Below are 57,146 nucleotides of genomic sequence, written 5' to 3' on the forward strand. Positions count from 1 at the left end.
GCGGCGAACGAGCTCGCGCCGCATGCGGTCGCGTTCTACCTGCGCGATCTCGCTGGCGAATTCCACTCGTTCTACAATGCGGAGCGCGTGCTGGTCGACGACGAAGCGCCGCGCAACGCGCGCGCCGCGCTGCTCGCGGCCACGCGGCAGGTGCTCGAGAACGGGCTGGCGATGCTCGGCGTGTCCGCGCCCGCCAAGATGTAAGCGGCCCGACGCGGCCGGCGAACGGCCGCGGCAGCGCCCGCGGCGCGCACGCGCCGCATGCGTGCCTCCGGCAGGCACGCGTGCGCAGGTGTGCGTGCCGCGACCTTTTCACGATTCTTTTTGCAGGTGACTCAAGCAATGGCACAACCACGCCGCACGTCGAAGCAATCGAAACAAGCCGGAGGAACATTTCTGGGCATCGTGCTGGGCCTGATCGTCGGCCTCGCGATCGCCGTGGTGGTGGCGCTCTATATCACGCGTTCGCCGTCGCCGTTCGTGTCGAAGGTCGCGCCGCCGCCCGCCGACAACGGCGCGAGCCAGGCGCAGCCGTTCGATCCGAACCGCGCGCTGCAAGGCAAGACGCCGGGCCAGCCGGTCCCGCAAGCCGCGCAGCCGGCGCCGCCGAACACCGCGCCGGGTCAGGCCGCGAACCAGACGCAAGGCGGGCTGCTGCCCGAGCCGCAGATCGTCGAAGTGCCGCCGTCGGGCAACACCGGCAGCACCGGGTCGAGCGGCACGACGGCGTCGAACAACGGGTCGAACAACGGTGTCGCGGTCCCGCCGAAGACCGCCGACAATCCGCCGCCGAAGAAGCCGCAGCCGCCCGCGGCCGACGACGACCTCGGACGTTTCGCCGCACAAAAGCAGGCGCAGCAGCAGGCCGCCGCGCAGAAGCAACAGCAGCAGCAACAGCAGGCGGCGAACACGGCGAAGCCGACGTCGCCGACCTCGTCGACCTCGTCGACCACCGCTGCGGCGAAGCCGCCGACCGCGAACGATGCGAACACGGGCTACTTCCTGCAGGTCGGCGCTTACAAGACCGAAAGCGACGCCGAGCAGCAGCGTGCGCGTCTCGGCTTCCAGGGCTTCGAATCGAAGGTGTCGAAGCGCGACGTGAGCGGCGTCACGTATTTCCGCGTGCGTGTCGGCCCGTTCTCGAAGTTCGAGGATATGAACTCGGCCCGTCAGCGCCTGTCCGACGCTGGTGTCGACACGGCAGTGATCCGTTTCACGAAGCAGTAAGCATCCGGCCGCGCCCACGCAGAACCCGTTACGTTTCGTAACCCGAACAACCGATTCGACGTACACAACATGAAAAAACTGCTTAGCACGCTTCTTCTGTCCCTGGGCCTCGCGGCCGGCTTCGCGCAGGCGTCGCCGGCGGCGCCCGTCGCCGGCAAGGACTTCGAGGTGATGAAGTCGCCGCAGCCGGTGTCCGCGCCGGCCGGCAAGGTCGAAGTGATCGAGTTCTTCTGGTACGGCTGCCCGCACTGCTACGAGTTCGAGCCGACGATCGAAGCGTGGGTGAAGAAGCAAGGCGGCAACATCGAGTTCAAGCGCGTGCCGGTCGCGTTCCGCGACGATTTCGTGCCGCACTCGCGGCTCTATTACGCGGTGTCCGCGCTCGGCATCGCCGAGAAGGTCACGCCGGCGATCTTCAACGCGATCCACAAGCAGAAGAACTATCTGCTGACGCCGCAGGCACAGGCCGACTTCCTCGCGACGCAGGGCGTCGACAAGAAGCAGTTCATGGATGCGTACAACTCGTTCAGCGTGCAAGGCCAGGTCAAGCAGTCGGCCGAGCTGCTGAAGAACTACGCGATCGACGGCGTGCCGACGATCGTCGTCCAGGGCAAGTACAAGACGGGCCCCGCCTACACGAACAGCATCCCGGGTACCGCGCAGGTGCTCGACTTCCTCGTGAAGCAGGTTCAGGACAAGAAGCTCTGATCCCCGCCCGCGCGCCGGCATGACTACTCCGCTGAAGGTCTTCATCACCGGCGCGTCGAGCGGCCTCGGCCTCGCGATGGCCGAGGAATACGCCCGCCAGGGCGCCGTCCTCGCCCTCGTCGCGCGACGCACCGACGCACTCGATGCGTTCGCGCGACGCTTTCCGAAACTCTCCGTTTCCGTCTACCGCGCCGACGTGCGCGATGCCGACGCGCTCGCCGCCGCGGCCGCGTCGTTCATCGCCGCGCACGGCTGCCCGGACGTCGTGATCGCGAACGCCGGCATCAGCCAGGGCGCGGTGACGGGCCAGGGCGATCTCGCCGCGTTCCGCGACGTGATGGACATCAACTACTACGGCATGGTCGCGACGTTCGAGCCGTTCGTCGGTCCGATGACGGCCGCGCGCCACGGCACGCTGGTCGGCGTCGCGAGCGTTGCCGGCGTGCGCGGGCTGCCCGGCTCCGGTGCGTACAGCGCGTCGAAATCGGCGGCGATCAAGTATCTCGAGGCACTACGCGTGGAACTGCGCCGGGCCGGTGTCGCGGTCGTGACGATCGCGCCCGGCTACATCCGCACGCCAATGACCGAGCACAACCCTTACCCGATGCCGTTCCTGATGGACGCCGACCGGTTCGCCGCCCAGGCGGCCCGCGCGATCGCGCGCAAGCACGCGTTCCGCGTGATTCCGTGGCAGATGGGCGTCGTCGCGAAGGTGCTGCACGTGCTGCCGCGCTGGCTGTACGACCGTCTGTTCGAAAAGGCGCCGCGCAAGCCGAGAGCCCGCGCGCACTGACTTTCCCCGCCGCTCGGCGTGCGCGCCGTCGACCAACGCGCGTCGAACGCGGGCGTGCAATGGCGGTGTTGCCCTCTCACGCTTGCGCTCCTCCTGCCGAATCGCATCTCGTCGCACTGCCGTGTGATCGCTTTTCCGCTGTTCGCAACGGCCCTGCACCGCCGCTACTCGCTCCGCTGTCCGCACCGCTACCCACCGCTCTTTCGCCGCCCCGGCAGCCGTTCCGGCGCCAACGCAGCCGTATTCCCGCCAATTCGCCGCGTTCGGTCGCCTTTTTTCACGCCGCGCGCGCTTTGACGGTATGCTATCCGGCAGCCGCGCCGGCCCGCCGCCGTGATCGCGCGCCGGCCATTCGTCATCCGCAGAACGCACAAGTCACGAGGGAGATTCCATGCAGGTCAAGCTGTTCGCCGCGGCCGCCGTCGCCGCCGCACTCGCCGCCCCCGGCCTCGTCGCGGCCAAGCCGCTCACCGTCTGCACCGAGTCGAGCCCGGACGGCTTCGACGTCGTCCAGTACAACTCGCTCGTCACGACGAATGCGTCGGCCGACGTGATCTTCAACACGCTCGTGTCGTACGACGAAGCCGCGAAGAAGGTCGCGCCGGCGCTCGCCGACAAGTGGGAAGCGAGCGCGGACGGCCTCACGTACACGTTCCATCTGCGTCCGAACGTTGCGTTCCAGACGACCGACTACTTCAAGCCGAGCCGCCCGCTCAACGCCGACGATGTCGTGTTCACATTCAGCCGGATGCTCGACGACGCGAATCCGTGGCACAAGGTCGCCGGCGCGAGCGGCTTCCCGCACGCGCAGTCGATGGGGCTCGCGAAGCTCGTGAAGTCGGTCTCGAAGGTCGACGATCTCACGGTGAAGTTCGTGCTGAACGAACCGAACGCGACCTTCGTGCCGATCCTGACGATGGGCTTCGCGTCGATCTACTCGGCCGAATACGCGGACCAGCTGCTGAAGGCCGGCAAGCAGGTCGACCTGAACGCGAAGCCGATCGGCACCGGCCCGTTCGTGCTGAAGAGCTACACGAAGGACGCGCTGATCCGCTACGACGTGAATCCGTCGTACTGGGGCGCAAAGCCGAAGGTCGACCGGCTGATTTACGCGATCACGCCCGATCCGTCGGTTCGCCTGCAGAAGCTGAAGGCCGGCGAATGCCAGATCGCGCTGTCGCCGAAGCCGCAGGACGTGCTTGCCGCGAAGGGCGAAAGCGCGCTGAAGGTCGTGCAGACGCCCGCGTTCATGACGGCGTTCGTCGCGCTGAACACGCAGAAGAAGCCGCTCGACAACGCGAAGGTGCGCGAAGCGCTGAACCTCGCGTTCGATCGCGCGACCTACCTGAAGGTCGTGTTCGACAACACCGCGACGGCCGCCAACAACCCGTATCCGCCGAACACGTGGAGCTACGCGAAGGACGTCGCGCCGTATCCGTACGATCCGGCGAAGGCGAAGCAGCTGCTCGCGCAGGCCGGCTTCCCGAACGGCTTCTCGACGACGATCTGGACGCGTCCGACCGGCAGCGTGCTGAACCCGAACCCGAAGGCGGGCGCCGAGCTGCTGCAGGCCGACCTCGCGAAGATCGGCGTGAAGGCCGACGTGAAGGTCATCGAATGGGGCGAACTGATCAAGCAGGCGAAGCTCGGCCAGCATGACATGCTGTTCATGGGCTGGGCCGGCGACAACGGCGATCCGGACAACTATCTGACGCCGCTGTTCAGCTGCAACGCGGTGAAGTCGGGCATCAACTTCGCGCGCTTCTGCGATGCGCAGCTCGACAAGCTGATCGCCGAGGGCAAGGCGACGGCCGATCAGGGCAAGCGCACGAAACTGTACGAATCCGCGCAGAAGATCATTCACGACCAGGCGCTGTGGATTCCCCTCGGCTATCCGACCGCCGCCGCCCTCACGCGCGCGAACGTCAGCGGCTATCGCGTGAGTCCGTTCGGACGGCAGAACTTCGCGACGGTCGCGGTGCAGTAACGCCGCGGCACGCGCGGGCAGCGGCTCGCGCCGCTGCGGCGCGATGCAGCCCGTGCACGCGTGAGGCGAGAAGCGCGCTCGCTCAGCGCGCGATGCGGAACCGCAGCACGCCGTCGTCGCCCTGCTCGCGTACGAGTTCGCCGGCCAGCCACAGCAGGTTCAGATGGGCGATCGCTTCGCCGAGCGCGAACGTCATCTGATGGATATCGAGCTCGCGGCGGCGGAACATGATCGGCACGATGTCGGCCGCGCTCATCGGCCGTTCCGCGCACGCGACGCGCACTTCGTCGAGCCGCGCGTCGTGATGCGCGCGCAGCTGCGCGATGCGCGTGCGCACGCCGCGAAACGGCTTGCCGTGCGACGGCAGCACGAGCGTGTCGGGCGCCATCGTCTCGTAGCGGCCGAGCGACTGCAGATAGAGCGCGAGCGGGTTCGCTTCCGGCTCCAGATCGAACACCGACACGTTCGTCGAGATCCGCGGCAGCACCATGTCGCCCGAAATCAGCACGCCGTCCGCTTCACTGTGCAGCGCGCAATGTTCAGGCGAATGGCCGTAGCCGGTCACGACGCGCCACGTGCGCGTGCCGATCGTCACGGCGTCGCCGTCGCGCAGGCGCCGGTAGCGCGGCGGCACGGCCGGCACGAGGTCCGAGTAATAGCTGCGGCGGTTGCGCAGCTTGTCGAGCGACGCGGCGTCCGTCAGCCCGTGGCGCGCGAAATGGTCGGCCGCAGCCGCGCCGCCTGCGTTCGATCCGTTGCCGGCCGCCATCAGGCAGCCGAACATGTATTCGCCGAGCGTCATCCATAGCCGCACGTTCCAGCGCCGCTTGTCGCCGCCTTCGCAGAGCCAGTTCGCGAGACCGAAGTGATCGGGATGGCAGTGCGTGACGATCACGCGCAGCACCGGCAGGCCGTCGAGGTGCGCGTCGAAGATCTGTTCCCAATGCGTGCGGATCGCGTCCGATGCGATCCCGCAGTCGACCACGGTCCAGCCGGCCTGCCCGTCGATCTCGTCACGCAGCAGCCACAGGTTGATGTGATCGAGCGAAAACGGCAGCGGCATGCGTAGCCAGCGTACGCCGGGCGCGACCTCGAACGTGTCGCCCGCAGCGGGCAGCGTGTCGGCGAACGGATAGTCGAGTTGGTGTTCCAGTGCGTTCATCGGTGGGGCGTCTCGTCGTTATGTCGGTGCGAAGCGCGGACGGCCAAGCCGCCGCGGGCGTTGCGTCGATTCTATCGCTGCGGCGCAAAACCCGTAGCGGGCGCGGCGCCGACGCACGAAAAAAGTTCGTGCCGGAATCGGCTCAGTAGCGGCATCATTGCGCGAAGATGCTCCGAACGGCGCCGAACGGCCGCCAACATGCCGATTCGCGCACGCGGGCGTGCCGCGCCGGGTGTCATGGAAACGGCGACTTGGGCGCTAAAATGGCGCCTGGAGCGAACAGTCCCCCGCCCCTTTTGAGCGAGCCTGCACGCAATGAATCACTTCCCCAAACTGCTGTCGTCGCAGATCGGCTTCGACGTCGCACAGTCGATGCTCGAGTACTTCGACCGCCACTACCGGATCTTCCGCGAAGCGGCCGTCGAAGCGAAGGCGCTGTTCGAGCGCGCCGACTGGCATGGGCTGCAGCGGCTCGCGCGCGAGCGGATCACCTCGTACGACGAGCGCGTGCAGGAGTGCGTCGAGGTGCTGCAGGACGAATACGACGCGGAGAGCATCGACGACGAAGTCTGGCAGCAGATCAAGCTCCATTACATCGGTCTGCTGACGTCGCACCGCCAGCCCGAGTGCGCGGAAACCTTCTTCAATTCGGTGTGCTGCAAGATCCTGCACCGGTCGTATTTCAACAACGACTTCATCTTCGTGCGCCCGGCGATCTCGACCGAATACCTCGAGAACGACGAGCCGGCCGCGAAGCCGACGTATCGCGCGTACTATCCGGGCACCGACGGGCTGGCGGTCACGCTCGAACGGATCGTCACGAACTTCCAGCTCGAGCCGCCGTTCGAGGATCTCGCGCGCGACATCGCGTGCGTGATGCAGGCGATCCACGACGAATTCGGCCGCTTCGACGAAGCGCCGAATTTCCAGATCCACGTGCTGTCGTCGCTGTTCTTCCGCAACAAGAGCGCGTACATCGTCGGCCGCATCATCAACGCCGATCGCGTGCTGCCGTTCGCGGTGCCGATCCGCCACGTGCGGCCCGGACTGCTCGCGCTCGACACCGTGCTGCTGCGCCGCGACCTGCTGCAGATCATCTTCAGCTTCTCGCACTCGTACTTCCTCGTCGACATGGACGTGCCGTCCGCGTACGTCGATTTCCTCTGCACGATCATGCCCGGCAAGCCGAAGGCCGAGATCTACACGTCGGTCGGGCTGCAGAAGCAGGGCAAGAACCTGTTCTACCGCGACCTGCTGCATCACCTGTCGCATTCGAGCGACCGCTTCATCGTCGCGCCGGGGATCAAGGGCCTCGTGATGCTCGTGTTCACGCTGCCGTCGTTCCCGTACGTGTTCAAGATCATCAAGGATCACTTCCCGCCGCCGAAGGAAACGACACGCCGGCAGATCATGGAGAAGTATCTGCTCGTGAAGCGCCACGACCGGCTCGGACGCATGGCCGACACGCTCGAATATTCGAGCGTCGCGCTGCCGCTCGCGCGGCTCGATCACGCGCTGGTGCGCGAACTCGAGAAGGAAGTCCCGTCGCTGCTCGAGTACGAGGGCGACAATCTCGTGATCAAGCATCTGTACATCGAGCGCCGGATGACGCCGCTGAACCTCTATTTGCAGAACGGCACCGACGCGGAAGTCGAGCACGGCGTGAAGGAATACGGCAACGCGGTGAAGGAGTTGATGAAGGCCAACATCTTCCCCGGCGACATGCTGTACAAGAATTTCGGCGTCACGCGCCACGGCCGCGTCGTGTTCTACGACTACGACGAGATCGAGTACCTGACCGACTGCAACGTGCGCCGCGTGCCGCCGCCGCGCAACGAAGAAGACGAGCTGTCCGGCGAACCGTGGTATACCGTCGGCCCGCACGATATCTTTCCCGAGACTTACGGTCCGTTCCTGCTCGGCGATCCGCGCGTGCGCGCCGCGTTCCTCAAGCATCACGCCGACTTCTTCGATCCGGCGCTGTGGCAGGCGAGCAAGGACAAGCTGCTGCAGGGCGAACTGCCCGATTTCTTTCCGTACGATGCGTCGCTGCGCTTCTGCGTACGCTATCCGGAGCGCTTCGGCGCGACGGCCGAGCGTGCGCCGGCGCGTGGCGCGCAGCGTGCGGCCTGATGTGTTTCACCCGAACCGATATCGAACGATTCACGATGACGGACACCACCACGATGAATACCCAAGATCACCCGCTCTCCCACCTGTTCGACAACAACGACGCCTGGGTCAAGCGCCAACTCGCCGACGATCCGCAGTTCTTCGCGCGCCTCGCCGATCAGCAGGCGCCGGAGTACCTGTGGATCGGCTGTTCCGACTCGCGCGTGCCGGCGAACCAGATCATCGGCCTGCCGCCGGGCGAAGTGTTCGTCCACCGCAACATCGCGAACGTCGTCGTCCACACCGACCTGAACTGCCTGTCGGTGATCCAGTTCGCGGTCGACATCCTGCGCGTGAAGCACATCATGGTGGTCGGCCACTACGGCTGCTCGGGCGTGAACGCGGCCCTGCACAACCGCCGCGTCGGCCTCGCCGACAACTGGCTGCACCACGTGCAGGACGTGCGCGAGCGCCACGCGGCGCTGCTCGACGAATGGCCGGTCGGCGAAGCGCGCTATCGCCGCCTGATCGAGCTGAACGCGATCGAGCAGGTCGTCAACGTCTGCCGCACGACGATCGTCAACGACGCATGGGCGCGCGGCCAGTCGCTGACCGTGCATGCACTCGTGTACGGCGTGCACGACGGCCGGATGCGCAACCTCGGGATGGCCGTGTCGAACTTCGATTCGCTCGAGGAGACGTATCGGCGCTGCGTCGCGTCGCTGACCGCGCGCGGCGAACACGCGCCGGACAACGACATCATCGCGGCCGACGCCGCGCGGCTCGATGCGGTCGCGCAGTCGGTCGCCGATACGCTGAAGCACGGCGACGGCAACTGCTGAGCGCCGAACGCGTGCGTCGCGACGCACCCATCGCGTCGCGCGCCGCGATCGTCCCGCGACGCGCCGGCATCGCACCGTAAAAGGAGCGGCGAACATGAAAACCGTACTGATCGTCGGCGCATCGCGCGGCCTCGGCCGCGAGTTCGTCCGGCAATACCGGCGCGACGGCTGGAACGTGATCGCGACCGCGCGCGACGACGCGTCGCTCGCAGCGCTGCGCGCGCTCGGCGCGCACGCGCATGCGCTCGACATCACGCAGCCCGAGCAGATCGCCGCGCTCGGCTGGCAGCTCGACGGCGAACGGCTCGATGTGGCCGTCGTCGTATCGGGCATCTACGGGCCGCGCACCGAAGGCGTCGAGACGATCGCCTCCGACGATTTCGATACGGTCATGCATACGAACGTGCGCGGGCCGATGCAATTGCTGCCGATCCTGCTGCCGCTCGTCGAGGACGCGCGCGGCGTACTCGCCGTCGTGTCGAGCCGGATGGGCAGCATCTCGGAGGCGACCGGCACGACCGGCTGGCTCTATCGCGCGAGCAAGGCCGCACTGAACGACGTGCTGCGCATCGCGTCGCTGCAGACGCGCCATGCCGCCTGCATTTCGCTGCACCCGGGCTGGGTGCGCACCGACATGGGCGGCGCGCAGGCCGCAATCGATCCGGCGACGAGCGTGACGGGCATGCGCCGCGTCATTGCCGAGGCCGGCGCCGACGTCTCGCAGTCGAACGGCCGATTCTTCCAGTACGACGGCGTAGAGCTGAGCTGGTGATCGCCATTCACAACGCTTCGTCGTTAATTCCTGTTACGCATGATTCCGAACCGACCTGATGCCTGCCCGTGCGGCGGCGCGTCCCCCGCGACGGGCGGCAAAGCCACGCCGCCGCGCTATGCGGACTGCTGCGGCCGCTTCATCGACGGCGGCGCGCCCGCGCCGAGCGCACTCGAGTTGATGCGTTCGCGGTATACCGCCTACGTGCTCGGCGCCGTCGACTACCTGCGCGCGACCTGGGACGCGCGCACTTGCCCGCCGGATCTCGACATCGACCCCGACGCGCCCGACGCGCCGCGCTGGCTCGGGCTCGCGATCAAACGCCACGCGACGCTCGACGAAACGCATGCCGAGGTCGAATTCGTGGCCCGCTACAAGGTGGGCGGCCGCGCGTACCGGCTGCACGAGACGAGCCGCTTCACGCGCGACGAACACGGTTTCTGGCGCTATGTCGACGGCGATGTAAGCGAGCGCTGACAAATACTTGCTGTGTCAGACGCCGGGTAATTCCTGCATTGCACAACCTGAATTTGTCGGGCTAGGATGGCCTTCGATCGGGTCTGTTGCATGGCAGGGCTTACGAATGGCGTTCAGCAAGGTAGTGGTGGGATGGATGGCGGCGTGCGCGCTGTCGGCCGCTCAGGCCGGTACGCTGCCGAACGCAAATGCCGATGCGGGCGCGGCCGGCAAGTCGCTCGCCCATGCCGAGCGCTTCGATTACGGCGACTCGGGCCTGCCGCAGGTCGCGGCCGATCTCAACGAGCGCATTCTGCGCATCCCGGCCGACGCGTCGGGCACCGTCACGCTCGAAGCGACGCTGTTCAAGCCGGACGGCCCCGGCCCGTTCCCGCTCGTCGTCTTCAATCACGGCAAGAACACCGGCGATCTCCATCAGCAGCCGCGCAGCCGCCCGCTCGCGTTCGCGCGCGAATTCGTGCGCCGCGGCTATGCGGTGATCGCGCCGAACCGCCAGGGTTTTGCGGGCTCCGGCGGCACCTATCGGCAGGAAGGCTGCAACGTCGAGAAAAACGGCCTCGCGCAGGCCGCCGACGTCGCCGCGACGATCCGCTACATGTCGCAGCAGTCGTACGTCGACGCATCGCGCATCGTCGTCGCGGGCACGTCGCACGGCGGCCTCGTGTCGGTCGCGTACGGCACCGAAGCGGCGCCCGGTGTGCGCGGCATCATCAACTTCTCCGGCGGGCTGCGCCAGGATCTCTGCGACGGCTGGCAGAAGAATCTCGTCGACGCGTTCGACCAGTACGGCGCCCACACGGCCGTGCGCTCGCTCTGGCTGTACGGCGACAACGATTCGGTATGGACGCCCGCGCTCGTGTCGCAAATGCACGATGCATACGTGGCGCACGGTACGCAGGCGCAGTTCATCGATTTCGGCCGCTACAAGGACGATGCGCACCGGCTGATCATCGATCGCGACGGCGTGCCCGTCTGGTGGCCCGCCGTGCACGCGTTCCTCGCCGAACTGAATCTGCCGACCGCCGTCCGCTATGCGGTCGCGAGCCCGCACGAGCCGAAGGCGACCGGCTACGCGTCGATCGACGCCGTCGACGCGGTGCCCTATGTCGACGAAGCGGGCCGCGAAGGCTATCGCCGCTTTTTGAACCAGCATCCGAGCCGCGCGTTCGCGGTATCGTCCGAAGGCGCATGGTCGTGGGCCGAAGGCGGCGACGATCCGATGGCGCTCGCGCTCGACAACTGCGCCAAGCAGGGCGCCGGCCCGTGCCGGCTGTATGCGGTGAACGATCGCGTCGTATGGAACGCGAACACGCAGACGGCCGACAACGACGATACCGGCGCGCACGGCGCCGATACGCGCGCGCTCGCGTCGCGCTGACGCGCGCTTTCTTTTCCGCTTCCCTTTCGTTTCGTTTTCGACGGCGCGCGCCGGCGTACGCGGTACGTGGCGCGCCGTGCTGCGCCGCGCGCGTGTCCGGCGTCGTCACCTTCGCCGTCGTCGTCTTCGATCGCACACCGTCGCTCGACGCACACTCGCGATACAAGCCGCGCGCCGCGCCTCGATCACCGCTTTCTCCATCGTTCCCCTTATTCCGCACGCCGCGGCACCGCGCCGCCCACGATTTTTTTCTGTCGGGGGGTGTCACTCGAACGTCGTCATCTGCGGCCATTTCGGGCGATCTCGAGCGTACCGTCGCGAGCGGTCCCGATCTGCGCCGAACTCCCGTCCCACAAGGCTTTGCGGCGTTTGTAACCGCTAGTGCAAGGGGCCGCGGAACACGCTAATCTCTGCGCGTTTTCGTGTCGTGCGCGCCGTCGGCCGCACGATGGCTGTCCCCGTGTGCGCGCCGCGTCCGACGATGCCGCGCGCCGCCGTTTTACCCCCGGAGTCGCCTTGAGTACGTCAGCCCCCGACGACTGGGTCGCGCGCAGCCTGCGCGCGGTCTGGCATCCCTGCACCCAGATGAAGCACCACGAGCGCCTGCCGCTCGTTCCCGTCGCGCGCGGCGCGGGCGTATGGCTGTACGACCGCGACGGGCGCCGCTACTTCGATGCGATCAGCTCGTGGTGGGTCAATCTGTTCGGCCATGCGAATCCCGACATCAACGCCGCACTGAAGGACCAGCTCGATACGCTCGAACACGCGATGCTCGCCGGCTGCACGCACGAGCCCGCGATCGAGCTCGCCGAGCGACTGCATGCGCTGACTGCGAACACGCTCGGCCATGCGTTCTTCGCATCGGACGGCGCGTCGGCCGTCGAGATCGCGCTGAAGATGAGCTTTCACGCGTGGCGCAACCGCGGCCGCGCCGATAAGCGCGAATTCGCGTGCGTCGCGAACGGCTACCACGGCGAAACGATCGGCGCGCTCGGCGTGACCGACGTCGCGCTGTTCAAGGACGCGTACGATCCGCTGATCCGCCACGCGCACGTCGTCGCGTCGCCCGACGCGCGCGGCGCGCTGCCGGGCGAAACGGCCGCCGACGTTGCGGGCCGCGCGCTTGCCGACGTGCGCCGCCTGTTCATCGAACGCGGCGAGCGAATCGCCGCGCTGATCGTCGAGCCGCTCGTGCAGTGCGCGGCCGGGATGGCGATGCACGATCCGTCGTACGTACGCGGGCTGCGCGCGCTCTGCGACGAATTCGACGTGCATCTGATCGCCGACGAAATCGCGGTTGGCTGCGGCCGCACCGGCACGTTCTTCGCGTGCGAGCAGGCCGGCGTGTGGCCCGACTTCCTGTGCCTGTCGAAAGGCATCAGCGGCGGCTATCTGCCGCTATCGCTCGTGCTGACGCGCGACGACGTGTTCGCCGCGTTCTACGACGACGACACGACGCGCGGCTTCCTGCACTCGCACTCGTACACCGGCAATCCGCTCGCATGCCGCGCGGCGGTCGCGACGCTCGACCTGTTTGCGCGCGACGACGTGCTCGCGAGCAACGCGCGCAAGTCGGCCGCGCTGCGCGCCGCGCTCGCGCCGCTCACCGCCCATCCGGAGGTGCGCCACCTGCGCGAGCGCGGCACGCTGTTCGCGTTCGACGTCGCGCTCGACGGCGACGCGGCGCGCGGCTTCTCGCGGCGCTTCTTCGAGCGCGCACTCGAGCACGAACTGCTGCTGCGGCCGATCGGCACGACCGTCTACCTGATGCCGCCGTACGTGTTGAGCGACGACGACATCGCCTGGCTCGCGCAGCGCACGCGCGATACGCTCGAGGCCACGCTCGCGGAGAGTGCACGATGAACCTGCTCGATACGCTGCAGCGCGGCCTCGCCGATCTCGATGCGCAAGGGCTGCGCCGCGTGCGTCGCACGGCCGACAGCGCCTGCGACGCGCACATGATCGTGAACGGCCGCGAGATCGTCGGGTTTGCGAGCAACGACTACCTCGGCCTCGCCGCGCATCCGGCGCTCGTCGCTGCGTTCGCCGAAGGCGCGCAGCGCTACGGCTCCGGCAGCGGCGGCTCGCATCTGCTCGGCGGTCACTCGCGCGCGCACGCGAAGCTCGAGGACGAACTCGCGGGCTTCGCGGGCGGCTTCTCCGACGCGCCGCGCGCGCTGTACTTCAGCACCGGCTACATGGCGAACCTCGCGGCGGTCACCGCGCTCGCCGGCAAGGACGCGACGATCTTCTCCGACGCGCTGAACCACGCGTCGCTGATCGACGGCACGCGGCTGTCGCGCGCCACCGTGCAGGTCTATCCGCATGCCGATACGGCCGCGCTCGGCGCGTTGCTCGAGGCGTGCACGTCGCAGACGAAGCTGATCGTCACCGATACGGTGTTCAGCATGGACGGCGACATCGCGCCGCTCGCCGAGCTCCTCGCGCTTGCCGAACGCCACGGCGCATGGCTCGTCGTCGACGACGCGCACGGCTTCGGCGTGCTCGGCCCGCAAGGCCGCGGCGCGCTCGCGGCGGCCGCGCTGCGTTCGCCGCATCTCGTCTATGTCGGCACGCTCGGCAAGGCGGCCGGCGTCGCGGGCGCATTCGTCGTCGCGCACGAGACGGTGATCGAGTGGCTGATCCAGCGCGCGCGCAGCTACATCTTCACGACGGCCGCACCGCCGGCCGTCGCGCATGCGGTGTCGGCGAGCCTGAAGGTGATCGCCGGCGACGAAGGCGACGCGCGGCGCGCGCACCTCGCCGCACTGATCGAACGCACGCGCGCCCTGCTGCGCCGCACGCGCTGGCAGCCGGTCGACTCGCACACGGCCGTGCAGCCGCTCGTCATCGGCAGCAACGATGCGACGCTCGCCGCGATGCGCGCGCTCGACGCGCACGGCCTGTGGGTGCCCGCGATCCGGCCGCCCACGGTGCCGGCCGGCACCTCGCGGCTGCGCATCTCGTTGTCGGCCGCGCATTCGTTCGACGATCTCGCGCGGCTCGAAACCGCGCTGCTGCGTGCAAGCGAGGAGGCCGCATGAGCACACCGCTTTCGCTGTTCGTCACGGGCACCGACACCGAGATCGGCAAGACTTTCGTGTCGGCCGCGCTGCTGCACGGCTTCGCGCGGCACGGGCTACGCGCGGCCGCGATGAAGCCGGTCGCGGCCGGCGCCTATGAGCGCGACGGCGTGTGGCGCAACGAAGACGCCGACCAGCTCGATGCGGCCGCGAGCGTCGTGCTGCCGCCCGAGTTGCGCACGCCGTTCCTGCTGAAGGCGCCCGCCGCACCGCACATCGTCGCCGCGCACGAGCACGTGACGCTCGACATCGACACGATCGTCGCATGCCATCGCGACGCGCTGACGCGTGCGGACATCGTCGTCGTCGAAGGCGTCGGCGGCTTTCGCGTGCCGCTGAACGACACGCAGGACACCGCCGATCTCGCAGTCGCGCTCGGCCTGCCGGTCGTGCTCGTGGTCGGCATGCGGCTCGGCTGCATCAGCCATGCGCTGCTGACGGCCGACGCGATCGCGGCGCGCGGGCTCACGCTTGCCGGCTGGGTCGCGAACCACGTCGATCCGGCGATGACTTACGCGGACGAGAACGTCGCGACGATTCGCGACTGGCTCGCGCGCGAGCATCGCGCACCGCTGCTCGGCCGCATCGCCCACATGGCGCCGGCCGACCCCGAATCCGCCGCGGCGACGCTCGACATCGCCGCGCTCGTCGACACGCTGCGCGCCGCGCAGCGTTGACTCCCCGATCTCACCCCTCCAGTCAGGACAGGAAAACGAAATGACCCAAGCCCAGACCGCCGCCGCGCAACCCGACGCGATTCCCGTGGCAGCGCCGTCGCCGCAGCGCTGGCGCGTCGCCGACGTCGTCGCGCTGTTCGAGCTGCCGTTCAACGATCTGATCTTCCGTGCGCAGCAGGTGCATCGCGAGCACTTCGACGCGAACGCCGTGCAGCTGTCGACGCTGCTGTCGATCAAGACCGGCGGCTGCGAGGAAGACTGCGGCTATTGCTCGCAGTCCGCGCATCACGACACGGGCCTGAAGGCCGAGAAGCTGATGGACGTCGACGCGGTGCTCGACGCCGCGCGCGCCGCGAAGGCGAACGGCGCGAGCCGCTTCTGCATGGGCGCCGCATGGCGCAACCCGAAGGAGCGCCACATGCCTGCGCTGACCGAGATGGTGCGCGGCGTGAAGGCGCTCGGCCTCGAGACCTGCATGACGCTCGGGATGCTCGAGGACGAGCAGGCGAAGCAGCTCGCCGACGCGGGCCTCGACTACTACAACCACAACCTCGACACGTCGCCGGAGTTCTACGGGCAGGTGATCTCGACGCGCACGTACCAGGACCGCCTCGACACGCTCGACCGCGTGCGCGACGCGGGGATCAACGTGTGCTGCGGCGGCATCATCGGGATGGGCGAATCGCGCCGCGAACGCGCGGGGCTGATCTCGCAGCTCGCGAACCTGAATCCGTATCCGGAATCGGTGCCGATCAACAATCTGGTCGCGATCGAAGGCACGCCGCTCGCCGGCACCGCGCCGCTCGATCCGTTCGAATTCGTGCGCACGATCGCGGTGGCGCGCATCACGATGCCGAAGGCGGTCGTGCGACTGTCGGCCGGCCGCGAACAGCTCGACGACGGGCTGCAGGCGCTGTGCTTCCTCGCCGGCGCGAACTCGATGTTCTACGGCGACCAGCTGCTCACGACGAGCAACCCGCAGACGCAGAAAGATCGCGCGCTGTTCGAGCGTCTCGGGATTCGTGCGAGCGAGGCCGATGCGATGTCGGCCGACGCGTAAGCGCGCCGCGCACCGCGGGTTCGCCCGCCCGATGAAAAAGCCGGGATGCGTCCCGGCTTTTTCGTTGCCGTACGGTTCGCATACCTGCACGGCACGGCGGCACTCACGCGCCGCCGCCGATCGTCCTCGGCTCCATGAAGGTGTGCCGGAAATAATCGCGCACCGCATGCATCGCGGGGCTCAGCTCGATGTTCTTGCGCCATGCGAGGCCGACGCTCATCGGCGGTACCGGGTCGCGCAGCAGGATCGTCTCGATGCGCCGCCCTTCCAGCGACCACGGCCGATATACCATGTCGGACAGCACGGCGACGCCGGTGCCGTTCGCGACCATGCTGCGCACGGCCTCGACCGACGACGTGCGCAGGATCACATTCGGCCGATACGGTGTCTCGTTCCAGTAGCGCATCGCCGTCTGCCCGGCCTCGTCGACCGTCAGCATCACGAACGGTTCGCGCGCAACCTCGGCGAACGTGACGCTCTCGCGCCTGAGCAGCGGATGGTGCGCGCCGACCCACAGCCGGCGCACCGAATGGATCACCGGCTCGAGTACGAGCTCGGGGTTCGACACGTTCGAGGTGAGCAGCACGGCCATGTCGTAGCGGCCCGCGATCAGCCCTTCCTCGATCGACTCGCGGTTCAGCTCGTGCAGATGGATCGTCAACCGCGGATAGAGCGTGTTCAGGCGCAGCACGTGATGCGGGAGGAAGTAGCCGAGCACCGTGTAGCTCGCGGCGATCGCGAGCGTGCCCGTCAGCGTGCTCTCGAGGTTCGGGATCCGCATCGCCTCGTCGACCGACGAGAGGATCGCGTACGCGTGATTCAGGAAGCGCCGCCCCGTATCGGTCAGCGTGACGCCTGCCGACGTGCGCAGGAACAGCTGCGTGCCGAGGCTGTCCTCCAGTTCCTTGATGGCGCTCGTCACCGCGGACTGCGAGATCGTCAGCTGGATCGCGGCCTGCGAGATCTGACCGAGCTCGGCGGTCGCGACGAAGTACTTGAGCTGTCTGAGGGTCAGGGCCATGGTCGACGGAAAACTGATGGAGCGCGATAAACATCATATCAACCGTGCCGCGACGCAGAAGCGGGCCCCGTGAAAACCCTGCCGCGCCCGCTGCGGCGGCCCTCACGGCGCATTTTCGGCGATATCGAAAAAATCGATACACCGGCATATAAAAATAGAACTATTTTGACTCGCTGCGCGCGGCTAACCTCGGGTCACACGGTTTCGACAGGCGTACCGACGCCGGCGAACCGGAGAACCTGGAGGAACACACCGTATGAGGAAGCACAGCGTCGACCTGAATTCCGACATGGGCGAAGGCTTCGGCCCGTGGACGATCGGCGACGGCGTCGACGAGCAGATCATGCCGCTGATCAGCTCGGCGAACATCGCCACCGGCTTTCATGCCGGCGACCCGAACATCATGGCGCGCACGGTGCAGCTCGCGCGCGACGCCGGCGTCGGCATCGGCGCGCACCCCGGCTTTCGCGACCTGGTCGGCTTCGGTCGCCGCACGATCGCCGAATCGCCGCAGGCGCTCGTCAACGACATCGTGTATCAGCTCGGCGCGCTGCGCGAGTTCGCGCGGCTGAACGGCGTGAGCCTGCAGCACGTGAAGCCGCACGGTGCGCTGTACATGCACGCGGCCGCCAGCGAGACGTTCTCGCGGCTGCTGATCGAAACGCTGCAGCGCATCGATCCGGGCCTGTTGCTGTACTGCATGGAAGCGTCGGCCACGTACCGCGTCGCCGCCGAATACGGCCAGCCGGTGGTGCGCGAGTTCTATGCGGACCGCGACTACGACCGCAGCGGCTCGATCGTCTTTACGCGCCGCGTCGGCCGGCTCGATGCGCGCCAGGTCGCCGACAAGGTGCTGCGCGCCTGCGTCGACGGCAAGGTGCGCACGGTCGATGGCGACGACATCGACATCGATTTCGATTCGGTCTGCATCCACAGCGATACGCCAGGCGCACTCGCGCTCGTGCGCGAGACGCGCGACGCGCTGACCCGCGAAGGCATCCGCACCGCCGGCCCGCGGCCGCTTGCCGCCCAACACTGATTCAAGGAGACACAGAGATGGCATTGCACGACATCGTCAGCCCGCTGCCGGGCACCTTCTACCGGCGCCCGTCGCCCGATGCGGACTACTACGTCGCGCTCGATGCGACGGTGGCCGCCGGCGCGGTCGTCGGCCTCGTCGAAGTGATGAAGCAGTTCACCGAGATCGAGTCCGAGGTGCCGGGGCGCGTCGTCGAGCTGCTCGTCGAAGACGGCGAGCCCGTCGACGCGGGGCAGGTGCTGATGCGGATCGAGGGGTGACGCGATGAATCGGGCAATTTCCTGCGACGCGTTCTATCGCCCGTCGCGCATCCGCACCGTGCTGGTCGCGAACCGCGGCGAAATCGCGGTGCGCGTGATTCGCGCCGCGCACGAGCTCGGGATGCGCGCGGTCGCCGTGGTCAGCGATGCGGACCGCGACAGCCTCGCCGCGCGCATGGCCGACGAAGCGATCCACATCGGCTCCTCGCACGCGGCGAAGAGCTACCTGAATCCGGCCGCGATCCTCGACGCCGCACGGCAATGCGGCGCGGATGCGATCCATCCGGGCTACGGCTTCCTCTCCGAGAACGCCGCATTCGCCGCGCAGGTCGAAGCGGCCGGCCTCGTCTTCGTCGGCCCGGACGCGCAGGTGATCGCGACGATGGGCGACAAGGCGCGTGCACGCGACACCGCGCGGCGCGCGAACGTGCCGACGGTGCCCGGCAGCGACGGCGTCGTGCAGTCGCTCGACGCCGCGCGCGAGGTGGCCGCGCGCATCGGCTATCCGGTCATGATCAAGGCGGCCGCCGGCGGCGGCGGGCGCGGCATTCGCGTCGCGCACGATGCGGCGCAACTCGAGGCCGAGCTGCCGCTCGCGCAGCGCGAGGCGCAGGCCGCGTTCGGCGACGGCGGCGTCTATCTGGAGCGCTTCATTGCGCGCGCGCGGCACATCGAAGTGCAGGTGCTCGGCGACGGGCGCGACGTCGTCCATCTGTTCGAACGCGAATGCTCGTTGCAGCGCCGCCGCCAGAAGATTCTCGAGGAAGCGCCGTCGCCCTCGCTGACGCCGGCGCTGCGCGCCGAGCTGTGCGCATCGGCGACGCGTCTCGCGCGCGAAGTCGGCTATCGCAGTGCGGGCACGCTCGAATACCTGTTCGACGACACGCGCGGCGAGTTCTACTTCATCGAGATGAACACGCGCATCCAGGTCGAGCATCCGGTGACCGAAGCGATCACCGGCATCGACCTCGTACGCGAAACGCTGCGCATCGCCGACGGCGAACCGCTGCGTTTCGCGCAGCAGGACATCGCGATGCGCGGCGCGGCGCTCGAATGCCGGATCAATGCGGAAGACCCGCTGCAGGACTTCCGCCCGAATCCCGGCCGAATCGATGCGCTCGTGTGGCCGACCGGCCCTGGCGTGCGTGTCGACTCGCTGCTCTATCCGGGCTGCGTCGTGCCGCCGTTCTACGACTCGCTGCTCGCAAAGCTGATCGTGCACGACGAGAGCCGGGCAGCGGCGCTGCAGCGTCTGTCGCGCGCGCTCGGCGAACTGCAGGTCGGCGGCATGAAGACCACCGCGCCGCTGCACGCCGCGCTGCTCGCAGACGCCGACGTCCGCGCCGGCCGCTATCACACGAATTTCCTCGAGGCGTGGATGCCGCGATGGCGTGCGGCGCTCGACGCGGCGGCCGCCGCCGCGAGCCGGTCCGAATCCGAATCCGCAAACCTCAACGTAAACGCAGACGCGACACGCGTCGGGGAGGCGCTGTGACGACCCGCTATACGTTCGGCGGCGATGAGTTCGTGTTCGTCGAGATCAGCGAAGCGATGTCGCTCGACGCCTTCTTCAAGGGCACCGCGATCACGCGCGAGCTGCAGCGCCGCGCGGTGCCCGGCATCACCGAGATCTGCCCGGCCAACGCGTCCTACCAGGTGCGCTACGACCCGGACACGATCGCGCCCGACGCGCTCGTCGCGCTGCTGAAGTCGATCGAAGCCGACGTCGGCGAAGCGTCGCTCGACCTCGACACGCGCATCGTCGAGGTGCCGGTGCTCTACAACGATCCGTGGACGCACGAGACGATGATGCGGTTCCGCGAGCGTCATCAGGATCCGTCGTCGACCGATCTCGAATACGCGGCGCGCATCAACGGCAAGCGCGACGTCGACGAATTCATCGCCGCGCACTCGGGCGCGCCGTGGTTCGTGTCGATGGTCGGCTTCGTCGCGGGCCTGCCGTTCATGTACCAGATGGTCGAACGCGAACGCCAGCTCGAAGTGCCGAAATACCTGCGGCCGCGCACCGACACGCCGAAGCTGACGGTCGGCCATGGCGGCTGCTTCGGCTGCATCTACTCGGTGCGCGGCGCGGGCGGCTACCAGATGTTCGGCGTGACGCCGGCGCCGATCTTCGACCCCGAACAGCGGCTCGACTATCTGCGCGACTTCATGGTGTTCTTCCGCCCCGGCGACATCGTGAAGTTCCAGCCGATCGATCGCGCCGCGTACGACGCGGCCGTCGCGGCCGTCGAAGCGGGCACGTTCTCGCTGCGCGTGCGCCCCGTGAAATTCTCGCTCGACGCATTCCGGCGCGATCCCGATGCATACAACCGTTCTCTCGTCGAGGTGCTGCATGCAAGCTGACGCGCACAAGCTGATCGAGGTCGTGAAGCCCGGCCTCGCGACCTCGGTCCAGGATATGGGCCGGCAAGGCTACTACCACGTCGGCATTCCGCCGTCGGGCTCGCTCGACCAGTACGCATCGCGCGCGGCGAACCTGCTGGTCGGCAATCCCGAGCAGGCGGCCGTGCTCGAATGCACGCTGCTCGGCCCGGAGCTGCTGTTCCACACCGACGCGCTGATCGCCGTGACCGGCGCGGAAATGACGCCGAAAATCGACGGCGTCGGCCAGCGCTGCAACGTGGCGCTGCGCATCCGCGCGGGCAGCGTGCTGTCGTTCAACTACGTGAAGGGTGGCGCGCGTGCGTATCTCGCCGTCGCGGGCGGCATCGACGTGCCGGTCGTGCTCGGCAGCCGCTCGACGTATGCGCTCGGCGCGATCGGCGGCCACGCGGGCCGGCGTCTGCAGAAAGGCGACCGGCTGCCGGTCGGCGCAGCGCGCGAGCCGGGCCGCGAAGGCCGCGAGCTGCCGTCCGCCGTGTGCCGGCCGCTCGACAGCCAGGTCGAGCTGCGCGTGCTGACCGGCCTCTACCACTACCGTCTCAGCGACGAATCGGCGCATACGTTCTTCGACGACGAATGGACCGTCGCGCCCGAGGCGGACCGCATCGGCTATCGCTACAAGAACGGCCGCCCGCTGCAGTTCCGGCCGCGCGAGCAGCCGTTCGGCGCGGGCGCCGATCCGTCGAACATCGTCGACGCGTGCTATCCGATCGGCTCGATCCAGGTGCCGGCAGGGCTCGAGCCGATCATCCTGCATCGCGACGCGGTGTCTGGTGGCGGCTACGCGACGATCGGCACCGTGATCAGCGCCGACATGGACCTGATCGGCCAGATGCAGCCCAACCATCGCGCGCGCTTCGTGCGCGTGACGATGGCCGACGCGCTCGCCGCGCGCCGCGAGTACCAGCGACGCCTCGCGCTGCTGCGCGCCATGCTGCAGGACTGAACGCAGGACGCCCGGCCGCCGTACCGGGCCCCGCGCCGCGGCACGGCCGCCTGCGCGGTTCATTTTCCGACTACGTATTCCGTTTCCCGCCCGCGCGACCGCGCGGCGCGCGGCGGGGACGCTTGCGCGTCGTTTCTGCCGGACCGGTTGCCCGCCCGACGTCGGGGCAACCCTGCGGAGCGCATGCACCGCAGCCGCGACGTCGTTCGCCGTTTCGCTCACCAAGGAGCACGCTCATGGCCAACCTGGCTCAGGCCCGCACCGACGAGGATCTCGACCTGTCGACGCTCGCCATTCCCGATCACGCGCGCATGCCGCCCTTCTCGCTGACGATGGCGTGGTGGGCCGTGTGCAGCGCGGTGTTCTACATCGTCGTCGGCGCGACGCTCGCGCTTACCTACGGCGCGCGCAACGCGCTGATCGGCATGGCGCTGTCGGTGGTGTCGTACGGCGCCGTCAACACGATCATCAGCCGCTACGCGATCCGCACCGGGCTGTCGGTCGCACTATTCTCGCGTGTGCTGTTCGGCAGCGCCGGCGCTGCGCTCGCGACGCTGATCTTCTTCGCGACGGCCATCTACTACGCGGTGTTCGAAGGCTCGGTGATCGCGATTGCCGCGCATCACCTGTTTCCGGCGCTCGACTACAAATGGGCCGCGCTGCTCGTCGTCGGCTACAGCGTGCCGCTCGTGTTCGGCAGCGTGCAGCACTGGCTCGACAAGTTCAACGGCGTGTTGCTGCCGTTCTACCTGCTCGGGCTGCTCGCGGCGGTCGGGCTCGCGACGGCCGAATACGGCTATCACGCCGCGTGGCTCGACATCGGCCCGGCCGGCGGCGCGCCGGCCGGCGGATGGTGGCATTGCTTCGTCTACTACATGGGCGTCTGGGTGCTGATGATGTTCACGTTCGACTACGCGCGCTTCGGCCGCAGGCAGGACGCGCGCTATCACGGCCGCTTCAACTTCGGGATGCCGTTCTACCTCGTCACGTTCCTGCTGAACGGTGCGGCCGGCATTTATCTGGTCGGCACGATTCCGGGACTCGGTATGCTATCCGAAGTGTCGGTCGTGCTCGCGCTGCTGAAGCTGATGGGGTTGTGGGGCCTGCTGTTCGTCTGGGTCACGCAGTCGCGCATCAACACCGCGAACTACTACCTCGCGACGGTCAACATGCAGGCGTTCTTCCAGAAGGTGGCCGGCCTGCGTGCGCCGAAATTCGTATGGGCGCTCGTGGTGGGTGCGGTCGTCTATGCGCTGATGATGGCCGACGTCTTCTCGCGGATCCTGCAGGCGCTCGCGTATCAGGGCATCTTCGTCGTCGCGTGGGTCGGCGTCGCGCTCGCACATATCCTGTCCGCGCGCTACGGCGAGCTCGTCGGCGACGACGTCGAATGCCGCGACGCGCATGTGCCGACCTTCAATCCGGGCGGGCTCGCCGCATGGTTCGCGGGCGCGTTCGCCGGGCTCGCACTGAACCACGCGAGCGGGTTTGCCGCGTCGCTGTCGGCGCCGGCAACCTTCGCCGTGTCGTGGCTCGTCTATCGCGCGCTGCTCGCGAGCGCGAAGCGGACCTGGTTCGTGCGGAACACGTGACGGCGCGGGAACGATCGCTTCACACGTCCCGGGCCGCGCCATCGATCGCCGCCCCCTCTTTCGCAACGAGCCGCTCGTCGACCGGCGCGAGCACCTCGCCGCGCGGCCGTACGCCCGAGCCGAAATGCACGGCGCGCACGCCGGTCGTCCGCACGAATTCCGTATCCGGAATCGGTGCCGATCAACAATCTGGTCGCAATCGAAGGCACGCCGCTCGCCGGCACCGCGCCGCTCGATCCGTTCGAATTCGTGCGCACGATCGCGGTGGCGCGCATCACGATGCCGAAGGCGGTCGTGCGACTGTCGGCCGGCCGCGAACAGCTCGACGACGGCCTGCAGGCGCTCTGCTTCCTCGCCGGCGCGAACTCGATGTTCTACGGCGACCAGCTGCTCACGACGAGCAACCCGCAGACGCAGAAAGATCGCGCGCTGTTCGAGCGTCTCGGGATTCGTGCGAGCGAGGCCGATGCCCTGGCGGAACGCGCATGAGCGTCGCACGCTGCGCCGCATGACGAAAGCCGGGACACGTCCCGGCTTTTTTCATTGGCGCGGCGGGGCGAAGCGCGTGCATCGGCGCCGCGTCCGCACTAACATGTGCGCTTCGCCGCGATCGCCGGACGCTGCGCGCGTCGGCCTCGTCGGCGGTTCCATCATCACGTTACGGGGATAACCAACGATGAAGCACATCGCCGTCGCGGTGCTCGGCATCGCCGCCGCTACCGCACATGCCGCCGAACCGAAATGTTCGTCGCAGACGCTGAACGGCCACACCACCGAGCTCTGCGTGGTCAGCATTCCGTTCCAGCACGACTACTACACGCTGAAGGTCGACCGCGCGCTGATCTTCACGCTGCCCGACGACTACATCGAAGACGTCGCGCTCACGCATACGATTCCGCAGGATGCGGCGATCGAGTTCCCGCTGTCACGGCAAGGCACGCCGACGGTGACGATTGCCGGCGGCTGCACGCCTGTCAGTGAAATACGCGACGGCACCGCGGTCGAGGTCGGCCGCCGCTGCGCGTTCAAGTGGGGCAATGTCGACATCCTGAAGGACCTGACGATCCGCTACGACTGACGCACGCGGCGCCGGACGTCGATGCGGCCGATACACGCTTACGCCTGCTTCGCGCGATCCAGTACCGCCCGCACTTTCGCAACGAGCCGCTCGTCGACCGGCGCCAGCACCTCGCCGCGCGGCCGCACGCCGGAGCCGAAATGCACGGCGTGCACGCCGGTCGTCCGCACGAATTCTCCGACCGCATCGACGGTCAGCCCCGATCCGGCGAGCACCGTGCAGGTCGTGCCCGCGGCGTGCCGCACCATGCGCGCGATCGTCGCCGTCGCATCGAGCACCGACGGATGGCCGCCCGAGGTCAGCACCGACGTGACGGCCGGCACGCGCAGCAGCGTGTCGAACGCCGCATTCAGATCGCGCGCGACGTCGAACGCGCGGTGGAACGTCAGATCGCGCCCGTCCGCTGCCGCCGCCACGCGCGCGAGCGCATCGACATCGACGTCGCCGCGCGCGTCGAGCGCACCGAACACGACACCGTTGGCACCGGCCGCGACGGCCGCGCGCACGTCGCGCTCGATCACGCGCAGATCGTCCGAGTCGTAGACGAACGCGCGGCTGTGCGGACGCACGATCACGTTCACCGGAATCGACACCGCGGCGACGACCGCTTCGATCAGCCCGATGCTCGGCGTGAGTCCGCCTTCGCCGATCGCGGTCACGAGTTCGAGCCGGTCGGCGCCGGCGCGCGCGGCGGCCTTCGCATCGGCGACGGTCGTGGCGATCACTTCGAGGAGCACGGCAGCAGCAGCGGGTCGGTTCATGGCAGCGCGATTCGTCGGGACAATGCGCGCATCCTAGCCGAGCCGCGTACCGTGCGCCACCCTGCGCGTCAGCCCTCTGTCCAGTCGATGTCGCCGCACAGCACGCACTGCGCATCGCCGATCCGGATCGCGATCGACAGCGTCACGCACGGCTGCGCCTCGTTGATCGACAGATACGGCCGCGTCACCTGCACGCGCCCCGGCTCCGCGATCGCCGTGCGGAAATACGGCCGCCTCAGCCAGTTCGCGCCCTGCGCCTCGGACAGCGGCGAAAAACGCGTCTCGCGCGGCGCGCGATCGGCGCGCAGCACGATGTTGCGGCCGGCCTGCCGGCCACGCGCATCGAGCAGGAAGCAGCGCGCCGCATCGTCGAGCGCGAGGAAGTTCCAGCACACGTCGTCGAGCGGCTCGCCGGCCGCGAGGCGTTCGGCTGCGCGCTCGAATGCGCGCAGATAAGGCGCGAGCCGCTGCGCGTCGCGCCGCTCGCGCGCATCGGCCTGCTCGCGAAAGCGCTCGGTCAGCTCGCCGATGCAGCCGGTCGCAGCGGCACTATCGGGCAGGCCGGGCGCCGGCCGGCCGAAGTAGTAGCCCTGCACGAAATCGGCTTCGCATGCGAGCGCGACCTGCGCGTCGTGCTCCGTTTCGATCCCTTCGACGAGCACGAGCTTGCCCGCTTCGTGCAGCAGCGCGACGAGCCCGTGCAGGATCGCGGTCGGCCCCGTGCGATGCGCGGCCTGCGACAGCAGGATCCGGTCGAGCTTCACGATGTCGGGATCGAGTTGCCAGATCCGCTCGACGTTCGCGTGCCCGGCGCCGAAATCGTCGAGCGCGATCAGGAAGCCCTGCGCGCGGCATGCGCGCACCGCGTCGGCAAGCCGCTCGACGTCGTCCGCGCGCTGTTCGAGCACTTCGAGCACGATCCGGCGCGGTGGAATACCGAGCCGCTTCAGGTTCGCGAGCAGCGCGGCCGCCTGGAACGGGTCGGTGAGCACGCCGGGGTGCACGTTCAGAAACAGCCACTCGCGCGACGCGCCGAGCAGCGCGAAATTCTCGAGATGCAGCGCCTGCGCGAGCCGGTCGAGCTGCAGCAGTTCGCCGTGGCGCGCGGCATCGCCGAACACGTCGAGCGGCGACACCGCGCGATCGAGCGTGTCGTGTGCGCGCAAAAGCGCTTCGTAGCCGACTGCCCGCTGATGCGCGAGGCTGAAGATCGGCTGGAACACGGTGGTGAGCGTCAGCTCGCGGTGCCGCGTCGCGAACCGCTCGAAGCCGGAACTCACTTCCCGCTCGAAACGGTACGGCGACGCGACAACCGGTCGCTCCTGTTGCTCGGTCGTCATGCGTTCCTCCTGAAATCGGTCTGCATCGGCAACGCGGCGGCTGACGAACCGGACGGCGCGCGGCATCGGCCCATGTCGATGAACCCTCGGTTTGTCCGGCCTGCGCCGGACGGCGAGCAAGCATCAAGCAAGCTCCGTGCAAGCGTCGATCACGCGCGCGCCGCACGGTGCACGCGGTGCTGCACCAGCACGGCGCAACGCAGTTGCACCGTTTGCGTGCATCCGCACCGGCGCACCGGAGCGCAGCGCTCGCGCGAGCACGCTACACTCCGTACGGTCGTTTCATTCCCTGCCTTTGCCGTATCGATGGAAATCGTCTTCACCGTCCTCATCCTGCTGCTTACCGTCGCGCTGTCCGGCGCGCTCACGCGCGTGTTGCCGTTGCGGCTGCCGCTGCCGTTGATGCAGATCGCCTTCGGCGCCGCGCTCGCGTGGCCGCAACTGAACCTCCATGTGACGTTCGACCCTGAAATCTTCATGCTGCTGTTCATCCCGCCGCTGCTGTTCGCAGACGGCTGGCGGATTCCGAAACGCGAGCTGTATCTGCAGCGGCGCGCGATCCTGATGCTCGCGTTCGGCCTCGTGTTCATGACGGTACTCGCCGTCGGCTACTTCGCGCATTGGCTGATTCCCGAGTTGCCGCTGCCGATCGCGTTCGCGCTCGCGGCCGTGCTCTCGCCGACCGATGCCGTCGCGCTGTCGGGCATCGCCGGAAAGGGCCGGATCCCGCCGCAACTGATGCACATCCTCGAAGGCGAGGCGCTGATGAACGACGCGTCGGGCCTCGTCGCGCTGAAGTTCGCGATCGCCGCCGCGCTCACCGGCGTGTTCTCGCTGCGCGACGCGTCGTTGACGTTCGTCGTCGTCGCGGCCGGCGGACTCGCGACGGGCGCGGCCGTGTCCTGGCTGTTCAGCGCGCTGTCGACGCGCTTCCTCAATGCCGAGCAGGAAGGCGATCCGGCGCCCGGCATCGTGATGACGCTGCTCGTGCCGTTCGCCGCGTACCTGTTCGCCGAGCACTTCGATCTGTCCGGCGTGCTCGCGGCCGTGTCGGCCGGGATGATGATGAATTACACGAGCTTCTCGCGCAAAAGCACGGTCGCGTCGCGCGTGCGCGCGGAAAGCACGTGGGCGATGATCGAGTTCGTGTTCAACGGCATGGTGTTCATCATGCTCGGGCTGCAGCTGCCGCACATCATCGGCCGCGCGCTCGTCGAGGCGCACCATACGAGCGACGCGCTGGTCGGCCGCATGATCTTCAACGTGGGCGCGATGATGCTCTCGCTGTATGCGATCCGCTTTCTGTGGGTATGGCTGCTGCGCTGGTTCGCGAGCCGCCGCGCAGCACGACAGGGCCTCGCGGGCACGATGGCCGGCGTGCGCACGATCGCGGTGATGACGGTCGGCGGCGTGCGCGGCGCGGTCACGCTCGCCGGCGTACTGTCGATTCCGGTCGCGCTGTCGAGCGGCGCGCCGCTGCCGGGGCGCGATACCGCGATCTTCATCGCGTCGGCCGTGATTCTCGGTTCGCTGATCGTCGCGGTGATCGGCCTGCCGCTGCTGCTGCGCGGCGTGCGCACGACGCGCAATCCGCTCGCCGGCGAGGAACGCGCGGCGCGCGCCGCGGCCGCTCAAGCCGCGATCCGCGCGATCGACGCGTCGCACGACGCGATCTCGGCCGAACTCGACGAATCGGGCGCCGCGCGCTGCGCGGACATCTCCGCGCGCGTGATGGATCAGTATCGGCGCCGGCTCGCCGCGCTCGCCGAGGACGGCCCGACGCCGCGCGCCGAAGCGAAGCAGGCGGAAACGATGGAGCTGCAGATGCGGATCGCCGCCGTGCGCGCGGAGCGCTCGATGCTGTATCGGCTGCGTACCGAAAGCAAGATCTCCGACGAGACGCTGACGAAGCTGATCCGCGAAATCGACCTGTCGGAAACCGCCCTGTCGACGCGCAAGAAAGGAATCGTCTGAACGGCGACGCGCGGCACGCGCCGCGCCCGCCATGAAAAAAAACGGCGATGCCGCACGCGCGCATCGCCGTTTTTCGTTTGCGGCGCGCCGGCGCCGCGTGCCGCGCTTACTTCGCGACGACGACCGGAATCCCCTTCAGCATCCCGGCGCCCTTCAGCTCGTCGAGCGCCTCGCGCACGGCCGCGCTCGTCGCCGCGTCGATACCGAGCTGCAGCGCGAGTTCGCGTTCCGCGCGCTTCACGCCGGCGAGATTGCGCAGCTTCACGTGGCCGAAGCCGCGTACGCGCGCATGCAGATCCGCGAGCTGCACGACGCGCGCCGCGTTGTCGGCCGTCATCGCCGCGAATGCACGCGTGAGCGTCGTTTCGTAGTCGTCGGCAAGCGCGCGCTCCATGCGGCGCTCGACCGTGCGGCCGAACGGATCGAGCCACGTGCCGCGCAGACTGCGCACACGCGCGAGCATCCCGAGCACCGGCCACATCCACTGGCCGAACACGCGCTTTTTCGGCGCGCTGCCGTCGCTGCCGGCCTTCGCGACCGTCGGCGGCGCGAGGTTGAACTTCACGCGATAGTCCTGCCCCGGCACGCCTTCGAACTGCGCTTCGAGCGATGTGCGGAACGCGTCGTCCGCATACAGTCGCGCGACTTCGTATTCGTCCTTGACCGCGAGCAGCCGATAGAACGTCGTCGCGACCGCGTGCGTCAGCGCATCGTCGCCCTTCGCGCGCGCGGCATTCACGAGCGCACGGTAGCGCTCGACGTAGCGCGCGCCGCCGTAGGCGTGCAGGCGCGCTTCGCGATCGGCGATCAATTCGTCGAGCGTCTGCGGCGCGGCATGCACGGCCACCGCATGGCGCGCGTTCCACAACGCATCGAGGCCCGGTGCATCGCCGGCCGCCATCCGGCCGACCGAGAACGCGAGCTTGTTCATCGGCACCGCGACGTTGTTCAGCTCGATCGCGCGCATCATCGCGGCGAGCGACACCGGCACGAGGCCGAGCTGCCACGCGTAGCCGAGCATCAGGATGTTCGAGCCGATCGTGTCGCCGAGGAACTTCGCCGCGAGCGCCTGCGCGTCGCAGCTCGACATGAAGCCGTCGCCGGCCGCATGGCGCATCTTGGCGAGCAGCGCGTCCGCGTGCAGGTTCGCGTCAGGGTTCTGCACGAACGAGGCGTTCGGAATGCTGTGCGTGTTGACGACGATCCGCGTGCGCTCGCGACGTACCGTCTGCAGCGCCTCGGCGCTCGCGCCGACGACCATGTCGCAGGCGAGCAGCACGTCGGCCTGCTGCGTGTCGATGCGCACCTGGTTCAGCCAGCGGTCGCTCGATGCGATCCGCACGAACGACAGCACCGAGCCGCCCTTCTGCGCGAAGCCCATGAAGTCGAGCACCGACGCGCTCTTGCCTTCGAGATGCGCGGCCATGCTGATCAGCGCGCCGACCGTCACGACGCCCGTGCCGCCGACGCCTGTCACCAGCATGTCGTACGGCGCCGCATCGAGATGCGTGGCCGGCACCGGCAGCGCATCGACGCGAGCGGCGAGCGCCGCTTCGTCGAATGCCGCACCGGCCGCCTTCTTCAGCGCCGCGCCTTCGACCGTCACGAAGCTCGGGCAGAAGCCGTTCACGCACGAGTAGTCCTTGTTGCACGACGATTGATCGATGCGGCGCTTGCGGCCGAGCGGCGTTTCCAGCGGCTCGACCGACAGGCAGTTCGATTGCACGCCGCAGTCGCCGCAGCCTTCGCAGACCGCGTCGTTGATGAACAGCCGCTTGTCCGGATCGGGGAACTCGCCCTTCTTGCGGCGGCGGCGCTTCTCGGCCGCGCAGGTCTGGTCGTAGATCAGCACGGTAACGCCCGGCGTCTCGCGCAGCTCGCGCTGCACGGCGTCGAGTTCGCTGCGGTGATGGAACGTCGTGCCGGCCGGGAACAGCCCGTGATGGCCGTCGTACTTCTGCGGCTCGTCGGACACGACGACGAAGCGCGATACGCCTTCGGCCTCGACCTGCCGCGCGATCTGCGGCACCGAGATGCTGCCGTCGACGGGCTGGCCGCCCGTCATCGCGACCGCGTCGTTGTAGAGGATCTTGTAGGTGATGTTCGCCTTCGCGGCAACCGCCTGGCGAATCGCGAGGATGCCCGAATGGAAATAGGTGCCGTCGCCGAGGTTCTGGAACACGTGCTTCGTGTTCGTGAACATGGCATGCGCGGCCCAGTCGACGCCCTCGCCGCCCATCTGGATCAGACCGGTCGTGTCGCGGTCCATCCACGACGCCATGAAGTGACAGCCGATCCCCGCCTGCGCGATCGAACCTTCCGGCACCTTTGTCGACGTGTTGTGCGGGCAGCCCGAGCAGAAATACGGCGTGCGCTTCACGGCGTCCGCCTCGTTCGACAGGATCTGCGGCGCGACCAGATCGACGACGCGCTCGCGGCGATCGAGCGCCGGCTTGTGACGCGCGAGCCATTCCGCGAACACGGGCAGGATGCGCGACGGACGCAGTTCGCCGAGTTCCGACAGCAGGCACGCACCGGCCGCGTCGTGCTTGCCGAGCACGCGCGGGCGCACGCCTTCCGTGCGGTTGTAGAGGTGATCCTTGATCTGCTGCTCGATCACCGGGCCCTTTTCCTCGATGACGAGCACTTCGTCGAGCCCGTCGACGAACGTGTCGATGCGCGTCAGCTCGAGCGGATACGAGAGGCCGACCTTGTAGATCCGCACGCCGGCCGCGTCGAGATCGTCGACCGTCAGATCGAGACGGCGCAGCGCCTCCATCAGATCCAGATGCGCCTTGCCGCACGTGACGATGCCGACGTTCGCACGCGCGGACGGCGCGATCCACTTGTCGATGCTGTTCGTGCGCGCGAAGTGACGCACGGCATCGAGCTTCGCGGCGAGACGCGCTTCGATCGTGAGGCTCGGCAGATCGGGCCAGCGGTTGTGCAGACCGCCCGCGGGCGGCGTGAAGCCTTGCGGTGCGGGCCATTGCGTCTGCAGCGCGTCGAGATCGACGGTCGAACCCGATTCGACCGTCTCCGAAATCGCCTTGAAGCCGACCCAGGCGCCCGAGTAGCGCGACAGCGCCCAGCCGTACAGGCCGAATTCGAGCATATCGGCGATGTTCGACGGGTTCACGATCGGCATGTGCCAAGCGATCATCGCGAAGTCGCTCTGGTGCGGCATCGACGACGACACGCAGCCGTGATCGTCTCCCGCCACGACGAGCACGCCGCCGTGCGGCGACGAGCCGTACGCGTTGCCGTGCTTCAGCGCATCGCCCGCGCGATCGACGCCTGGCCCCTTGCCGTACCACATCGCATAGACGCCGTCGACCGTGCGCTCCGGGTCCGCTTCGACGCGCTGCGTGCCGAGCACCGCGGTGCCGCCCAATTCCTCGTTGATCGCGGGCAGGAAGCGCACGCCGCTGGCGTCGAGCAGTTTCTTCGCCTTCCACAGCTGCTGGTCGACCATGCCGAGCGGCGAGCCGCGATAGCCGCTGACGAAGCCGGCCGTGTTCAGGCCCTGCGCGCTATCGGCCGCGCGCTGCATCAGCAGCAGGCGCACCAGCGCCTGCGTGCCGGTCAGGAAGATCCGGCCGCGCGTCGCGGTCAGGTTGTCGGTCAGACGATAGTCGGATAGGGCGGGCGTGCCGTCGATCGGCAGGCGGGCGGTCATGGGGACGTCTCCTGATTGTGCTGTTCTGGGCTGCGGCACGGGCGCGTCGGGCGACGCTGGCCGGCGGCAGCGGGATGGCTCTATTTTTTCTCGCAGCGACGAGAATGTTTTTTCTCATCGTGCTCGGGGTGGGCGATGGCGAGAAAAACCGCGAAGGTTTTGGTGCGGTTTTGAGAGAGTTCTCGCTCGGCGGGTGGCGTTGGGGGAAACGGCGGACCGGCGGATCAGGGTGCGCGGTGCGATAGGCGGTGCCGTGCGTGCGATGCCGGCGGTCGTGCGCAATGGCGGACTTCCAGGGCGGCTGTGGCCCGACTGGCGCGGGTTTTAGCGGTTTTCGCGCGTGCGCTCACCGTTGAAATGCACAGCGTTTCGACTGGCGTGGCGCGCGGGATATTCACATCCCGGCTGTCCCGCCACGTCACGCCGGCATTCGCACTCACCGTTCGGTTGCACAGCGTTTCGACCGGTTTTTTCGTCCGCGCGCGGTGAGGCTCACCGTTCGAATGCACAGGGTTTCGAGTCGTCGGTGGAGGCATATATCCACATCGCGATCGCTCGATTCGAGTGGATGCGTCCGATGCTCACCGTTCGGATTCACAGACATTCGAGTGAGTTGACGCGCAGGATGTCCACATCCCGTTTGCGTCGTGAAGCGATCGGCAAACGCGCCTGCGATTGGCTGCTGCGTGTTGCGGCGGGCCTGGCAGCGGCGTCTTGCCGGGGCCGCCGACGGCGCTCACCGTTGAAATACACAGTACGGCGAGTGGTTTGGTCGGCCGGATATCCACATCGGTCGTTTCGGCGCGAATGCCACCGTCCGTTCGGGTGTGGACAACCGGCACACCCAAGGACTCGAATCACTGTGCATTTCGACGGTGAGCGTCGCGGTCGGCGCGCGGGCTATATGCCGGCCGTTACGCTTGTTCAGTGCTTGAAGCGACTGCGCGCCGGAACGTCGTCAGCCCCGCAGAGTCCGCCGCATCGTTCATGTCGCTGACCGATATTGCACGCGGGCGTCGGAGTGTACGCGATAGAACGACGACGTGGGCGACTAATGGAACTGGATCGAAAGGACTGACCGCGCGAACACCGATTCATTCGAGTTACGCCGCGGCAATGCGTATCCCGGGCTGGCCCGCGGAACGTCGGCGCGTCCGCGATCGCGGCGACCGCATTCGGTCGGAATCGCTCGACGGCGCGCGCTGGCGACCCGCGACGAACGATCGCGATATTGAACGCATCGCACCGTGGGAAAAGGCTTTGCGAGCGATTGGCGGCCGGTGCTCACCATTGAAATGCACAGGGATTCGAGTCGCTTCGCAGTCGACATATCCACATCGGATGCCTCCTGTCGGCCGGTTTGCCGCTCGCACTCACCTCTGACATTCACAGCGATCTGAGTCGCTTTACGGCGGACATGTCCACATCGCGGATCGCGCCTTGATAGCTCGCGATTCACCGTAGCGCGTGTTACCTCGCGACGGAAATCGCCGTATCGAAAGCCGCGCGGCGGTGGGGCGTTTCCTCCCCTCACCGTAAAGATTCACAGCGATGCGAGTCGCTTCGCTGCCGACATATCCACATCGCGGATCGCGCCTCGATGGATTGCGCGCCGGCGCTCACCGTTCGGATCCACAGCGGCTCGATTCTAGTCGCGACCTGGCATCGCCACATCAAAATCGGTGCCGCGATCGCACGGTCGCCGACACTCACCGTTGAAACGCACAGGGATTCGAGTCGCCTCGTTGCCCAGCTGTCCACACTGATCAGCAGCGTGGCGATGATTATTCACCGACGCTCGCCGTGCTGGCTCACGGCGAATCGGTCGTCCACACGCCGCGCATTTTCGCGGCAAGCTCATGCTTCGGCGGATGGGTCGCCTCACACTCACCATCGAAATTCACAGTGATTGGAGTCGCTCCGAGGCTCACCTATCCACATGGATAGACGGCACTTCGATGATGAGTCGGAGACACTCACCGCTCTGGCTCCCGGTGATTGAATCGTCCACGCGATGCCCATCTCCACAACGAAATCTGCGCCTCGGCGAATCGGCTTTGTGGCGCTCACCATCGAAATTCACAGCGGTCCGAGTCGCTCCGAGGCCGACCTATCCACATGGATAGAGGGTGCTTCGATGATGACTCGCCGACACTCACCGTTCAGGCTCACGGCGATTCAACGGTCCACACGACGCGTATCTCAGCAACAAAATCCGCGCCTCGGCAGATCGACCGCCTTGCGCTCACCATCAAAATTCACAGCGATTCGAGTCGCTCCGGGACACATCTATCCACATGGATAAACGGCAGTTCAACGATGACTCGCCGGCACTCAGCGCTCGGGCTTCCTGCGATTCGATCGACCACGCGCTGCCCATCTACACAACAAAAACCGCGCCTCGGTGAATCGCTTTGTGGCGCTCACCATCGAAATTCACAGCAATTGGAGTCGCTCCCGTGCTCACCTATCCACATGAATAAACGGCAGTTCGATGATGACTCGCGGGCACTCAGCGCTCCGGTTCCTTGCGGTTCGATCGTCCACGCGATGCCCGTCTCCACAACAAAAATCCGCGCTTCGGCGAATCGGCCGTCTCACCCTCACCATCGAAATTCACAGCGATTCGAGTCTCTTCGCTGTCGACATATCCACATCGCTGAGCCCATATGGACGGATTCGCTCGTCCGCACTCGCTATTCAGGTTCGCAACGCCTCGAGCCTTTCCGTAACGGACGTCTCCACAACCGAAAACCCTGCTTCGCCGGGTCAACCGCCTCGCACTCACCGTCGAAATTCGCAGCGATCCGAGTGCCTGTGCCGCCGACCTATCCACATCCCGAACCGCGCTTCGATGGATCGTTAGCCGACGGCCGCCGATCAGCTTCGCAACAAAGTCGAGCCTTTTCGCAGCCGACATCTGCGCACCGTAAACCGTGCCTCGCGATGCGGTTGCTCTCGCTCACCGTCGCAACGCACAGCGATCCGAGTGTCCGTACAGCCGACATATCCACGTCGGACGCACCGTAACCGAGAACCGACCTTTTGGCGCTCACCGGTCGAACGCACAGCAAGCCGACTCTCCTCGCGGCAGCCATGCCGACGTCAAAGCCGTACACAAGCGGAAGGCCTCGTGCTCGCAATCGCGCGAAAAATCCGCGCCGCCCGCCAGTGTGCCCAAAGGCCCCCAATCTCCCGCGCGCCCGCGTCCCGCTTCGCTTCGACGCCGCCGCTCACCGACAAAAAGCACAGCGCTTCGAGTCCCTTCAACGCCGACCTATCCACACACGCCGCCGACGTCCTCGCCCACGCCAACACGATTCATCGTCGAAACGCCGACAGCCCCGCCAAATCGCGGGGCACGGATACTACCGCGAAACGCGCCTGGCGCTCGCGCGCTTACGCTCTCTCGTCCCGATCTGCGCACATAGTTCGTATATAACTAGTTATTCAAGCACACCAACCCTAAAGCCCCACCCCCGACATTTTTCCCCGCGGAATCGCCGCCCACCCGCACCGCTCGGTTACGCTTGAGCATCCGTCGATTTCGACACCCTGCACGGAGGCGCGATGAAGCTCTACTACTGGCCGAAAACCCGGGCGTTCCGGGCGTTGTGGATGCTGGAGGAAATCGGCGCCGTCTACGAGCTGGTGCCGATCGACCTGCGCTCGCACGAACAGGGCAGCGACGCGTTCGTGCAGGTGAATCCGATGGCGAAACTGCCCGCGCTCGACGACGGCAGCGCGCCGTTCGCCGAATCGGGCGCGGTGCTGCTCTATCTTGCCGATCGCTGCCCGGGCGCGGGCCTCGGCATCGCGCCGGACGACCCGGAGCGCGGCCGCTTCCTGCAGTGGATGTTCTTCACGCCCACCTGTCTCGAGCCGGCCATGGCGGAAAAATTCACCGGCGCGTCGGGCAACCCGGTCGCGTTCGGCTGGGGCAACATCACGCGCGTGCAGCGCGCGCTCGCGCAGACGCTCGCGCATAGCCGATGGCTCGTCGGCGACCGCTTCACCGCCGCCGATCTGCTGCTCGCGAGCACGCTGAAGATCGCCTTCGACGCGCATCTGCTGCCGCACGAAGGTGTGCTCGGCGACTACGTCGCGCGCGCCGAGGACCGCGACGGATACCGTCGCGCGGTCGCGGTCGAGCAGCGCGAAGCGGCGCGGCTGCTGCACGCGTAATGCACGGCGGCGCGCCCGCGGCCAGATTCGCCCTCGCACCGGCTCGCGCGCGTCGCGCATAAAAAAACCGGCGGCTCGGCCGCCGGTTTCGTCTCGCGCGTTCGACGACGCGCCGCCGTTACTTCCGGTCGACGATCACGCGGTCGAACGTGCCGCCGTCCGCGAAGTGCGTCTTCTGCGCGTTCGCCCAGCTACCGAAAATCTGCTCGACGCTGAACGTCTTCAGCGGCTTGAACTCGGTCGCATGCTTCTTCAGCACGTTCGCGTCGCGCGGACGCAGATGATGCTGCGCGATGATCTCCTGCGCCTCGGGCGTGTACAGGTAGTCGAGATACGCCTGCGCGACCTTGCGCGTGCCCTTCTTGTCGACGACCTTGTCGACGACGGCGACCGGCGGCTCCGCGAGAATGCTCGCCGACGGATAGACGGCATCGAACTGCGCACCGGACGCGCCGGTGTCCATCAGCGCGACTTCGTTCTCGAACGTGACGAGCACGTCGCCGATGCCGCGCTGCGTGAACGTCGTCGTCGCGCCGCGGCCGCCGGAGTCGAGCACCGGCACGTTGCGGAAGATCGCCTTCTCGAACTCGAGCGCCTGCTGATCGGTCGCGCCCTTCTGCTTCTGATAGCCCCATGCGGCGAGATAGGCGTAGCGGCCGTTGCCCGAAGTCTTCGGGTTCGCGATGATCACCTGCACGCCCGGCTTCGCGAGATCGCTCCAGTCCTTGATCGCCTTCGGATTGCCCTTGCGCACGAGGAACACCATCGTCGTCGAGTACGGCGAGCTGTTGTCCGGAAAGCGGGCGCGCCAGTCTTTCGGCAGCAGTTGGCCGCGCTCGGCGAGCAGGTCGATGTCGTTCGGCTGGTTCATCGTGACGACGTCGGCCTGCAGCCCTTGCAGCACCGACAGCGCCTGCGCGCTCGACGCGCCGTGCGACTGCTTGATCGTCACGGTCTCGCCGGTCTTCTGCTTGTAGGCGGCCGCGAAGCTCGCGTTGATGTCCTTGTAGAGCTCGCGCGTCACGTCGTACGACACGTTCAGGATCGACGTGTCCGCGTGCGCGACCGTTGCCGCCGCGACGAGTGCCGCCGCCGCGCCCGTATGCAGCCAGCGGCCGATCCCCTTGATGCTTGCCATCGTGATATGCCCCGTTTCCTTGGTGGTGGATGCGCGACGGCGCTGCGCCGTCATCGAAACGTAAGCGGGCATTCTAGCGGCCGCGTCCCGCGCGCCTTCCAATCTGTCGTGCAAAGCAAATCACGAATCGTCATAAGCAAGCAGCGCCCCACGCCCGCGCGCCGCAATGCTAAGATCGCCGCTCAGCCCACGTCACGGTTCATCCATGTCCGCCATCCTCCGCTCGCCGTCGCTTTCCGCCGCCCTCGCGGCCGGCGCGCGCGCGGCCGGGCTGAAACTGAAAAAACGACTCCTCGACTGACGGGGATGTCGCGTCCCGTCAGGCGAATGCCGGACGGGATGCCTGCAGGTCGTTTCTTTTCCTTGCTCGCACGCCTCGCACCGGCATAGCGCCGGCGGAACGGTTGTCTCCCTCCCGTTCTCACCATGAGGCTTTGCATGCACACATCACCCCGTTTTGAAGGTATCTGGCTGCCGATCGTCACGCCGTTTCACCGCGGCGACGTCGATCATCGCGCGCTCGCGCGCCTGGCGCGGCACTATGCGGCCGCCGGCATCGCAGGCTTCGTCGCCGGCGCGACGACCGGCGAAGGCGTGCTGCTCGATGCACGCGAGCAGGACGCCGTGTTCGCGACGCTGCGCGACGCGGTGCCGGACCGGCCGATCGTCGTCGGGCTGACCGCGAGCGCAACGCACGCCGCAGCCGCGCGCGCCCGCGAACTCGCGGCGCTGCGCCCGGACGGCCTGCTCGTCACGCCGCCCGTCTACGTGCGGCCGACGCAGGACGGCATTCGGCGCCACGTCGAAGCGATCGTCGAGGCGGCCGACCTGCCGGTGCTCGTCTACAACATCCCGTACCGCACCGGCGTGAACGTCGAACTCGACACGCTGCAGGCGCTCGCGCGCGATGCACGCGTGGCCGGCATCAAGGAATGCGGCGGCACGCTCGAGCGGATGAGCCGGCTCGTGCACGAGACGCCGCTCGCGGTGCTGTCCGGCGACGACAACCAGAACTTCGCCGCGCTCTGCGCCGGCGCGCACGGGACGATCGCGAGCAGCGCGCACGTGCTGCCCGAGCGGCATGTGCGGATGCACGCGCTGCTGCGCGACGGCCGTCTCGCCGACGCGCGGCATATCGCGGTCGCGTTGCAGCCGCTCGTCGCCGCGCTGTTCGCGGAGCCGAATCCGGCGCCGGTGAAGGCCGTGCTGGCCGCGCAAGGCTGGTGCGACGACGGCTTGCGTCTGCCGTTCGTGCCGGCCAGCGACGCGCTGCGCGCGCGGCTGCGCGCGCTGTGCGCGGAACTCGATGCACATGCGCCGGCGAGCGCGATGGCGTAGCGCGGCGCGGCGCGCATCGAATCGGCGATACGTCGTGCGCGCGCGCCGCTGCACGCTACGCGGCGAGTGCGGCCGCCGCCGGATGTGTCGCTTCGCGCACGGCCTGCGTGACGATCCGCGCGAGCCGATCGACGGTCGGCGTCGCCGACGACGTGCGCCGCAGCAGCACGAGCGGCACGCTCGGCAGCGCCGGCAGGCCGCATGCGGCGGCGTCGAGCACGCGCACCGACGCCGGCAGCCCGTAGTGCGAACGCACGGTCAGCCCGAGGCCGGCCGCGGCGGCCGCCCACAGCCCGGCGAGGCTCGGCGTCGTAAATGCGACGCGCCACGGCACGCCGGCTCGGTCGAGCGCATCGGTCGCCGCGCCGAAGAACCGGCACGGCCGGTCGAACATCACGAGCGGCAGCGGTTCGGGTGTCGCCACGATCGCGCGCAGGCCGGCTCGATCCTGCGCGCCTGCCGCCGCGCCGCCGTCGAACTCGGGTTGAGTCGCATGTGCGGCGCCGATCCACCGCATCGGGACGTGCGCGATCGTCTCGCTGTCGATTCCCGGCCGCGACGCGCGCTCCGCCGACGCCGGATCGCCCCATACGAGCGCGAGATCGAGCTGGTTCGCCTCGAGCCGGTCGAACAGATCGGCATTGCGCGATACGCGCGCGTCGATCCGCACCTTGGGATGCGCGCGCGCAAAGCGGCCGAGCACGTCCGGCAGGATCGCCTCGCCGAAATCCTCCTGCAGGCCCACGCGCACGCGGCCGTCGAGGTTCACGCCGCGCACGGCCGCGGCCGCTTCGTCGTTCAGCTCGACGATCCGCCGCGCATAGCGCAGCATCGCCTCACCCGCGTCGGTCAGCGCGAGCCCGCGGCCGGCCTTCACGAACAGCGGCGTGCCCGCCTGCTCTTCGAGCTTGCGGATCTGCGCACTGACGGCCGATGTCGAGCGCGCGACGCGGTCCGCCGCCTTCGCGAAGCTGCCGAGGTCGACGCCCGCGACCAGGCTGCGCAACGCCGCGATGTCGAAGTTCGGTTGCGCGAGCGTCGTATCGCCGCGCGGCTCAATGGCGTGTTCGTGTTCGGCCATGTCGACCATCCCGTTTTATCGAACGATTCGTCAAAAACTTTCCGATTTTCAGGATGAATGTAGGCGACGACACTGTGACTGTCAATTTCCGTCCCGGTCTTTCGCCATGGAACGCTCGCTTGCCCTTTCCCGTTCGTCTGCCGCGCGCCGCTGCGCCGCCCGCTGGCTGGTGCTCGCAGCCGGCGTTGCCGCGAACATGAGTTTTTCCGCCGCTGCGGCCGGCATTCCGACCACCGCGGTCTGGATGCGCAGCGCGTATCGCCTCGACAATGGCTCGCTCGGGCTCGTGCTCGGCGCACTCGGGTTCGGCGTCGCGCTGTCCGAGCTGCCGTGGGGCATCGCCGCCGACCGCTTCGGCGATCGCCGCGTGCTGTTGACCGGCCTGCTCGCGACCGCCTCGATGCTCGCGCTGATGGCCGTTGCGATCGTGCCGACGCCCGACGCGGTGCCGCCGCTCGCGCACATCGTCGCGATGATGTGCGGCGTCGGGCTGCTTGGCGGCAGCGTGAACGGCTCGAGTGGACGCGCGGTGATGCGCTGGTTCGGCGAGCGCGAACGCGGGCTCGCGATGAGCATCCGGCAGACGGCCGTGCCGATGGGCGGCGGCGTCGGCGCGGCACTGTTGCCGTGGCTCGCGTCGCACGCCGGTTTCGGCGCCGTGTACGGCACGCTGATGCTGTTGTGCGCGGGCTCGGCCGTGCTGACGTGGTGCTGGCTGCGCGAGCCGCCTGCGGCGGCAGATGCCGCGCAGCCGCACGCGCGGCAACCGGCTGCCCCGCGCGCGACGACGCCGCTCGCGAACCGCGCGGTCTGGCGGCTCGTGATCGGTATCGGCGTGCTCTGTGTGCCGCAATTCGCGGTGCTGACGTTCGCGACGGTGTTTCTGCACGATTTCGGCCGGCTCGGCGTGGCCGGGATCAGCGCGACGATGGTCGCGCTGCAGCTCGGCGCGATGGCGATGCGCGTATGGAGCGGCCGCCATACCGACCGCCATCGGAACCGGCGCGCGTATCTGCGCGGATCGGTGCTCGTCGCGGCCGGCGCGTTTGCGCTGCTCGCGGCCGCGACGGCCGGCACCCCGCAGGTGCCGGTCGCGGCGATCGTCGCGATTCTCGTGTTCGCGGGCATCTGCGTATCGGCCTGGCACGGCGTCGCCTACACCGAACTCGCGACGCTGGCCGGCGCCGACCATGCCGGCACCGCGCTCGGCATGGCCAACACGATGGTCTATGTCGGGCTGTTCGTCACGCCGCTCGCGATCCCGCCTCTGCTCGCGGCGAGCACTTGGAGCGTCGTGTGGCTCGCGGCCGGCGCGTGCGCGTGCGCGACGCTGCCGCTGTTCCCGAAACGGCCCGCGTAGCGCACGGACTCAGAACGTGTAGACGGCCGACAGCATCGCCGCGCGCCCGTCGCCGAACTCGACGGCCGACGAGCGCGACGCGTTGCCCGGCTGCTGCCGCACGCGCTCCACGTACGCGCGATCGAACAGGTTGTCGACGTTCAGCTGAAACCGCAGCCGCCGGTTCACGTCGTAGCTCGCCATCAGGTTGTGCACCCAGTACGCGCCGAGCGTCCCGTCGCCTTCGGACGTCACGTTGCGCCGGCCGACGAAATGCGACCCATAGCCGATCGTCCAGCCGGCCGGCAGCCGATAGGTCGTCCACAGATTGAACGCGTGCCGCGGCGTGTTGCCGAGCGCCTTCCCGTTGCGACGCGGCGACGACGGCGAGTCGAGCGTCGCGCTCGCGAGATACGTGTAGTTCGCGAACAGATCCCACTTCGGCGTGATCTTGCCAGCCGCGCCGAGCTCGACGCCGCGCACGCGCTGCTTGCCGGCGAGCAGGTAGCTGCCGTCGGACATCCGTTCGCGTGCGTGGTGCTTGTACGTCTGGAACAGCGCGCCGTTCACCGCGAGACCGGCGAGCCCCTCCCACTTCGCGCCAAGTTCGACGCTCTCGTTCTTCTCGGGCGCGAGGCCGCCCGATGCCGCGTTCACGCCGCTGCCCGTCGTGACGAGGAATTCCGCCGACGGATTGAACGACGTGCCGTATGCCGCGTAGATGCGACCGTTGTCGGTCGGCTTGAACACGAGCCCCGCGCGCGTGCTCAGATGACGGTCCGCGGTGTCCGCGCGCTCGGTCGGCTTGCCGGCCGGCGTATTGCGCGCCCAGCCGTCGATCCAGTCGTGACGCAGCCCGACGTCGAGGTCCCAGTACCGGCCGAACGAGATCGTATCGAACGCGTACAGCGCCTTCACGTCGAGCGCCGTATCGGTGCGCGCGGTGTTCTCGCGGCGCGCGGGGCCCGTCCAATAGCCGGGCGGCGCGGCAAGCGCATAGCCGTTCTTCGGGAAGTGACGCGCGAGCCCGTGCGAGTAGGTGCTGCGCGCGTACGTCTCGCGCGAGATCTCGAAGCCCGCGACGAGCGTATGGCCGACGCCGAACGTGCTGAATTCGCCGGTCGCGTTCGTCTGGTTCATCCACATCGCGGTGGACGCGTCGCGCCCGTAGCCCTGCGGCCCTGCCGGCTTGTAGCGCCCGGGCGGCATCCCGTCGAGGTTCGCATGCGACGCGGAAATCACCGTGTCGCGATTCAGATGCGCGTAGCGGCTCAGGTTCTGCAGCTTCAGCTGCGGCGACACGTCGTGCTCGGCCTTCACGGTGAACGTATTGGACTCGATCCGCTCGCGGTCGAGGTTGCGCCAGCCGAAATAAGCATCGCGCGCGACGCCGCCGAGCACCTGGCCGTTGCGCGCGGGCAGCCCGTAGTCGGGCAGGTTGTGGTCGTACTGGTGGAAATAGCCGAGCGTCACGCGCGTCGGCGTGCCGAGCCCGAAGCCGAGCGACGGTGCGACGCCCCAGCGCCGCTTGCGGATGTCGTTGCGGCCGGGCACGTCGTTCACGTGAGCCATCGCATTGAGCCGGAACACCGAACTGCCGTCGCTGCCGGGCAGCGGGCGGTTCGCGTCGAGCGTCGCGCGCCGGTAGCCGGACGTGCCGAGCACCGTGCCGGCCTCGATGAACGCCTTGCGCTGCGGCGCCTTGCTGATCAGGTTGACCGAGCCGCCCGTCGTGCCCGCGCCGCCGAACACCGAATTCGGCCCCTTGATGACCTCGACGGCGTCGATGTTGAACAGATCGCTGCGATTGTTCTGCGCGCTGTCGCGCAACCCGTCGAGCTGCAGGTTCGCGTGCGCGCTGAAGCCGCGGATGAGCAGCATGTCGCCCGACCCGCCGCCGCCCTCGCCCGCGTTGAACGTGATGCCCGCGACGTTGGACAGCGCTTCGCGCAGGCTCGTGACCTGCTGCTCGTCGAGCACCTCGCGCGGCACGACGGTGATCGTCTGCGGCACGTCGAGCAGCGGCGTCGCGTATTTCGCGGAGCCCGAACGATCGACGCGCGAGCCGGTGTCGCGCTCGCCCTGCACGACGATCGGGCTCAGGTGCGGCGCGCGCCGCGGATCGGTGTCGTCCGCAGCGGCCGGCGCGGCCGCGCAGGTCATCATCGCGAATGCGACGGAAACAGCCGGGCGACGCGGCGGCGTCGCGCTCGACTGGATCGGGCTCGTCATGGTCACTTCCCCTTCATCAATGAGAATGGTTCTCATTCAAAATAAAAGGGCGCGACATGGCAATCGGACGGAAACGAAATTTCCGTGGAAGCGGCGCCTGCCGCTTCGGCGCGTCGAGCGGCGTCAGGCCGTCAGGCCGCCTCGCGTGCGAGCGCGCGCCGCGCGGCCGGCCGTTCGGCTTCGCGCTGCGCGTGCGCGGTCCAGGCGCGATGCCGCGTCATGTCGAAGCCGATCGCGCCACCCCACCGGTACAGCACCAGCAGGAACGGATCGACGATCGAATGGCCACCCGGCTCCGCCCACGTGCGTCCGTCCGCGAGCGCCGCCTCGATCGTCGCGTTCGCCGCGTCGATCACGCTGCGTCCATGCTCGCTGATCGCACCGTGCAGCGCCGGATCGCCGACGAAGCGGCCGGGCCGCCACAGCGTGCCGTAGCCGACGCCGTGCACCCAGCCGACGAGCCAGGCGAGCCATTCGTGGCACCGCGCTTCGCGCAGCGCATCGTCGAGCGGCAGCAGCTGCGCATCCGGATGGCGGCGCGCGAGATACGTCAGGATCGCCGGCGTTTCGGTCAGCACGCGCGACTCGCCGGGAATCGCGAGCACCGGCACACGCGCTTTCGGGTTGATCGCGAGATAGCCGTCGGTGAGGTTCTCCTGCTTGCGGACCTGCACGATCTCGACGTCGAACGGTGCGCCCGTTTCTTCGAGCGCGATATGAGCGGCGAGCGAACACGCGCCCGGCGAAAGATAGAGACGATAGGCGTTCATGGTGGCATTGCCCCGGCGGGCCTGTGAAAGACGAGCACGAGTGTAGGAATGCCGCGCCCGCGGCCGCAAACGATGAATTGTCGTGCTCGGACATTAGTGTTACTAATGCGCAATGCGACGCATCCATCTCCCTCCGCTGCAGACTTTGCGTGCGTTCGAGGCCGCCGTCCGGCTGCAAAGCTTCACGCGCGCAGCCGACGAACTCGCGCTCACGCAAGGCGCCGTGAGCCAGCACATCCGCGCGCTCGAGGCGCAGCTCGGCTATCCGCTATTCACGCGCGAACGCGGCGGCGCAACGCCTTCTCACGCCGCGCATGCGCTCGCGCTGCAGGTGCGCCAGGGGCTCAGCGTGCTCGAGCGCGCGTTCGAGCCGACGCACGCAGTGCGCGCCCGGCCGCGCGCCTGCGACGTCACGCTCAACGTCAGCGTGCTGCCGAGCGTGGCCGAGCGCTGGCTCGCGCCGCGGCTGCCGCGCTTCGCGGCCGCGCACCCGCAGATCTCGATCGTGCTGCATCCGGACACAGCGCTCGCGCCGCTTCGCAAGCGCGACCGCATCGACGTCGCGCTGCGCTATGGGCCCGGCACGTGGCCGGGCGTCGTCGCCGAGAAGCTGATGAACGAGACCGTGTTTCCGGTCGCGAGCCCCGCGTACCGCAACCGCGACGGCATCGCGCCGCGCGCGCCGGCCGATCTCGTGCGCGCGACGCTGCTGCGCCATCCCGCGCAGCCGTGGGAACCGTGGTTTCAGGCCGCGCGGCTCGATCTGACCGAATCGGCGCGCGCGCCGCGCTTCGCGGACGCGAACGCGCTGATCGACGCGGTGCTGAAAGGACGCGGCGTCGCGCTCGCGCGCCGCTCGCTGATCGAGCGCGAACTCGCGAGCGGCGCGCTCGTGCGCGTATCGACGGTGCGCATCACCGACGTCTACGCACACTACGTCGTGTGGCGCCCCGGCCATCCGCGCGAAGCGGCGATCCGCACCTGGCTCGACTGGCTGCGCAGCGAAGTGCGGCGCCGCACGCCGCGACGCTGACGCGTGCCTCAAGCGGAGGCGGCCATCACCTTGTCGAGCGTGATCGGCAGATCGCGCACGCGCACGCCGGTCGCGTGATAAACCGCATTCGCGATCGCGGCCGGCACGCCCGTGATGCCGATCTCGCCGATCCCGCGGATACCGAGCGGATTGAAATGCGCATCGCGCTCGTCGACGAACGTGACGTCGAGCTCGCCGATATCGGCATTCACCGGCACGTGATACTCGGCGAGATTCGCGTTCGTGAAGCGGCCGGCGCGCAGGTCGAGATGCGAGCCTTCCTCGAGCGCGGTACCGAGCCCCCACACCATGCCGCCGAGCAGCTGGCTGCGCGCCGTCTTCGCGTTCAGCAGCGCGCCGACGCTGTACACGCCGACGATGCGCGGCACGCGTATCGTGCCGAGCTCCGCGTCGACGTGCACTTCCGCAAACACCGCGCCGAACGAATGGAACGCGTAGCGCTGCTTCTCGTCGCCCTGCTTCGTCGTCGCGAGCGCCTCGATCGGTTGCCCGCCCGCACGCGCGATCACCGCGGCGGCCGGATCGCGTCGCGATCGGTCTGCGCGATGCACGACCCAGCCGTCGTCGACCGTCACGTCGTCCGCCGCGGCGCCGTGCAGCGGTGAAGCCGCGTCGGCGATCGCCAGCGCGATCAGCTTCGCACGCGCCTGCAGCGCCGCCTCGCGCACGGCCGGCGCGACGCTCGCGGCCGACTGCGAGCCGCCCGACACGGGCGCACCGGGCAGCCCCGAATCGCCGAGCGAGAAGCGCACGTTCTGCGGCGCAAAGCCGAGCGCGTCGGCCGCGACCTGCGTCATCACCGTGTAGGTGCCGGTGCCGATGTCCTGCGTGCCCGACGCGACTTCAGCCGTGCCGTCCGGCAGGATCCGCGCGCGCGCCGATGCCTCGCTGCGGTTTCCCGGATACGTCGCGGCCGCCATCCCGAGGCCGATCAGCGTATCGCCGTCGCGCAGCGTGCGCGGCGCCTGCGTGCGGCGCGACCAGCCGAAGCGCTGCGCGCCGACGCGATAGCACTCGCGCAGCGCATTGCTCGACCACGGCTTGCCGTCCTCCGGATCGACCTGCGCATAGTTCGCGAGCCGCAGCGCGACCGGATCCATGCCGAGCTGCCACGCGAGCTCGTCCATCGCCGATTCGAGCGCGAACGAGCCGGACGCTTCGCCGGGCGCACGCATGAACGTCGGCGTGCCGACGTTCAGCGACACGATCCGATGGGTGGTCGCCTGGTTCGGCACCGCATACATGATCCGCGACGGCATTCCGCACATCTCGGTCCAGTCCTCGATGGTCGACGTCGTGACGATCGAATCGTGGCGCATCGCGGTCAGCGTGCCGTCGCGCCGCGCGGCCAGCACGAGGCGCTGCTCGGTCAGCGGCCGTCCGCCCACCGGGCCGAACATCTGCGGCCGCGTCAGCACGAGCCGCACCGGTCGCCCGGTCTGCTTCGCGGCCATCGCGCACAGCGACACGTGCGACCACGACGAACCCTTGCAGCCGAACCCGCCGCCGAGAAACGGCGAGATCACGCGCACGTGCTCCGGCGCGATTCCGAACACGGCGGCCACGGCGTTGCGCGTGCCGGTCACGCCCTGCGTCGCGTCGTGCAGCGTGAGCGTCGGTCCGTCCCAGCGCGCCATCGTCGCGTGCGGCTCGATCGGATTGTGATGCTGCATCGGCGTCGTGTACGTCGCGTCGACGTGCACGTCGCCCGCGCGCAACCCTGCGTCGACATCGCCGCGCTGCGTGTCCATCTCGCGCCCCTGCTGCTTCGGCGGCACACGCGCGCGGCGCTTCTCGCGCGCGAAATCGAGCGCCGCCTCGCTCGCGCGGTAATGCACGCGCACCCCCTGCGCGGCGTCGGTCGCATGTTCGAGCGTATCGGCGACGACCACCGCGACCGGCTCGTTGCTGTAGCGCACCGCGTCGTCCTGCAGCAGCGTGAGCCGGCGGCCGGCCGGCGGCGATAGCGGCGGCCGGCCCGCGTTCGGCAGGCGCAGCGCGTTTTCGTGCGTCATCACGAGCAGCACGCCGGGCATCGCGCGGGCGCGCGCCGTGTCGATCGACTCGATGCGGCCGCTCGCGATCGTGCTCGTCACGAGCACCGCATGCGCGAGCCGCGCATCGTCGAATTCGGCTGCGTAGCGTGCGCCGCCCGTCACCTTCAGTACGCCGTCGACGCGGTCGAGCGGCTGTCCGGTCAGCGTGTTCATGCGTGTCCTCCCGTCGATCGCGCGGCCGTCTTCACCGCGCGCACGATCGCGCGCTGCGCGAGCGCGACCTTGAATGCATTGCCGTCGAGCGGCTGCGCATCGCGCAGCGCGAGCGCGGCCGCTTCGCGCAACGTCGCATCGGTCGGCTCGCGACCGGCGAGATGCTGCTCCGCGGCCGTCGCGCGCAGCGGCTTGTGCGCGACGCCGCCCAGCGCGATGCGCGCGTGTTCGATCCGCGCGCCGTCCATCCGCAGCGCGGCGGCAACCGACACCAGCGCGAACGCATAGCTCGCGCGGTCGCGCACCTTCACGTAGTGCGCATGGTCGGCGAACTGCGGCGGCGGCAGATCGACCGCCGTGATCAGTTCGCCCGGCTCGAGCGTCGTGTCGAGATCGGGGCGGTCGCCGGGCAGCCGATGAAACGACGCGAACGGAATCTGCCGCTCGCCGCGCGGGCCGCTCGTGCGCACGACGGCGTCGAGCGCCGCGAGCGCGACGCTCATGTCCGACGGATTGACGGCCACGCAATGGGGACTCGCGCCGAGAATCGCGTGCATCCGGTTGTCGCCGCCGATCGCCGCGCAGCCGCTGCCCGGATCGCGCTTGTTGCATTGCGCGAACGCCGGATCGTAGAAGTACGGGCAGCGCGTGCGTTGCATCAGGTTGCCGCCGACGGTCGCCATATTGCGCAGCTGCGCGGACGCGCCGGCCAGCAGCGCTTGCGACAGCAGCGGATAAGCGCTGCGCACGCGCGGATGATCGGCCGCGTCGCTGTTGCGCACGAGCGCGCCGATCCTCAGCCCGCCGTCCGGCAACGCGTCGACCGTGTCGAGGCCCGCGATATGCGTGACGTCGATCAGCGTGACGGGCCGCGCGACGCCGCCCTTCATCAGATCGAGCAGGTTGGTGCCGCCGCCGATGAACGCGGCGCCCGGCTGCTGCGCGGCGCGCACGGCGCCCGCGACGTCGGTCGCGCGTTCGTACGAAATCGCTTCCATGACGCGGCCCTCCGCTTACGCGTTGCGCCCGTGCGCGGCACGCACGGCGGCGACGATGTTCGAATAGGCGCCGCAGCGGCACAGGTTGCCGCTCATGCGTTCGCGGATCTCGTCGTCCGACAGCTTCGGCGGACGCTGCCGCACGTCGGCGGTGGCGGCGCTCGCCGCGCCCGATGCGAATTCGTCGAGCAACGCCGTCGCCGAACACAGCTGGCCCGGCGTGCAGTAGCCGCACTGGAACGCATCGTGTTCGACGAACGCGCGCTGCACCGGGCTCAGCACGCCGTCGCGCGCGAGCCCTTCGACGGTCGTGATGCGCTGCCCTTCGTGCATCACCGCGAGCGTCAGACACGCGTTGATGCGCCGTCCGTCGACGAGCACCGTGCACGCGCCGCACTGGCCGCGGTCGCAACCCTTCTTCGTGCCGGTGAGCCCTGCGTATTCGCGCAGCGCGTCGAGCAGCGTGACGCGCGGTTCGAGCTGCAGCGTATAGGCATGCCCGTTGATGTCGAGATGAACGGGGCGTGCCGGCACCGCTGCACGCGACGGCAGGGCCGACGCCGCGCTCGCATGCGGCGGCTGCGCATGCATGGCCGGCGCCGCGCCGACCGTTGCGGCAGCCGCCGCCGATTGCAGGAAGCGCCGCCGCGCGGCGCTCGACGGCGTATCGTGAACGGGCGGCGTCGCGCCGTGCTGACAAGGCGCCGCGGGCGAACATGGGCCGCGCGGCGCGGATGAGGGGGAAAGAGGTCGATCGGTGGACATGACTTCTGCTCGCTCCATGAATTGAGGGACGCAGATGTGGACGTCCGCGCGCGCAATGGCGACGCGGACGAAGCACGCGTATCGGCTGCTGTAGCAATCGCGATGCCGCGCACGGCGCGCGTGCGCCGCGCATCGTGCGGTTCGTGCGTCGCAAGCGCTTGCGCGAGGCGCGCGCGGCTCGCGTCGCCGTTCCTGACGCGAACATGACGCGGCGCTGGCGCGCGACGGTCGCCGCGCGGTCGATGCGGCAAAAAATGCACATACGGCCGCTGCTTGCGGACATCTCGACCGATTGCCGCGCACGTCGCGCGATCGCGCAACAGGCGGCGACACGTACGCGCGTTGCACCGAATGTCGCTGCCGATGCATGCGCGATTTACCGCGCGTTGGAAATCCGGCGCGGCGAAAGCGTTCGGTCAGCCGCACGAAAGCGTTTTGCGATCACGCGGCCGTCGCAAACGATTCACCGAAACGTCGCATCGCGCCGGCATACTCGAAAACGTTCCCGATCGGCCCGCCAGGAGAGTCCTCATGCATCGCGTCGCGTTCGTCGTCGTTCTTTGTGTCGCCGCGCTGGCCGCCTGCAGCGACGACGCGCCGCACGACACGCAGGCCGCCGACGCATCGCAACAGGCCGGCGCCTCCGCCGGCAGCGCGAACGCGTTCAACGGCGGCGCCTCCGCGAACGTCGCGGCGTCGGCGGCCGCGCCGCTCGCGCCGCCGGTCGTGCACTACCCGTCCGACGACGACGATGCGCAGGCCGCGACGGATGCGCGCGCATCGGATGCCGCCGCCGCGCCGTCGCAGTGATTTCCGCCGTCCCCTTCCCCGCATCGCAGAACCGAGGTGAATAACATGACGTCATCCAGCCGCCGCCGTTTCCTGCATACCGTCGCGCAATCCGCGGGCGCCGCCGTCGCGCTCAACGCGTTTCCCGAATCGATCCGTCGCGCGCTCGCGATTCCGGCCGCGCGCGGCACCGGCACGATCCGCGACGTCGAACACATCGTCGTGTTCATGCAGGAAAACCGCTCGTTCGATCATTATTTCGGACACCTGCGCGGCGTGCGCGGCTACAACGACCGCTTCCCGATCCCGCTGCCGAACGGCAAGCCGGTCTGGTATCAGCCGTCGAAGGCCGATCCGTCGCGCGCGGTGCTGCCGTTCCGGCTGAACACGCTGACGACGAGCGCACAGTGCGTCGGCGATCTCGATCACTCGTGGTACAAGACGCACGCGGCGATCGACGGCGGCCGCTACGACCAGTGGCCGGCGAACAAGACCGACATGACGATGGGCTACCACGTGCGCGAGGACATTCCGTTCCACTATGCGCTCGCCGACGCGTTCACCGTCTGCGATCACTACTTCTGCTCGCTGCCGGGGCCGACGCACCCGAACCGCGCGTATCTGATGACGGGTACGGTCGATCCGACCGGCAAGTTCGGCGGCCCGCTGCTCGACAACAACGACTACGTCGACGGCGACGGTCCGCCCACCTATCAGCTGCTGTCGTGGACGACGTTCCCCGAGCGGCTCGAGGCGCACGGCGTGTCGTGGCAGATCTACCAGCAGGGAACGACCGGCAGCGATCCGTACAACGGCAACTACGGGACGAACATCCTGCAGAATTTCGCGAACTTCATCCATGCGCAGCCGGGTTCGTCGCTGTACCAGCGCGCGCAGACGGTGCGCACGCTCGACGACCTGAAGGCGGACGTGCTCGCGGGCCGGCTGCCGCAGGTATCGTGGCTGCTGCCGCCCGCCGCGTTCTCCGAGCATCCGAAGTACACGCCCGCGTACGGCGCGAACTACACGTCGCAGATCCTCGATGCGCTGACGGCGAACCCGGACGTCTGGCGCAAGACCGTGCTGTTCATCATGTACGACGAGAACGACGGCTTCTTCGATCACATCGTGCCGCCGCAGCCGCCGACGTCCGACGCGCAGGGCGCGTCGACGGTGACGACCGACGGCGAGCTGCACACGGTCGTGAACCCGGGCCGCGGCGGCAGCTACACGGCCGACGGCCTGCCGTACGGCCTCGGCCCGCGCGTGCCGATGACGATCGTGTCGCCGTGGACCAGGGGCGGCTTCGTCTGTTCGCAGGTGTTCGATCACACGTCGGTGATCCGCTTCATCGGCGCGCGCTTCGGCGTCGACGAGCCCAACATCACGCCGTGGCGCCGCACGGTGTGCGGCGATCTGACGTCGGCGTTCGACTTCCGCTCGTCCGACGCGACGTTCCCGCCGTTGCCGGACACGAGCCAGTACCGCTCGCTCGCCGATCAGCAATGCACGTCGCAGCCGGCGCCGACGGTGCCCGCGACGCCGTCGCCGATCGATCCGCAGGAGCCCGGCGTGCGTCCCGCACGCGCGCTGCCGTACGAGCTTCACGTGAACGCGACGCTGCGCGGCGCACACACGCTGCGCATCGAGTTCGCGAACCGCGGCGATCAGGGCGCGCACTTCTACGTGTACGGGACGAACCGGACCGACGGCCCGTGGCGCTATACGGTCGGCGCGCGCCGCGTGCTGCATGCGGAATTCGACCTGACCGTGACGAACGGCGCGTATGCGTTCTCGGTGTACGGGCCGAACGGCTTCGTGCGGATCTTCGCGGGCGACGTGTCGGCGGCGGCCGCGCGGCGGCGCAACGACGCGCAGCCTGAAGTGAAGGCCGGCTACGACGTCGCCAACGGCAATCTGTATCTGAAGCTGCACAACCACGGCACGGCGCGCGTGACGCTTACGCTGACCGACAACGCATACGGCGCACCGTCACGCGAGGTCACGCTGCACGGCGGCGACGAGCGCGTCGAGCAGTGGCTGCTGGCCTCGAGCCACCAGTGGTACGACGTGACGGTCAGCGACGGCGCGTACGGCACGTTCTCGCGCCGCTACGCGGGACACGTCGAGAACGGCCGGCCGAGCTATTCGGATCCGGCGGCCGTGCGGCCGGTGGCGGCATAGCCAGCGGCGCCGCGCGCGGCATCAGAACGCGTGCGCGAGCGCGCGTTCGACGCGCGCGGCCGCCACCTCCGGCTCCGCGTCGCGAAACCGCAGCGGCGCCGCGCAGTGCACGAGCGTATCGACGAAGTATTTCGCGCGCGGCCACGGCCCGAAGCCGGCCGCCGTGTTGATGTGACCGGCATCGCCGAGATTGACGAACGCGCTGCCGAGCTGTTGCGCGAGCGTGCGCGCATCGGCGAGCGGCATCCACGGATCGGTTTCGCTGCCGATCACGATCGACGGCACCGGCAGGCGGCGTGCGTCGAACGGCCCGGCGAACGTGAATTTGCGCGGGCTCGCGGGCGCGACGAGCAGCACGCCCGCGACGTCGGCCGCGAGCGGCCACTGCCCGAGCGCATGCGCGGCCGCGAGGCAGCCGAAGCTATGCGCGGCGAGCACGAACGGCCCGCGCTCGCGTTCGAGCAAGGCGCGCACGGCCTGCGCCCAGCGCGCGAGATCGGGTGCATCCCAGTCGTCCTGCTCGACGCGCAGCGCGCGCGGAAACTGCCGTTCGAGCCAGGTCTGCCAATGAGCGCCTTCGCTGCCGTGCAGGCCCGGAACCGTCACGAGCCGCGGCGGCCACGCCGATTTGCTGCATCCGCGCATGATTGCCCTCGCTTGCTTGTACAGGTAGGCCGATTGTCGCGTGCGGCGCGCGGCAGCCGAACCAATATTTTGTGCTTTGCTTTTGCGCACGCCGCCGCGCGACGGGCGCCGACACCGTAGAATGTGGGCTTCCCGTCAGCTATGCATGGAGCCGGATCGCGCGCCGCCGCGCGCGCGTCCGATCGTCAGGAGACGCCCGATGTCCGCTACGCCTTCCCGCGCGCTGCGCCCCTTCCATCTCGCCTTTCCCGTATCGAGCCTCGCCGACGCGCGCGCGTTCTACGGCGGCCTGCTCGGCTGCCCGGAAGGCCGCAGCGCCGACCACTGGGTCGATTTCGATTTCTTCGGCCATCAACTCGTCGCACACCTCGCGCCCGACGAAACCGGCGCGAGCGCGGTGAACGCGGTCGACGGCGACGACGTGCCGGTGCGCCACTTCGGCGTCGTGCTGTCGATGGACGAATGGCACGCGCTCGCCGACCGGCTGCGCGCCGCACAGATCCGCTTCGTGATCGAGCCGCACGTGCGCTTCAAGGGCGAAGTCGGCGAGCAGGCGACGATGTTCTTCCTCGATCCGTGCGGCAACGCGCTCGAATTCAAGGCATTCGCCGACATCGGCCAGCTGTTCGCGAAGTGAGCGCATGAAGATCCTGTTCCATTCGCCGCACCAGGACGCCGCCGCCTGGCGCGACGCGTTCGCGCGCGTGCTGCCCGAGGCCGAACTGCGCGCGTGGCAGCCCGGCGATACGGCCGCGGCCGACTACGCGCTCGTATGGCGCGCACCGCCCGCGTTCTTCGCGCCGCGCGACGGACTGCGCGCGATCTTCAATCTCGGCGCGGGCGTCGACGCGCTGCTCGCGCTCGAACGCGCCCACCCCGGCACGCTGCCGCGGCACGTGCCGCTCGTGCGGCTCGAAGATTCGGGCATGGCGCAGCAGATGATCGAATACGTGACGCACGCGGTGCTGCGCTACCTGCGCCGTTTCGACGAATACGACGCCTTGCAGCGCGAGCGTCGCTGGCAGGTGCTCGACGCGCATCCGCGCGCGAGCTTCGTCGTCGCGGTGCTCGGCCTCGGCGTGCTCGGCACGCAGGTCGCACGCGCGCTCGCGGCGCTCGGCCTGCCGGTGCGCGGCTACAGCGGCAGCCCGAAACGCATCGACGGCATCGAGACATTCGCCGGCGACGACGCGCTCGACGCCTGCCTCGACGGCGCGAAGGTGCTCGTGAACCTGCTGCCGAGCACGCCGGCCACCGACGGCCTGCTGTGCGCGCGCACGTTCGCGCGGCTCGCGCCGGGCGCCTATCTGATCAACGTCGCGCGCGGCGCGCATCTCGTCGAAGCCGATCTGCTCGACGCGCTCGCGAGCGGCCGGATCGCCGCGGCGACGCTCGACGTGTTCCAGCACGAGCCGCTGCCCGCCGATCATCCGTTCTGGCAGACGCCGCGCATCACGATCACGCCGCACAGCTCGGCCGAGACGCTGCGCGACGAAGCCGTCGAGCAGATCGCCGCGAAGATCCGCGCCTTCGAGCGCGGCGAGCCGGTCGGCGGCATCGTCGACTACGCGCGCGGCTACTGACGCCCGCCATACCAAGCAACCAGGAGACAACCATGACGTTCCCCACCGCCGTCAAGATCGTCGAAGTCGGCCCGCGCGACGGGCTGCAGAACGAAAAGACCTTCGTGCCGACCGACGTGAAGATCGCGCTCGTCGACAAGCTGTCGCGCGCGGGCTTTCGCAACATCGAAGCCGCATCGTTCGTGTCGCCGAAATGGGTGCCGCAGATGGCCGACGGCGCCGACGTGATGGCCGGCATCGAGCGCCGCGCGGGCACCGTCTACTCGGTGCTCACGCCGAACCTGAAAGGCTTCGAGAACGCGCTCGCCGCGCGTGCCGACGAAGTCGTGATCTTCGGTGCGGCGAGCGAGGCGTTCTCGCAGCGGAACATCAACTGCAGCATCGCCGAGAGCATCGCGCGCTTCGAGCCCGTCGCGAAGGCCGCGAAGGACGCGGGCCTGCGGCTGCGCGGCAGCGTGTCGTGCGCGCTCGGCTGCCCGTACCAGGGCGAGGTGCCGGTCGCGTCGGTCGTCGACGTCGTCGAGCGCTTCGCGGCGCTCGGCTGCGACGAGATCGACATCGCCGACACGATCGGCGTCGGCACGCCGAAGCGCACGCGCGAAGTGCTCGACGCGGTCGCCCGCGTGTTCCCGCGCGAGCGGCTGTCGGGCCACTTCCACGATACGTACGGCCAGGCGCTCGCGAACATCTATGCGGCGCTGTTCGAAGGCATCGAGATCTTCCACGCGTCGGTCGCGGGGCTCGGCGGCTGCCCGTACGCGAAGGGCGCGACCGGCAACGTCGCGACCGAGGACGTGCTGTACCTGATGCAGGGCCTCGGCATCGACACCGGCATCGATCTCGCCCAGGTGGTCGCCGCCGGCGATTTCATCTCGAACGCGATCGGCCGCGCGAACGTGTCGCGCGCCGGGCGTGCGCTGCTCGCGAAAGCGCAGAGCGCGGCCGATGCGCCGAGCTGCGCCTGACCCCGACATTCGACGACTGGATGGATTCCTGAACATGACGACACCCGCTTCACTCGACACGCTTCCCGATTCCGCGCGCCGCGTCGCGCTGCTGCTGCGCGAGCGCGGCCACACGAAGGACATCGTGATGCTCGCCGAAACCGGCAAGACCTCCGCGGAGGCCGCCGCCGGCCTCGGCTGCTCGGTCGCGCAGATCGCGAAATCGATTCTGTTTCGCCGGCAGGCGGACGGCGCGCCGGTGCTCGTCGTCGCGAGCGGTGCGAACCGCGTCGACGAACGAAAGGTCGCCGCGCAGGTCGGCCCGGTCGGCCGCGCCGATGCGAAGTTCGTGCGCGACAACACCGGCTATGCGATCGGCGGCGTATGCCCGATCGGTCATCTGGTCGAACCGGTCACGCTGATCGATGCCGATCTGCTCGCGCTCGACAGCCTGTGGGCGGCCGCCGGCCATCCGCATGCGGTGTTCAACCTGTCGCCGCAGGAGCTCCTCGCGCTGACGGGCGCGCCGGTCGCGGACGTCGCGCTGCGGGACCCGGCATGAGCGACGCGCCGGTGCCGGTCGGCGTAGTCGGTTCGCCCTGCACGGACGTATGCCGCATCGATCCGCGCACCGACTGGTGCGCGGGCTGCCTGCGCACACGCGACGAGATCCGCGCATGGCGCAGCGCCGACGACGACGCGCGACGCGTGGTGCTCGCGCGGCTCGATGCGCGGCGGCGCATGCTTGCGCGAAGCGGCGAATAAAAAAAAAGCCGTTCAGCCTGCGGGCGAACGGCGTCGAGATCGGAATCCTGTGAACGTGATCAACGTCACAGCCGCGATGATACGAGCGACGCGCCGGCATCGCATCGGGTGTTTCCCTACAACTTCTTACAGCGCTGCCGCGCACGCGTGCGGGCACCGCGAACGGCCGTTCGCGCACGCTCGCGGCGCACGAAAAGCGTACGACCGTTTCAGTTGCCGGCGTGCGCGCGACGGCGCGTCGGCACGATGCGCCAGCCGAGATTGACGCCGGCCGCCGCGAGCAGGATCAGCAGCGCGCCGAACACTTGCGCCCATGCGAGCGTCTGGCCGAACGCGATTCGATCGACGACGATCGCGACGATCGGATAGACGAACGACAGCGCGCCCGTCATCGCGGTCGGCAGCTTCTGGATCGCGCCGTACAGCAGCACGTACATCACGCCGGTGTTCACGATCCCGAGCACGACGAGATCGGCCCACTGCGCGGGCGTCGCGGGCGGCGTGTCGAAGTGCGCGAACGGCGCGAGCAGCACGATCCCGAGCGCGACCTGCAATAGCGCGAGCAGATGCGGCGGCGTGCCCTTCAGGTGCTTCGTGATGATCGACGACACCGCGTACAGAAACGCCGCGCCGAGCGCGAGCGCGACGCCTTCGAGATATTCGCCCGGCACCGCGAGCACGGCCGGCTCGACACGCACGACGCACACGAGCCCGACGAAGGCGAGCGCGAGCCAGACGAGCGTCGACGCCGT

At 68.6% G+C, this 57,146-nt stretch carries 48 protein-coding genes and 2 pseudogenes (2 of these 50 running past the window's edge); 35 read left to right on the top strand and 15 right to left on the bottom strand.

Annotated features, from left to right (window positions below; all coding sequences use genetic code 11):
- The 5 genes from argS to NP80_RS27555 all read left to right on the top strand — a co-directional run.
- Positions 1–204, top strand: partial view of an arginine--tRNA ligase gene (argS, locus tag NP80_RS27535; RefSeq protein ID WP_006407094.1) — the 3' portion only. Its footprint begins 1,593 nt before the window's first position; 204 of the gene's 1,797 nt are visible here — the last part of the coding sequence; the start codon falls outside the window, past its left edge; its stop codon occupies positions 202–204.
- 138 nt (positions 205–342) lie between these two features.
- A complete protein-coding gene (locus tag NP80_RS27540; RefSeq protein ID WP_035488825.1) occupies positions 343–1,227 on the top strand; it encodes an SPOR domain-containing protein in 885 nt (294 codons plus the stop codon).
- Positions 1,228–1,296: 69 nt separating this feature from the next.
- Complete coding sequence (locus tag NP80_RS27545) at positions 1,297–1,935, top strand: thiol:disulfide interchange protein DsbA/DsbL (protein WP_006398112.1); 639 nt, start codon at positions 1,297–1,299, stop codon at positions 1,933–1,935.
- Positions 1,936–1,954: 19 nt separating this feature from the next.
- Positions 1,955–2,728 carry an SDR family oxidoreductase gene (locus tag NP80_RS27550; RefSeq protein ID WP_006410867.1) on the top strand — a complete coding sequence of 258 codons (774 nt, stop codon included), beginning with the start codon at positions 1,955–1,957 and terminating at the stop codon, positions 2,726–2,728.
- 391 nt (positions 2,729–3,119) lie between these two features.
- A complete protein-coding gene (locus tag NP80_RS27555; protein WP_006407097.1) occupies positions 3,120–4,715 on the top strand; it encodes an ABC transporter substrate-binding protein in 1,596 nt (531 codons plus the stop codon).
- Between the two features lie 82 nt (positions 4,716–4,797).
- Here the strand turns inward: NP80_RS27555 and NP80_RS27560 are convergent, their stop codons facing one another.
- The gene (locus NP80_RS27560) at positions 4,798–5,877 is read right to left on the bottom strand and encodes an MBL fold metallo-hydrolase (protein WP_006410863.1); all 1,080 of its coding nucleotides are present in this window, start codon (positions 5,875–5,877) and stop codon (positions 4,798–4,800) included.
- 315 nt (positions 5,878–6,192) lie between these two features.
- Between NP80_RS27560 and aceK the strand changes: the two genes are divergently transcribed.
- From aceK to bioB, 9 genes are all read left to right on the top strand, one after another.
- Positions 6,193–8,010: a bifunctional isocitrate dehydrogenase kinase/phosphatase gene (aceK, locus tag NP80_RS27565; RefSeq protein WP_006407100.1), complete on the top strand. Its 1,818-nt coding sequence runs from the start codon at positions 6,193–6,195 to the stop codon at positions 8,008–8,010.
- Between the two features lie 53 nt (positions 8,011–8,063).
- Positions 8,064–8,831 (top strand): carbonate dehydratase, encoded by a 768-nt coding sequence (gene can, locus NP80_RS27570; protein ID WP_035488935.1) that lies wholly within the window; start codon positions 8,064–8,066, stop codon positions 8,829–8,831.
- A gap of 94 nt (positions 8,832–8,925) precedes the next feature.
- On the top strand, positions 8,926–9,603 hold the full coding sequence (locus NP80_RS27575) for an SDR family oxidoreductase (RefSeq protein ID WP_006407101.1): 678 nt from the start codon (positions 8,926–8,928) through the stop codon (positions 9,601–9,603).
- A 39-nt stretch (positions 9,604–9,642) separates the two neighbouring features.
- Positions 9,643–10,080, top strand: a complete 438-nt coding sequence (locus NP80_RS27580; protein ID WP_006407102.1) for a YchJ family protein — start codon at positions 9,643–9,645, stop codon at positions 10,078–10,080.
- A 106-nt stretch (positions 10,081–10,186) separates the two neighbouring features.
- A complete protein-coding gene (locus tag NP80_RS27585) occupies positions 10,187–11,458 on the top strand; it encodes a dienelactone hydrolase family protein (protein ID WP_006407103.1) in 1,272 nt (423 codons plus the stop codon).
- A 516-nt stretch (positions 11,459–11,974) separates the two neighbouring features.
- Positions 11,975–13,321 carry an adenosylmethionine--8-amino-7-oxononanoate transaminase gene (gene bioA / locus NP80_RS27590; protein ID WP_035488823.1) on the top strand — a complete coding sequence of 449 codons (1,347 nt, stop codon included), beginning with the start codon at positions 11,975–11,977 and terminating at the stop codon, positions 13,319–13,321.
- Positions 13,318–14,502 (top strand): 8-amino-7-oxononanoate synthase, encoded by a 1,185-nt coding sequence (gene bioF, locus NP80_RS27595; protein ID WP_006407106.1) that lies wholly within the window; start codon positions 13,318–13,320, stop codon positions 14,500–14,502. Before bioA ends, bioF begins: the two co-directional genes overlap by 4 nt.
- Positions 14,499–15,218 (top strand): dethiobiotin synthase, encoded by a 720-nt coding sequence (gene bioD / locus NP80_RS27600; protein WP_006398099.1) that lies wholly within the window; start codon positions 14,499–14,501, stop codon positions 15,216–15,218. Before bioF ends, bioD begins: the two co-directional genes overlap by 4 nt.
- Before the next feature lie 40 nt (positions 15,219–15,258).
- The gene (gene bioB, locus NP80_RS27605) at positions 15,259–16,278 is read left to right on the top strand and encodes a biotin synthase BioB (RefSeq protein WP_006407107.1); all 1,020 of its coding nucleotides are present in this window, start codon (positions 15,259–15,261) and stop codon (positions 16,276–16,278) included.
- 103 nt (positions 16,279–16,381) lie between these two features.
- Here the strand turns inward: bioB and NP80_RS27610 are convergent, their stop codons facing one another.
- A complete protein-coding gene (locus NP80_RS27610) occupies positions 16,382–17,299 on the bottom strand; it encodes a LysR family transcriptional regulator (protein ID WP_006407108.1) in 918 nt (305 codons plus the stop codon).
- Positions 17,300–17,555: 256 nt separating this feature from the next.
- Here NP80_RS27610 and NP80_RS27615 point away from each other — a divergent pair, with 256 nt between their 5' ends.
- From NP80_RS27615 to NP80_RS27640, 6 genes are all read left to right on the top strand, one after another.
- Complete coding sequence (locus NP80_RS27615; protein WP_006407109.1) at positions 17,556–18,338, top strand: 5-oxoprolinase subunit PxpA; 783 nt, start codon at positions 17,556–17,558, stop codon at positions 18,336–18,338.
- 17 nt (positions 18,339–18,355) lie between these two features.
- A complete protein-coding gene (locus NP80_RS27620) occupies positions 18,356–18,598 on the top strand; it encodes an acetyl-CoA carboxylase (RefSeq protein ID WP_006407110.1) in 243 nt (80 codons plus the stop codon).
- Positions 18,599–18,602: 4 nt separating this feature from the next.
- Positions 18,603–20,093 (top strand): acetyl-CoA carboxylase biotin carboxylase subunit, encoded by a 1,491-nt coding sequence (locus NP80_RS27625; protein ID WP_006407111.1) that lies wholly within the window; start codon positions 18,603–18,605, stop codon positions 20,091–20,093.
- Positions 20,090–20,965 (top strand): 5-oxoprolinase subunit B family protein, encoded by an 876-nt coding sequence (locus tag NP80_RS27630; protein WP_006407112.1) that lies wholly within the window; start codon positions 20,090–20,092, stop codon positions 20,963–20,965. Before NP80_RS27625 ends, NP80_RS27630 begins: the two co-directional genes overlap by 4 nt.
- Complete coding sequence (locus NP80_RS27635; protein ID WP_006407113.1) at positions 20,955–21,950, top strand: 5-oxoprolinase subunit C family protein; 996 nt, start codon at positions 20,955–20,957, stop codon at positions 21,948–21,950. Before NP80_RS27630 ends, NP80_RS27635 begins: the two co-directional genes overlap by 11 nt.
- Before the next feature lie 236 nt (positions 21,951–22,186).
- Entirely contained in the window at positions 22,187–23,542 is a 1,356-nt protein-coding gene (locus tag NP80_RS27640) for a purine-cytosine permease family protein (protein ID WP_006407114.1), read from the top strand.
- A 19-nt stretch (positions 23,543–23,561) separates the two neighbouring features.
- Here the strand turns inward: NP80_RS27640 and NP80_RS27645 are convergent.
- Positions 23,562–23,702: pseudogene (locus tag NP80_RS27645) on the bottom strand (copper homeostasis protein CutC); the annotation flags it as partial.
- On the opposite strand from NP80_RS27645, the pseudogene NP80_RS27650 reads away from it, so the two are divergent.
- Together NP80_RS27650 and NP80_RS27655 are read left to right on the top strand one after the other, a co-directional pair.
- Positions 23,702–24,031, top strand: a pseudogene (locus NP80_RS27650) (biotin synthase BioB); the annotation flags it as partial. The pseudogenes NP80_RS27645 and NP80_RS27650 sit on opposite strands and share 1 nt — an antisense overlap.
- A gap of 187 nt (positions 24,032–24,218) precedes the next feature.
- Positions 24,219–24,620 (top strand): hypothetical protein, encoded by a 402-nt coding sequence (locus tag NP80_RS27655; RefSeq protein ID WP_006407117.1) that lies wholly within the window; start codon positions 24,219–24,221, stop codon positions 24,618–24,620.
- 38 nt (positions 24,621–24,658) lie between these two features.
- Here NP80_RS27655 and NP80_RS27660 read toward each other — a convergent pair whose 3' ends face one another.
- Positions 24,659–25,381 (bottom strand): copper homeostasis protein CutC, encoded by a 723-nt coding sequence (locus NP80_RS27660; protein WP_006407118.1) that lies wholly within the window; start codon positions 25,379–25,381, stop codon positions 24,659–24,661.
- A gap of 68 nt (positions 25,382–25,449) precedes the next feature.
- A complete protein-coding gene (locus tag NP80_RS27665; protein ID WP_035488933.1) occupies positions 25,450–26,721 on the bottom strand; it encodes a sensor domain-containing phosphodiesterase in 1,272 nt (423 codons plus the stop codon).
- 306 nt (positions 26,722–27,027) lie between these two features.
- Between NP80_RS27665 and NP80_RS27670 the strand changes: the two genes are divergently transcribed.
- Positions 27,028–28,695 carry a Na+/H+ antiporter gene (locus tag NP80_RS27670; RefSeq protein ID WP_006398093.1) on the top strand — a complete coding sequence of 556 codons (1,668 nt, stop codon included), beginning with the start codon at positions 27,028–27,030 and terminating at the stop codon, positions 28,693–28,695.
- A gap of 106 nt (positions 28,696–28,801) precedes the next feature.
- Here the strand turns inward: NP80_RS27670 and NP80_RS27675 are convergent, their stop codons facing one another.
- Positions 28,802–32,374, bottom strand: coding sequence for an indolepyruvate ferredoxin oxidoreductase family protein (locus NP80_RS27675; protein WP_006407119.1), 3,573 nt, complete (start codon positions 32,372–32,374; stop codon positions 28,802–28,804).
- Positions 32,375–35,944: 3,570 nt separating this feature from the next.
- On the opposite strand from NP80_RS27675, the gene NP80_RS27680 reads away from it, so the two are divergent.
- Positions 35,945–36,559: a glutathione S-transferase family protein gene (locus tag NP80_RS27680; RefSeq protein ID WP_006411629.1), complete on the top strand. Its 615-nt coding sequence runs from the start codon at positions 35,945–35,947 to the stop codon at positions 36,557–36,559.
- A gap of 118 nt (positions 36,560–36,677) precedes the next feature.
- Here NP80_RS27680 and NP80_RS27685 read toward each other — a convergent pair whose 3' ends face one another.
- The gene (locus NP80_RS27685; RefSeq protein ID WP_035948059.1) at positions 36,678–37,697 is read right to left on the bottom strand and encodes a sulfate ABC transporter substrate-binding protein; all 1,020 of its coding nucleotides are present in this window, start codon (positions 37,695–37,697) and stop codon (positions 36,678–36,680) included.
- A 205-nt stretch (positions 37,698–37,902) separates the two neighbouring features.
- On the opposite strand from NP80_RS27685, the gene NP80_RS31960 reads away from it, so the two are divergent.
- Positions 37,903–37,998: a histidine kinase gene (locus tag NP80_RS31960; protein ID WP_369717755.1), complete on the top strand. Its 96-nt coding sequence runs from the start codon at positions 37,903–37,905 to the stop codon at positions 37,996–37,998.
- 137 nt (positions 37,999–38,135) lie between these two features.
- Positions 38,136–39,035, top strand: a complete 900-nt coding sequence (gene dapA, locus NP80_RS27690) for a 4-hydroxy-tetrahydrodipicolinate synthase (protein ID WP_006407123.1) — start codon at positions 38,136–38,138, stop codon at positions 39,033–39,035.
- A gap of 55 nt (positions 39,036–39,090) precedes the next feature.
- On the opposite strand, the gene NP80_RS27695 is transcribed toward dapA, so the two are convergent.
- On the bottom strand, positions 39,091–40,125 hold the full coding sequence (locus tag NP80_RS27695) for a LysR substrate-binding domain-containing protein (RefSeq protein WP_045594290.1): 1,035 nt from the start codon (positions 40,123–40,125) through the stop codon (positions 39,091–39,093).
- Between the two features lie 97 nt (positions 40,126–40,222).
- On the opposite strand from NP80_RS27695, the gene NP80_RS27700 reads away from it, so the two are divergent.
- Positions 40,223–41,476 (top strand): MFS transporter, encoded by a 1,254-nt coding sequence (locus tag NP80_RS27700; RefSeq protein ID WP_006410885.1) that lies wholly within the window; start codon positions 40,223–40,225, stop codon positions 41,474–41,476.
- 9 nt (positions 41,477–41,485) lie between these two features.
- Here the strand turns inward: NP80_RS27700 and NP80_RS27705 are convergent, their stop codons facing one another.
- Together NP80_RS27705 and NP80_RS27710 are read right to left on the bottom strand one after the other, a co-directional pair.
- On the bottom strand, positions 41,486–43,687 hold the full coding sequence (locus NP80_RS27705) for a TonB-dependent receptor (protein ID WP_035947461.1): 2,202 nt from the start codon (positions 43,685–43,687) through the stop codon (positions 41,486–41,488).
- A 131-nt stretch (positions 43,688–43,818) separates the two neighbouring features.
- Positions 43,819–44,457, bottom strand: coding sequence for a glutathione S-transferase family protein (locus tag NP80_RS27710; RefSeq protein ID WP_006407127.1), 639 nt, complete (start codon positions 44,455–44,457; stop codon positions 43,819–43,821).
- A 112-nt stretch (positions 44,458–44,569) separates the two neighbouring features.
- On the opposite strand from NP80_RS27710, the gene NP80_RS27715 reads away from it, so the two are divergent.
- A complete protein-coding gene (locus tag NP80_RS27715; RefSeq protein WP_006407128.1) occupies positions 44,570–45,490 on the top strand; it encodes a LysR substrate-binding domain-containing protein in 921 nt (306 codons plus the stop codon).
- A gap of 8 nt (positions 45,491–45,498) precedes the next feature.
- Here the strand turns inward: NP80_RS27715 and NP80_RS27720 are convergent, their stop codons facing one another.
- The 3 genes from NP80_RS27720 to NP80_RS27730 are packed head-to-tail and all read right to left on the bottom strand — an operon-like array spanning position 45,499 to position 49,484.
- A complete protein-coding gene (locus tag NP80_RS27720) occupies positions 45,499–47,721 on the bottom strand; it encodes a xanthine dehydrogenase family protein molybdopterin-binding subunit (protein WP_006412125.1) in 2,223 nt (740 codons plus the stop codon).
- Positions 47,718–48,719, bottom strand: coding sequence for an FAD binding domain-containing protein (locus NP80_RS27725; protein WP_006398082.1), 1,002 nt, complete (start codon positions 48,717–48,719; stop codon positions 47,718–47,720). Before NP80_RS27725 ends, NP80_RS27720 begins: the two co-directional genes overlap by 4 nt.
- A 15-nt stretch (positions 48,720–48,734) precedes the next feature.
- Positions 48,735–49,484, bottom strand: a complete 750-nt coding sequence (locus NP80_RS27730) for a (2Fe-2S)-binding protein (RefSeq protein WP_035948547.1) — start codon at positions 49,482–49,484, stop codon at positions 48,735–48,737.
- Between the two features lie 531 nt (positions 49,485–50,015).
- On the opposite strand from NP80_RS27730, the gene NP80_RS27735 reads away from it, so the two are divergent.
- Complete coding sequence (locus NP80_RS27735; RefSeq protein ID WP_045594292.1) at positions 50,016–50,294, top strand: hypothetical protein; 279 nt, start codon at positions 50,016–50,018, stop codon at positions 50,292–50,294.
- A 45-nt stretch (positions 50,295–50,339) separates the two neighbouring features.
- The gene (locus NP80_RS27740) at positions 50,340–52,457 is read left to right on the top strand and encodes a phosphocholine-specific phospholipase C (protein WP_006410435.1); all 2,118 of its coding nucleotides are present in this window, start codon (positions 50,340–50,342) and stop codon (positions 52,455–52,457) included.
- Positions 52,458–52,478: 21 nt separating this feature from the next.
- Here the strand turns inward: NP80_RS27740 and NP80_RS27745 are convergent, their stop codons facing one another.
- Positions 52,479–53,102, bottom strand: coding sequence for an RBBP9/YdeN family alpha/beta hydrolase (locus NP80_RS27745; protein WP_035947122.1), 624 nt, complete (start codon positions 53,100–53,102; stop codon positions 52,479–52,481).
- A 199-nt stretch (positions 53,103–53,301) separates the two neighbouring features.
- Here NP80_RS27745 and NP80_RS27750 point away from each other — a divergent pair, with 199 nt between their 5' ends.
- Genes NP80_RS27750 through NP80_RS27770 form a run of 5 tightly spaced genes read left to right on the top strand, consistent with a single transcriptional unit; the run spans position 53,302 to position 56,394 of the window.
- A complete protein-coding gene (locus NP80_RS27750) occupies positions 53,302–53,739 on the top strand; it encodes a VOC family protein (RefSeq protein ID WP_006407139.1) in 438 nt (145 codons plus the stop codon).
- Positions 53,740–53,743: 4 nt separating this feature from the next.
- Positions 53,744–54,685 carry a 2-hydroxyacid dehydrogenase gene (locus NP80_RS27755; protein ID WP_006410431.1) on the top strand — a complete coding sequence of 314 codons (942 nt, stop codon included), beginning with the start codon at positions 53,744–53,746 and terminating at the stop codon, positions 54,683–54,685.
- Between the two features lie 32 nt (positions 54,686–54,717).
- Positions 54,718–55,650: a hydroxymethylglutaryl-CoA lyase gene (locus NP80_RS27760; protein ID WP_006410433.1), complete on the top strand. Its 933-nt coding sequence runs from the start codon at positions 54,718–54,720 to the stop codon at positions 55,648–55,650.
- Positions 55,651–55,684: 34 nt separating this feature from the next.
- Positions 55,685–56,191, top strand: a complete 507-nt coding sequence (locus tag NP80_RS27765) for a YbaK/EbsC family protein (protein WP_006398069.1) — start codon at positions 55,685–55,687, stop codon at positions 56,189–56,191.
- The gene (locus tag NP80_RS27770) at positions 56,188–56,394 is read left to right on the top strand and encodes a DUF1289 domain-containing protein (protein ID WP_006398068.1); all 207 of its coding nucleotides are present in this window, start codon (positions 56,188–56,190) and stop codon (positions 56,392–56,394) included. The genes NP80_RS27765 and NP80_RS27770 overlap by 4 nt, the downstream gene beginning before the upstream one ends.
- Positions 56,395–56,603: 209 nt before the next feature.
- Here NP80_RS27770 and NP80_RS27775 read toward each other — a convergent pair whose 3' ends face one another.
- Positions 56,604–57,146, bottom strand: partial view of a DMT family transporter gene (locus NP80_RS27775; protein ID WP_006407143.1) — the 3' portion only. 363 nt of this gene lie beyond the right edge of the window; 543 of the gene's 906 nt are visible here — the last part of the coding sequence; its start codon lies off the right edge, out of view; the stop codon is at positions 56,604–56,606.

Origin of the sequence: Burkholderia multivorans ATCC BAA-247 (genome assembly GCF_000959525.1) — a bacterium.
GTDB lineage: Bacteria > Pseudomonadota > Gammaproteobacteria > Burkholderiales > Burkholderiaceae > Burkholderia > Burkholderia multivorans.

Excerpts from the sequence above, each read along its gene's own strand:
- NP80_RS27540 (WP_035488825.1), top strand. The coding sequence starts at position 343 with ATGGCACAACCACGCCGCACGTCGAAGCAATCGAAACAAGCCGGAGGA.
- NP80_RS27545 (WP_006398112.1), top strand. The coding sequence starts at position 1,297 with ATGAAAAAACTGCTTAGCACGCTTCTTCTGTCCCTGGGCCTCGCGGCC.
- NP80_RS27550 (WP_006410867.1), top strand. The coding sequence starts at position 1,955 with ATGACTACTCCGCTGAAGGTCTTCATCACCGGCGCGTCGAGCGGCCTC.
- NP80_RS27555 (WP_006407097.1), top strand. The coding sequence starts at position 3,120 with ATGCAGGTCAAGCTGTTCGCCGCGGCCGCCGTCGCCGCCGCACTCGCC.
- NP80_RS27560 (WP_006410863.1), bottom strand. The coding sequence starts at position 5,877 with ATGAACGCACTGGAACACCAACTCGACTATCCGTTCGCCGACACGCTG.
- aceK (WP_006407100.1), top strand. The coding sequence starts at position 6,193 with ATGAATCACTTCCCCAAACTGCTGTCGTCGCAGATCGGCTTCGACGTC.
- can (WP_035488935.1), top strand. The coding sequence starts at position 8,064 with ATGAATACCCAAGATCACCCGCTCTCCCACCTGTTCGACAACAACGAC.
- NP80_RS27575 (WP_006407101.1), top strand. The coding sequence starts at position 8,926 with ATGAAAACCGTACTGATCGTCGGCGCATCGCGCGGCCTCGGCCGCGAG.
- NP80_RS27580 (WP_006407102.1), top strand. The coding sequence starts at position 9,643 with ATGATTCCGAACCGACCTGATGCCTGCCCGTGCGGCGGCGCGTCCCCC.
- NP80_RS27585 (WP_006407103.1), top strand. The coding sequence starts at position 10,187 with ATGGCGTTCAGCAAGGTAGTGGTGGGATGGATGGCGGCGTGCGCGCTG.
- bioF (WP_006407106.1), top strand. The coding sequence starts at position 13,318 with ATGAACCTGCTCGATACGCTGCAGCGCGGCCTCGCCGATCTCGATGCG.
- bioD (WP_006398099.1), top strand. The coding sequence starts at position 14,499 with ATGAGCACACCGCTTTCGCTGTTCGTCACGGGCACCGACACCGAGATC.
- bioB (WP_006407107.1), top strand. The coding sequence starts at position 15,259 with ATGACCCAAGCCCAGACCGCCGCCGCGCAACCCGACGCGATTCCCGTG.
- NP80_RS27610 (WP_006407108.1), bottom strand. The coding sequence starts at position 17,299 with ATGGCCCTGACCCTCAGACAGCTCAAGTACTTCGTCGCGACCGCCGAG.
- NP80_RS27615 (WP_006407109.1), top strand. The coding sequence starts at position 17,556 with ATGAGGAAGCACAGCGTCGACCTGAATTCCGACATGGGCGAAGGCTTC.
- NP80_RS27620 (WP_006407110.1), top strand. The coding sequence starts at position 18,356 with ATGGCATTGCACGACATCGTCAGCCCGCTGCCGGGCACCTTCTACCGG.
- NP80_RS27625 (WP_006407111.1), top strand. The coding sequence starts at position 18,603 with ATGAATCGGGCAATTTCCTGCGACGCGTTCTATCGCCCGTCGCGCATC.
- NP80_RS27635 (WP_006407113.1), top strand. The coding sequence starts at position 20,955 with ATGCAAGCTGACGCGCACAAGCTGATCGAGGTCGTGAAGCCCGGCCTC.
- NP80_RS27640 (WP_006407114.1), top strand. The coding sequence starts at position 22,187 with ATGGCCAACCTGGCTCAGGCCCGCACCGACGAGGATCTCGACCTGTCG.
- NP80_RS27655 (WP_006407117.1), top strand. The coding sequence starts at position 24,219 with ATGAAGCACATCGCCGTCGCGGTGCTCGGCATCGCCGCCGCTACCGCA.
- NP80_RS27660 (WP_006407118.1), bottom strand. The coding sequence starts at position 25,381 with ATGAACCGACCCGCTGCTGCTGCCGTGCTCCTCGAAGTGATCGCCACG.
- NP80_RS27665 (WP_035488933.1), bottom strand. The coding sequence starts at position 26,721 with ATGACGACCGAGCAACAGGAGCGACCGGTTGTCGCGTCGCCGTACCGT.
- NP80_RS27670 (WP_006398093.1), top strand. The coding sequence starts at position 27,028 with ATGGAAATCGTCTTCACCGTCCTCATCCTGCTGCTTACCGTCGCGCTG.
- NP80_RS27675 (WP_006407119.1), bottom strand. The coding sequence starts at position 32,374 with ATGACCGCCCGCCTGCCGATCGACGGCACGCCCGCCCTATCCGACTAT.
- NP80_RS27680 (WP_006411629.1), top strand. The coding sequence starts at position 35,945 with ATGAAGCTCTACTACTGGCCGAAAACCCGGGCGTTCCGGGCGTTGTGG.
- NP80_RS27685 (WP_035948059.1), bottom strand. The coding sequence starts at position 37,697 with ATGGCAAGCATCAAGGGGATCGGCCGCTGGCTGCATACGGGCGCGGCG.
- NP80_RS31960 (WP_369717755.1), top strand. The coding sequence starts at position 37,903 with ATGTCCGCCATCCTCCGCTCGCCGTCGCTTTCCGCCGCCCTCGCGGCC.
- dapA (WP_006407123.1), top strand. The coding sequence starts at position 38,136 with ATGCACACATCACCCCGTTTTGAAGGTATCTGGCTGCCGATCGTCACG.
- NP80_RS27695 (WP_045594290.1), bottom strand. The coding sequence starts at position 40,125 with ATGGTCGACATGGCCGAACACGAACACGCCATTGAGCCGCGCGGCGAT.
- NP80_RS27700 (WP_006410885.1), top strand. The coding sequence starts at position 40,223 with ATGGAACGCTCGCTTGCCCTTTCCCGTTCGTCTGCCGCGCGCCGCTGC.
- NP80_RS27705 (WP_035947461.1), bottom strand. The coding sequence starts at position 43,687 with ATGACGAGCCCGATCCAGTCGAGCGCGACGCCGCCGCGTCGCCCGGCT.
- NP80_RS27710 (WP_006407127.1), bottom strand. The coding sequence starts at position 44,457 with ATGAACGCCTATCGTCTCTATCTTTCGCCGGGCGCGTGTTCGCTCGCC.
- NP80_RS27715 (WP_006407128.1), top strand. The coding sequence starts at position 44,570 with ATGCGACGCATCCATCTCCCTCCGCTGCAGACTTTGCGTGCGTTCGAG.
- NP80_RS27720 (WP_006412125.1), bottom strand. The coding sequence starts at position 47,721 with ATGAACACGCTGACCGGACAGCCGCTCGACCGCGTCGACGGCGTACTG.
- NP80_RS27725 (WP_006398082.1), bottom strand. The coding sequence starts at position 48,719 with ATGGAAGCGATTTCGTACGAACGCGCGACCGACGTCGCGGGCGCCGTG.
- NP80_RS27730 (WP_035948547.1), bottom strand. The coding sequence starts at position 49,484 with ATGTCCACCGATCGACCTCTTTCCCCCTCATCCGCGCCGCGCGGCCCA.
- NP80_RS27735 (WP_045594292.1), top strand. The coding sequence starts at position 50,016 with ATGCATCGCGTCGCGTTCGTCGTCGTTCTTTGTGTCGCCGCGCTGGCC.
- NP80_RS27740 (WP_006410435.1), top strand. The coding sequence starts at position 50,340 with ATGACGTCATCCAGCCGCCGCCGTTTCCTGCATACCGTCGCGCAATCC.
- NP80_RS27745 (WP_035947122.1), bottom strand. The coding sequence starts at position 53,102 with ATGCGCGGATGCAGCAAATCGGCGTGGCCGCCGCGGCTCGTGACGGTT.
- NP80_RS27750 (WP_006407139.1), top strand. The coding sequence starts at position 53,302 with ATGTCCGCTACGCCTTCCCGCGCGCTGCGCCCCTTCCATCTCGCCTTT.
- NP80_RS27755 (WP_006410431.1), top strand. The coding sequence starts at position 53,744 with ATGAAGATCCTGTTCCATTCGCCGCACCAGGACGCCGCCGCCTGGCGC.
- NP80_RS27760 (WP_006410433.1), top strand. The coding sequence starts at position 54,718 with ATGACGTTCCCCACCGCCGTCAAGATCGTCGAAGTCGGCCCGCGCGAC.
- NP80_RS27765 (WP_006398069.1), top strand. The coding sequence starts at position 55,685 with ATGACGACACCCGCTTCACTCGACACGCTTCCCGATTCCGCGCGCCGC.
- NP80_RS27770 (WP_006398068.1), top strand. The coding sequence starts at position 56,188 with ATGAGCGACGCGCCGGTGCCGGTCGGCGTAGTCGGTTCGCCCTGCACG.